Origin of the sequence: Blautia sp. MB18-30, from assembly GCF_023669475.1 — a bacterium.
Lineage (GTDB): Bacteria > Bacillota > Clostridia > Lachnospirales > Lachnospiraceae > Blautia_A > Blautia_A fusiformis.
The window spans coordinates 1-56,314 of sequence record NZ_JAMOYY010000021.1 but is presented as its reverse complement, the minus strand read 5'-3'; the positions used below and the strand labels follow the sequence as shown (position 1 = coordinate 56,314).

47 protein-coding genes are annotated in these 56,314 nt (G+C 46.4%); 39 read left to right on the top strand and 8 right to left on the bottom strand.

Features of this window, described 5'->3' with window-relative positions; translation table 11 throughout:
- Positions 1 to 975: 975 nt before the first annotated feature.
- Positions 976 to 3,237, top strand: coding sequence for a formate C-acetyltransferase (pflB, locus tag NCY57_RS10950; RefSeq protein WP_227574313.1), 2,262 nt, complete (start codon positions 976 to 978; stop codon positions 3,235 to 3,237).
- Between the two features lie 8 nt (positions 3,238 to 3,245).
- The gene (pflA, locus tag NCY57_RS10945; protein WP_015525340.1) at positions 3,246 to 3,995 is read left to right on the top strand and encodes a pyruvate formate-lyase-activating protein; all 750 of its coding nucleotides are present in this window, start codon (positions 3,246 to 3,248) and stop codon (positions 3,993 to 3,995) included.
- Positions 3,996 to 4,050: 55 nt separating this feature from the next.
- Here the strand turns inward: pflA and NCY57_RS10940 are convergent, their stop codons facing one another.
- Positions 4,051 to 4,791: a lysophospholipid acyltransferase family protein gene (locus tag NCY57_RS10940; protein ID WP_015525341.1), complete on the bottom strand. Its 741-nt coding sequence runs from the start codon at positions 4,789 to 4,791 to the stop codon at positions 4,051 to 4,053.
- A gap of 215 nt (positions 4,792 to 5,006) precedes the next feature.
- On the opposite strand from NCY57_RS10940, the gene NCY57_RS10935 reads away from it, so the two are divergent.
- From NCY57_RS10935 to NCY57_RS10895, 9 genes are all read left to right on the top strand, one after another.
- Positions 5,007 to 5,462 (top strand): protease complex subunit PrcB family protein, encoded by a 456-nt coding sequence (locus NCY57_RS10935; RefSeq protein ID WP_250789666.1) that lies wholly within the window; start codon positions 5,007 to 5,009, stop codon positions 5,460 to 5,462.
- A 3-nt stretch (positions 5,463 to 5,465) separates the two neighbouring features.
- Positions 5,466 to 7,034 (top strand): DUF3794 and LysM peptidoglycan-binding domain-containing protein, encoded by a 1,569-nt coding sequence (locus tag NCY57_RS10930; RefSeq protein ID WP_250789665.1) that lies wholly within the window; start codon positions 5,466 to 5,468, stop codon positions 7,032 to 7,034.
- 90 nt (positions 7,035 to 7,124) lie between these two features.
- A complete protein-coding gene (ispE, locus tag NCY57_RS10925) occupies positions 7,125 to 8,006 on the top strand; it encodes a 4-(cytidine 5'-diphospho)-2-C-methyl-D-erythritol kinase (protein ID WP_059086293.1) in 882 nt (293 codons plus the stop codon).
- Entirely contained in the window at positions 7,996 to 8,697 is a 702-nt protein-coding gene (locus NCY57_RS10920; RefSeq protein WP_022427303.1) for a GntR family transcriptional regulator, read from the top strand. The genes ispE and NCY57_RS10920 overlap by 11 nt, the downstream gene beginning before the upstream one ends.
- A gap of 140 nt (positions 8,698 to 8,837) precedes the next feature.
- The gene (locus NCY57_RS10915; RefSeq protein ID WP_022427304.1) at positions 8,838 to 10,334 is read left to right on the top strand and encodes a spore germination protein; all 1,497 of its coding nucleotides are present in this window, start codon (positions 8,838 to 8,840) and stop codon (positions 10,332 to 10,334) included.
- 5 nt (positions 10,335 to 10,339) lie between these two features.
- A complete protein-coding gene (locus NCY57_RS10910; protein WP_129974692.1) occupies positions 10,340 to 12,025 on the top strand; it encodes a GerAB/ArcD/ProY family transporter in 1,686 nt (561 codons plus the stop codon).
- A gap of 105 nt (positions 12,026 to 12,130) precedes the next feature.
- Entirely contained in the window at positions 12,131 to 12,370 is a 240-nt protein-coding gene (locus NCY57_RS10905; protein WP_250789664.1) for a hypothetical protein, read from the top strand.
- Between the two features lie 56 nt (positions 12,371 to 12,426).
- The gene (gene murI / locus NCY57_RS10900; protein ID WP_021653072.1) at positions 12,427 to 13,248 is read left to right on the top strand and encodes a glutamate racemase; all 822 of its coding nucleotides are present in this window, start codon (positions 12,427 to 12,429) and stop codon (positions 13,246 to 13,248) included.
- A gap of 32 nt (positions 13,249 to 13,280) precedes the next feature.
- Entirely contained in the window at positions 13,281 to 13,727 is a 447-nt protein-coding gene (locus NCY57_RS10895; protein ID WP_021653071.1) for a DUF1934 domain-containing protein, read from the top strand.
- A 99-nt stretch (positions 13,728 to 13,826) separates the two neighbouring features.
- On the opposite strand, the gene NCY57_RS10890 is transcribed toward NCY57_RS10895, so the two are convergent.
- A complete protein-coding gene (locus tag NCY57_RS10890) occupies positions 13,827 to 14,267 on the bottom strand; it encodes a type IV pilin (RefSeq protein WP_021653070.1) in 441 nt (146 codons plus the stop codon).
- 94 nt (positions 14,268 to 14,361) lie between these two features.
- On the opposite strand from NCY57_RS10890, the gene NCY57_RS10885 reads away from it, so the two are divergent.
- From NCY57_RS10885 to glgB, 6 genes are all read left to right on the top strand, one after another.
- Positions 14,362 to 14,565, top strand: coding sequence for a hypothetical protein (locus NCY57_RS10885; RefSeq protein WP_250789663.1), 204 nt, complete (start codon positions 14,362 to 14,364; stop codon positions 14,563 to 14,565).
- Positions 14,516 to 16,000, top strand: coding sequence for a polysaccharide deacetylase family protein (locus NCY57_RS10880; RefSeq protein WP_330638991.1), 1,485 nt, complete (start codon positions 14,516 to 14,518; stop codon positions 15,998 to 16,000). Before NCY57_RS10885 ends, NCY57_RS10880 begins: the two co-directional genes overlap by 50 nt.
- Before the next feature lie 53 nt (positions 16,001 to 16,053).
- On the top strand, positions 16,054 to 17,553 hold the full coding sequence (locus NCY57_RS10875; protein WP_250789662.1) for a polysaccharide deacetylase family protein: 1,500 nt from the start codon (positions 16,054 to 16,056) through the stop codon (positions 17,551 to 17,553).
- Positions 17,554 to 17,631: 78 nt separating this feature from the next.
- Positions 17,632 to 18,987 (top strand): trigger factor, encoded by a 1,356-nt coding sequence (gene tig / locus NCY57_RS10870; protein ID WP_059086290.1) that lies wholly within the window; start codon positions 17,632 to 17,634, stop codon positions 18,985 to 18,987.
- 227 nt (positions 18,988 to 19,214) lie between these two features.
- Positions 19,215 to 20,621 (top strand): polysaccharide deacetylase family protein, encoded by a 1,407-nt coding sequence (locus NCY57_RS10865; RefSeq protein ID WP_250789661.1) that lies wholly within the window; start codon positions 19,215 to 19,217, stop codon positions 20,619 to 20,621.
- A 211-nt stretch (positions 20,622 to 20,832) separates the two neighbouring features.
- Positions 20,833 to 22,719, top strand: a complete 1,887-nt coding sequence (gene glgB, locus NCY57_RS10860; protein ID WP_021653063.1) for a 1,4-alpha-glucan branching protein GlgB — start codon at positions 20,833 to 20,835, stop codon at positions 22,717 to 22,719.
- Between the two features lie 149 nt (positions 22,720 to 22,868).
- On the opposite strand, the gene NCY57_RS10855 is transcribed toward glgB, so the two are convergent.
- Positions 22,869 to 24,563, bottom strand: coding sequence for a CapA family protein (locus NCY57_RS10855; protein WP_250789660.1), 1,695 nt, complete (start codon positions 24,561 to 24,563; stop codon positions 22,869 to 22,871).
- Positions 24,564 to 25,468: 905 nt separating this feature from the next.
- On the opposite strand from NCY57_RS10855, the gene NCY57_RS10850 reads away from it, so the two are divergent.
- The 3 genes from NCY57_RS10850 (at position 25,469) to NCY57_RS10840 (ending at position 26,482) form a co-directional block, all read left to right on the top strand.
- Positions 25,469 to 25,717, top strand: a complete 249-nt coding sequence (locus tag NCY57_RS10850) for a hypothetical protein (RefSeq protein ID WP_114001926.1) — start codon at positions 25,469 to 25,471, stop codon at positions 25,715 to 25,717.
- A 64-nt stretch (positions 25,718 to 25,781) separates the two neighbouring features.
- Positions 25,782 to 26,195, top strand: coding sequence for an acyl-CoA thioesterase (locus tag NCY57_RS10845; protein WP_250789659.1), 414 nt, complete (start codon positions 25,782 to 25,784; stop codon positions 26,193 to 26,195).
- 5 nt (positions 26,196 to 26,200) lie between these two features.
- Positions 26,201 to 26,482 (top strand): hypothetical protein, encoded by a 282-nt coding sequence (locus NCY57_RS10840; protein WP_015525365.1) that lies wholly within the window; start codon positions 26,201 to 26,203, stop codon positions 26,480 to 26,482.
- Between the two features lie 10 nt (positions 26,483 to 26,492).
- Here the strand turns inward: NCY57_RS10840 and NCY57_RS10835 are convergent, their stop codons facing one another.
- On the bottom strand, positions 26,493 to 28,265 hold the full coding sequence (locus NCY57_RS10835; RefSeq protein ID WP_244092760.1) for a DUF885 domain-containing protein: 1,773 nt from the start codon (positions 28,263 to 28,265) through the stop codon (positions 26,493 to 26,495).
- Positions 28,266 to 28,433: 168 nt separating this feature from the next.
- Here NCY57_RS10835 and trxB point away from each other — a divergent pair, with 168 nt between their 5' ends.
- The 13 genes from trxB (at position 28,434) to NCY57_RS10770 (ending at position 44,839) form a co-directional block, all read left to right on the top strand.
- Positions 28,434 to 29,372 carry a thioredoxin-disulfide reductase gene (gene trxB, locus NCY57_RS10830; protein ID WP_114001924.1) on the top strand — a complete coding sequence of 313 codons (939 nt, stop codon included), beginning with the start codon at positions 28,434 to 28,436 and terminating at the stop codon, positions 29,370 to 29,372.
- Positions 29,359 to 30,396: a LacI family DNA-binding transcriptional regulator gene (locus NCY57_RS10825; RefSeq protein ID WP_244092759.1), complete on the top strand. Its 1,038-nt coding sequence runs from the start codon at positions 29,359 to 29,361 to the stop codon at positions 30,394 to 30,396. Before trxB ends, NCY57_RS10825 begins: the two co-directional genes overlap by 14 nt.
- A gap of 420 nt (positions 30,397 to 30,816) precedes the next feature.
- On the top strand, positions 30,817 to 31,848 hold the full coding sequence (locus NCY57_RS10820) for a PTS mannose/fructose/sorbose transporter subunit IIAB (protein ID WP_173739405.1): 1,032 nt from the start codon (positions 30,817 to 30,819) through the stop codon (positions 31,846 to 31,848).
- A 49-nt stretch (positions 31,849 to 31,897) separates the two neighbouring features.
- Entirely contained in the window at positions 31,898 to 32,713 is an 816-nt protein-coding gene (locus NCY57_RS10815) for a PTS mannose/fructose/sorbose/N-acetylgalactosamine transporter subunit IIC (protein WP_173739404.1), read from the top strand.
- Positions 32,710 to 33,540 (top strand): PTS system mannose/fructose/sorbose family transporter subunit IID, encoded by an 831-nt coding sequence (locus tag NCY57_RS10810; RefSeq protein ID WP_015525374.1) that lies wholly within the window; start codon positions 32,710 to 32,712, stop codon positions 33,538 to 33,540. Before NCY57_RS10815 ends, NCY57_RS10810 begins: the two co-directional genes overlap by 4 nt.
- 199 nt (positions 33,541 to 33,739) lie before the next feature.
- The gene (locus tag NCY57_RS10805) at positions 33,740 to 35,419 is read left to right on the top strand and encodes a glycoside hydrolase family 13 protein (RefSeq protein WP_059086276.1); all 1,680 of its coding nucleotides are present in this window, start codon (positions 33,740 to 33,742) and stop codon (positions 35,417 to 35,419) included.
- Positions 35,420 to 35,579: 160 nt separating this feature from the next.
- Positions 35,580 to 36,422, top strand: a complete 843-nt coding sequence (locus NCY57_RS10800) for a Cof-type HAD-IIB family hydrolase (protein WP_021651179.1) — start codon at positions 35,580 to 35,582, stop codon at positions 36,420 to 36,422.
- 178 nt (positions 36,423 to 36,600) lie between these two features.
- On the top strand, positions 36,601 to 37,458 hold the full coding sequence (locus NCY57_RS10795; protein ID WP_129974698.1) for a YitT family protein: 858 nt from the start codon (positions 36,601 to 36,603) through the stop codon (positions 37,456 to 37,458).
- Between the two features lie 730 nt (positions 37,459 to 38,188).
- Entirely contained in the window at positions 38,189 to 38,878 is a 690-nt protein-coding gene (locus NCY57_RS10790) for a C40 family peptidase (RefSeq protein ID WP_173758288.1), read from the top strand.
- Positions 38,879 to 39,085: 207 nt separating this feature from the next.
- Complete coding sequence (locus NCY57_RS10785) at positions 39,086 to 40,399, top strand: M28 family metallopeptidase (RefSeq protein ID WP_250789658.1); 1,314 nt, start codon at positions 39,086 to 39,088, stop codon at positions 40,397 to 40,399.
- Positions 40,400 to 40,819: 420 nt separating this feature from the next.
- The gene (locus NCY57_RS10780; protein ID WP_129974701.1) at positions 40,820 to 41,581 is read left to right on the top strand and encodes a DeoR/GlpR family DNA-binding transcription regulator; all 762 of its coding nucleotides are present in this window, start codon (positions 40,820 to 40,822) and stop codon (positions 41,579 to 41,581) included.
- Between the two features lie 28 nt (positions 41,582 to 41,609).
- Positions 41,610 to 42,356: a copper homeostasis protein CutC gene (locus NCY57_RS10775; protein WP_015525380.1), complete on the top strand. Its 747-nt coding sequence runs from the start codon at positions 41,610 to 41,612 to the stop codon at positions 42,354 to 42,356.
- Positions 42,356 to 44,839, top strand: a complete 2,484-nt coding sequence (locus NCY57_RS10770) for a transglutaminase domain-containing protein (RefSeq protein WP_173740341.1) — start codon at positions 42,356 to 42,358, stop codon at positions 44,837 to 44,839. The genes NCY57_RS10775 and NCY57_RS10770 overlap by 1 nt, the downstream gene beginning before the upstream one ends.
- Positions 44,840 to 45,024: 185 nt before the next feature.
- Here the strand turns inward: NCY57_RS10770 and NCY57_RS10765 are convergent, their stop codons facing one another.
- A complete protein-coding gene (locus NCY57_RS10765) occupies positions 45,025 to 46,041 on the bottom strand; it encodes a LacI family DNA-binding transcriptional regulator (RefSeq protein ID WP_250789657.1) in 1,017 nt (338 codons plus the stop codon).
- Between the two features lie 3 nt (positions 46,042 to 46,044).
- Entirely contained in the window at positions 46,045 to 47,109 is a 1,065-nt protein-coding gene (locus NCY57_RS10760) for a LacI family DNA-binding transcriptional regulator (RefSeq protein WP_021977201.1), read from the bottom strand.
- 243 nt (positions 47,110 to 47,352) lie between these two features.
- Between NCY57_RS10760 and NCY57_RS10755 the strand changes: the two genes are divergently transcribed.
- From NCY57_RS10755 to nagB, 6 genes are all read left to right on the top strand, one after another.
- Positions 47,353 to 48,717 carry an alpha-L-fucosidase gene (locus NCY57_RS10755; protein WP_268872678.1) on the top strand — a complete coding sequence of 455 codons (1,365 nt, stop codon included), beginning with the start codon at positions 47,353 to 47,355 and terminating at the stop codon, positions 48,715 to 48,717.
- A 64-nt stretch (positions 48,718 to 48,781) separates the two neighbouring features.
- Complete coding sequence (locus tag NCY57_RS10750) at positions 48,782 to 50,137, top strand: ABC transporter substrate-binding protein (protein ID WP_250789656.1); 1,356 nt, start codon at positions 48,782 to 48,784, stop codon at positions 50,135 to 50,137.
- A gap of 90 nt (positions 50,138 to 50,227) precedes the next feature.
- Positions 50,228 to 51,148: a carbohydrate ABC transporter permease gene (locus NCY57_RS10745; RefSeq protein WP_044962507.1), complete on the top strand. Its 921-nt coding sequence runs from the start codon at positions 50,228 to 50,230 to the stop codon at positions 51,146 to 51,148.
- 20 nt (positions 51,149 to 51,168) lie between these two features.
- Complete coding sequence (locus NCY57_RS10740) at positions 51,169 to 52,014, top strand: carbohydrate ABC transporter permease (protein WP_021653145.1); 846 nt, start codon at positions 51,169 to 51,171, stop codon at positions 52,012 to 52,014.
- Between the two features lie 30 nt (positions 52,015 to 52,044).
- The gene (locus NCY57_RS10735) at positions 52,045 to 53,355 is read left to right on the top strand and encodes an alpha-L-fucosidase (RefSeq protein ID WP_021653144.1); all 1,311 of its coding nucleotides are present in this window, start codon (positions 52,045 to 52,047) and stop codon (positions 53,353 to 53,355) included.
- 103 nt (positions 53,356 to 53,458) lie between these two features.
- Positions 53,459 to 54,202: a glucosamine-6-phosphate deaminase gene (gene nagB, locus NCY57_RS10730; protein WP_015525385.1), complete on the top strand. Its 744-nt coding sequence runs from the start codon at positions 53,459 to 53,461 to the stop codon at positions 54,200 to 54,202.
- Between the two features lie 237 nt (positions 54,203 to 54,439).
- Here nagB and NCY57_RS10725 read toward each other — a convergent pair whose 3' ends face one another.
- Together NCY57_RS10725 and NCY57_RS10720 are read right to left on the bottom strand one after the other, a co-directional pair.
- Entirely contained in the window at positions 54,440 to 55,771 is a 1,332-nt protein-coding gene (locus tag NCY57_RS10725; RefSeq protein ID WP_022426304.1) for an MATE family efflux transporter, read from the bottom strand.
- A gap of 190 nt (positions 55,772 to 55,961) precedes the next feature.
- The coding region (locus tag NCY57_RS10720) for a hypothetical protein (RefSeq protein ID WP_250789655.1) at positions 55,962 to 56,314 on the bottom strand (353 nt) is incomplete at its 5' end.

Here is a 56,314-nt window from a genome sequence, read left to right as displayed (position 1 = left end):
TGCGAAGCCCGTTTCCCCTCCCCACACCCCACCCCTCCGGGCACGCCGCTGTGCTACGCCTTGGAGTGTGTTAATTTATCGGCTTAGTCCTGTATGCTGCTGTATTGGCAGTGTCAGGCTGAGCCGATTTTTGTTTCGTCGGACGGGAAAGCGGCCCGCGCAGCGGGCCTGTTCCCTGTTGTTAATGGGAGCGGGTTTATGCCAGTGATGCGACAATAGACGGAAGCAGGTGAGCGTCGGCAATACAACAACAGACAGAAGTAGGTCTATGCCAGTGATGCGACAACAGGCAGGAGCAGGTCAGCGCCGGCAATACAGCGACAGGCAGGAGTAGGTCTATGCCAGTGATGCGACAACAGACGGGAGCAAGTGAGCACCAGCAATACAGCGACAGGCAGGAGCAGGTCAGCACCAGCAATACAACAGGCAGGAGCAGATTAGCGCCAGCAATAGAACAACAGGCAGGAGCAGATTAGCGCCAGCAATACAACAACCACCAGGAACAGGTCTGCTGCGCAGACCGCCTTCCGTCCGGCGGAACAAAAAAATCGGCTCAGCCTGACGCTACCAATACAGCAGCATACAGGCATTTACCAATACACTACTCCATACCACAGCGCAGAACAGTGACGTGCCCGGAAAGGGGGAGCGCGAGGGGGAAAAGCGGGCTTCGTAACTCCGAGCGCCTTTCCCCCTCGCAAACCTGCCCACGCCAAAGTGTCCCCCCTGGAAAGGAAACGCTCTCCGCCCAGGAGCGTCCGTCAGACGCCCGACATTGTACAATATCTGGTACAATTTTCTCATTATTTTTATCAATAATACAATTACATGTATATTATAAAGAACATACTTCCAAGCTGTTGACTTTAAATTCGGAATCTGTTATCTTATGGTCGTCATGAGAAATGTTATATATTACTAACTGCGCGGGCAGTGAACGAAATATTGAGACAACAGGAAAGGATGTGTAACAAATTGGCAAAAGTTGATTTTGAACAGTGGAATGGTTTTAAGGGTGATCGTTGGAAAGAGAAGATCGATGTTCGTAATTTCATCAGTATGAACTATACACCATATGATGGAGATGCTTCCTTCCTGGAAGCACCAACAGAGGCAACAGATAAACTCTGGGGCAAGCTTCAGGAGCTTCAGAAAGAAGAGCGTGCTAAAGGCGGCGTTCTTGATATGGAGACAGAGGTAGTAACAGGAATTACAGCATACGGTCCTGGATATATCGATGAGGAACTCAAAGACCTGGAGCAGGTTGTAGGTCTTCAGACAGACAAACCTCTGAAACGTGCTTTCATGCCATACGGCGGAATCAAAATGGCAGAGCAGGCATGTGAGACTTACGGATACCATGTAAGCGACAAGATCAAAGATGTTTTCAACAACTATGAGTTCAAAACACACAACCAGGGTGTATTCGATATCTACACACCGGAGATGAAGAGAGCACGTCACAACAAGATCCTTACAGGACTTCCGGATACTTACGGACGTGGACGTATCGTAGGTGATTACAGACGAGTAGCTCTTTACGGAATCGATCATCTGATTGCATGCAAGGAGAGAGATTTCGCAGCATGCGACCGTCAGGGTATGAGACGTTATGACTTCCAGCTTCGTGAGGAGATCGCAGATCAGATCCGTGCTCTGAAGAAGATGAAAGAAATGGCTCAGATCTATGGCTTTGATATTTCCCAGCCGGCTAAGAACGCAAAGGAAGCATTCCAGTGGCTGTACTTTGGATATCTTGCAGCGATCAAAACTCAGAACGGAGCTGCAATGAGTGTTGGACGTATCTCCACATTCCTTGATATCTATATTGAGAGAGACCTTGAGAACGGAACTCTTACAGAGAAAGAGGCACAGGAGCTTGTTGACCATATCGTAATGAAATTCCGTATGGTTAAATTCGCTCGTATCCCGTCTTACAACCAGCTCTTCTCCGGTGACCCGGTATGGGCAACTCTGGAAGTAGCAGGTATGGGACAGGACGGACGTTCCATGGTAACAAAGAACGACTATCGTTTCCTTCATACACTTGAGGATATGGGACCGGCTCCGGAGCCGAACCTTACAGTTCTCTACTCCTCAAGACTGCCTGAGAACTTCAAGAAATATGCAGCAGACATCTCTGTTACAACAAGTTCCATCCAGTATGAGAACGATGATGTTATGCGTCCGGTATGGGGCGATGACTACAGCATCTGCTGCTGTGTATCTGCTACAGAGACAGGTAAAGAGATGCAGTTCTTCGGCGCTCGTGCTAACCTTGCAAAATGCCTTCTTTACGCGATCAACGGCGGTGTTGATGAGAAGACAAAACAGCAGGTAGGACCTCAGTATCAGCCGATCACTTCCGAGTACCTTGACTATGACGAAGTAATCGCAAAATATGATCAGATGATGGACTGGCTTGCACATCTGTATGTTGGAACACTGAACATGATCCACTACATGCATGATAAATACTACTATGAGGCAGCTGAGATGGCACTTATCGATACAAAGGTTGACCGTTCCTTCGCAACAGGTATCGCCGGATTCTCACACGTAGTAGATTCCCTTTCCGCTATCAAATATGCAAAAGTAAAAGCAATCCGTGACGAGGACGGAATCACAACAGACTTCCAGGTTGAGGGTGACTTCCCACGTTATGGTAACGATGATGACAGAGCAGACGAGATCGCAACAACTCTGCTTTCCACATTCCTTGAGAAGCTGAAACACATCCATACCTATCGTGATTCCAAGCCAACCACATCCATCCTTACCATCACATCCAACGTTGTTTATGGTAAAGCTACAGGATCTCTTCCGGACGGAAGAAAAGCCGGCGAGCCTCTGGCACCGGGAGCAAACCCGTCTTACGGCGCAGAGCAGAACGGACTTCTTGCTTCCCTGAACTCTGTTGCAAAGCTTGACTATGAGGATGCCCTTGACGGAATCTCCAATACTCAGACGATCAACCCGGATGCACTTGGCCATTCTGAGGAAGAGCGTACAGAGAACCTTGTAAATGTACTTGACGGATACTTTGACCGTGGTGCACATCACCTCAATGTAAACGTATTCGGTAAAGAGAAACTTATCGATGCTATGGAGCATCCGGAAAAAGAGGAGTATGCAAACTTCACGATCCGTGTTTCCGGATACGCTGTTAAGTTCATCGACCTTACAAGAGAGCAGCAGCTTGACGTTATCGCAAGAACCTGCCACGAAAGGATGTAATAAAAAATATGGACGACCAGAAAAAAATCACTGGCTACGTCCACTCACTGGAGAGCTTCGGCTCTGTTGACGGACCAGGAGTCCGGTATGTGATCTTTTTGAGCGGCTGCGCCATGCGCTGTCAGTTCTGCCACAATCCGGACACCTGGCAAATGAAAACAGGGACGGAGTACACAGCAGATGAGCTGCTTGAAAAAGCCTGTCGATACCGCTCTTACTGGGGAAGTAAGGGCGGTATTACTGTGAGTGGAGGCGAGCCACTGTTACAGATCGATTTCCTCACTGAGCTGTTCAGAAAAGCAAAAAAACTTGGGATCCACACAACACTTGATACCAGCGGCAACCCTTACACAGAAGAGGGTCCGTGGTATGAAAAATGGGAAGAGCTGATGAAGTACACAGATCTTGTCATGTTGGATATCAAGCACATTGATGAGGAACAGCATAAGATTCTCACAGGATGTACCAATAAAAATATCCTTGCCATGGCCCGGAAGCTTTCCGATATGGGCGTATCCATGTGGATCCGTCACGTACTGGTTCCGGAACGCAATGATCGGGATGACTATCTCCACCGGCTGGCTGACTTTATTGCAACACTGAAGACAGTTGAGAGAGTGGAGGTTCTTCCATATCACACACTCGGAACCTTTAAATGGGAAAATCTGCATATTGATTATCCGCTGAAGGGAATCAATCCGCCAACGAAAGAACGCATCGAAAATGCGGAAAAAATCCTGGGAGCAGGTACACAGTAATAAAAAAACCATATCTTATGTCGAAAAACAGACATAGATATGGTTTTTTTGATGTTCACACCAGTTCTTTGTTTTTGATCAGCATTTCTTTGATGATATCCTGTGTATAGGAACCTAAGCGGCGCTGAGTATCCCGGTCAAGCTCTGAAGGAATGATAGGCTTGCCATATTCGATCACTACGTGTGTAGGTGTCATCTTCGGGAAATTGGCCTCCCAGATATTGGCAGAGTTGCTGATCGCAATAGGAATGATCGGGCTTTTGGCTCTGGCTGCGATCTTGAAGCTGCCGTCATGGAAAGGTAGCATTTCTGTTTCATCAGCATTCTTATTTCTGGTTCCTTCCGGGAAGATACATACGGAAATGCCGGATTTCACATAGTCTGCGGCCTGAAGGATCGTTTTCAGACCCTGCTTGATATCCTCTCTGTCGAGAAAGAGACAGTAGAGATTGCGCATCCAGTTGGAGAGCAGCGGATAATGCTCCATTTCCTTCTTGGCAACATAGCCGGTGCGGATCGGACAGCGGCTGTAGGTGAGCAGGATGTCGAAATAGCTCCGGTGGTTTGCTACATAGAGAACAGCCTGATCCTTTGGAACGTTTTCTTCGCCGATGACGGTGACTTTGGCGCCTGTGATCCACAGGATGAATTTGAATATGGCCTGTACCATGCGCAGAGAGCTGATATCCTTAGTCATGGGAGAAAATTTCCCGATGATCCATTCTACAAGGAGAACCGGAATGGTCAGCACCAGATAGGCGATCACCACGATACAGACAAGTATGAATCGAATCATGTCTTTTGTCCTTTCTGTTATAGATACTTGCGGAGAGTTCCGCAGTAAGATGGTATTTTTATATTATACGAAGAAAATCCGATAGTTGCAATAAATCTTTCCCTGCTCACATAGAATAAATACTGAATAATGGTTACTGTTTACTGGTGATCTTCCGCAAAGCGTGTTACTGAGAACGGAGTGAACAGTAACGAATCATGCAGGTGGCTTATATTATGAAAAAAGCAGTATTTCTGCGGATCGTGCTGACAGCTGCCGTGCTGGCACTGCTGCTTTCCGGGTGTCGATTTGTCCGGGTGGAGGAAGAAGAACGAAAACCGGTAGATTACATCGTTGTGGAACGCCGGGATATCCCGGAGGAGCTTTCCAAGCTTATGGAAGAAAAAAAGGAAAAGGAATTTCAGCTGAGTTATGAAACCGGAGAGGATATTTACCTGGCCAAAGGGTACGGGCGGCAGATGAGTGGCGGATACAGCATCCAGGTAGAGGAGCTTGGAGAATCCTCGAATGGGATATTTTTTGTTACAAAACTTCTTGGACCGGAGGATCTTAAGGAGGCAGGAGTTCCGTCCTATCCCTGCATTGTGATAAAAACCCGGAAACAGGAAAAGCCGGTAACGTTCCGGGAAAGCAGCAGTCCGGTGAAAAAAGAGTCGGAGAAAGGGGAATAGACTGTGGAATTAAAAAAAGAAAGCATGCAGATATTAAAGGAAAAAAGCAGGGCAAAAAGTCAGATCACTTTTGATGAGGATTTTAATGTACCGGATGCAAAACCGGATGCAGGAAGACTGATTCAGAATAAGGGCAGGATCATTATGGATGATGTCCGTCTTACTGACGGGAAAGGTATTCTTACGGGAAATCTGCAGGTAGATATCCTTTATGTGGGGGAAGAAAGAGGGATCGTCAGCAGTCTTACTGCAAAACTTCCATTTGAGGAAACCTTGAACCTGAAGAATATCATAAACGGGGATAAAATGTGTCTGAAGTGGGAAATTGAAGATCTTACGATCCGCCTGATCCATTCCAGAAAGCTTAATATCAAAGCTTTGGTAACTTTTTGTGCGACTGTGGATGAAACAGAACAAATCCGCCTGCCGGTGGCGCTGGATGCAGAAGAGGTATCCGTCAGAAAAAAAACAGTCCGTTTTCTGGGACTTACCGTACATAAAAGAGATACACTCCGGATCAAGGATGAGTATACCATTGCCTCCAATCGTCCGGATATCGCCAGCCTGATCTGGTATACTATGGATGTACGGGGGCTGGATCTGAAGCCGGAGGAAAATGTGGTAAAGGCAAGAGGAGAGCTGTCCGTTTTTGTGCTGTACGGAGCAGAAGATACAGAAGCCCCGGTGCAGTGGCTGGAATATTCGCTGCCTTTTTCCGGAGAAGTGGAATGTCCGGACTGCACGGAGGAACTGATCCCGCTGATCGAAGCTTCGGTGATGCATCAGAGCCTGGAGGCCAAACCGGATGTCGATGGGGAAGAACGGATCCTTGTTTCGGATGTTGTGCTGGAGCTGGATATGAAATTTTTCAGGGAAGAGGAATATGATCTTATTACCGATGTGTATACACCGATCCGTGAATGTGTTCCGGAAGGAAAGAATGAGGTACTGGAACGACTTCTGGTACGTAATTTTTCCAGATGCAGGATCAGTGACAGGATCCAGGTAAAGGAGACTCAGGGAAAAGTCCTCCAGCTGTGTCACAGTCAGGGAAAAGTGAAGATCGATAAGACCAGGATCGTAGAGAACGGTGTGCAGGCAGATGGCGTGGTCATGCTGAAGATCCTGTACATTATTGGAAATGATGATATGCCGTTTTATTCCATGGAGGCAATGATACCGTTTTCCCATATGGTGGAAGCAAGAGGGATCCGACAGGACAGCTGTTATCAGTTAAAAGCAAAGCTGGAGCAGCTTTCCGCAGCCATGGCAGATGGAAATGAGATCGAGATCCGGGCAACTGTAGGACTGGAGCTTCTGGCAGTTGCCAGAGAGCCGGTATTTATCATTGAGAAAGTAGAGGAAAAACCACTGGATATGAAAAAACTCCAGGCTATGCCGGGAATCCTGGTTTATATGGTAAAACCGGGAGATGAATTGTGGGATATTGCAAGGAAATATCACACATCTATCCAGGAGATCCGGACGATCAATGCTCTCAAGGAAAATCAGGAACCCTCTCCGGGAACTCCGCTTCTTGTTGTGAAAAAAGTGGAAGGTCAGATCAAATAAAAAGTGGAATATTTTGCTGTTGAAAAGAATGTAAAAATCATATAAAATACATGTATAAATACTGTATACAAAGTACAAATGGAGGGGCTTATGCGTTTAAAAGCAATGGCAAAGATCAATCTCGGACTTGATGTTCTGGGAAAGAGAGAGGACGGTTATCATGAGGTACGCATGATCATGCAGACCATCCGTATGTATGATATCCTGGATATCAGAAAGACCAGACGGCCGGGGATCGTACTGACGACCAATCTTCCGTTTATTCCTACAGATCAGAGAAATCTTGTATATAAGGCAGCACAGATGCTGATGGAGGAGTTCGATGTTGAAGAGGGACTTTCCATCAAGCTTCGTAAATTTATCCCGGTGGCAGCAGGCATGGCAGGAGGCAGCTCCGATGCAGCGGCCGCATTTGTGGGTGTGAACCGGATGTTCCATTTAGGACTTACCGAAGAACAGCTGATGGAACGTGCAGTAAAGGTCGGAGCAGATGTTCCGTATTGTATCATGCGGGGAACAGCGCTTGCGGAGGGAATCGGAGAGAAGCTGACCAGACTTCCGGAAGTTCCGAAATGTTATGTTCTGATAGGAAAACCGGGGATCAATGTTTCCACAAAAACAGCCTATGAGAATCTGAATCTGGAAGGGATCGGAAAACATCCGGACATCGATGGACTCATCGGAGCTATCAGAAATAATGATCTGTATGCCATGGCATACAGAATGGAGAATGTATTTGAACCGGGGATCATCCGACAGTATCCTGTGATCGGCAATATCAAGAACCTTATGGAAGAAAAAGGTGCGCTGAAAGCCGTGATGAGCGGAAGCGGTCCTACTGTGTTTGGAATCTTTGATAACAGGGATAAGATGGCCGCGGCAGCCAGAAGCCTCAGAAAGAGCGGGCTTGCAAAGACTGTATTTGCCACGGATATTTACAATAGAGATGGAGGAGTTACAAATGACAAGTGATTTTTCTGTGGATATGAATGAATATCTGCCGCTTCGGGATGTTGTTTTTAACACCTTGCGGCAGGCAATCCTGAAGGGAGAGCTGAAGCCGGGCGAAAGACTTCTGGAGATTGCCCTTGCAGAGCGTCTTGGCGTGAGCAGAACACCGGTGCGTGAGGCTATGCGCAAGCTGGAGCAGGAAGGTCTTGTAGTGATGATCCCACGCAGAGGTGCACAGGTAGCCAGCATCACAGAGAAGGATCTGAACGATGTTCTGGAGGTGCGTATCGCCCTCGAAAATGTTGCCATAGAAAAAGCGTGCAAGCTGATCACAGAGGATGAGCTGGGAAGGCTCTGGGTGGCAGCCAAGGAATTTGAAAAAACAAAAGCAGAGGGAAATCTGGTCCGTCTGGCGGAAACCGATGTGGCTTTCCACGAGATCATATATCAGGCTTCTGATAATAAGCGTCTGAATCAGGTCCTGAATAATCTCCGTGAGCAGATGTATCGCTATCGTGTAGAGTATCTGAAGGAGGAGCAGACAAGAAATCTTCTGGTCAGTGAGCATGAAGAACTGGTAAAAGCCATCCGTGAAGGAGATGTGCAAAAGGCGCAGGATATTTCTTTCCATCATCTGGAGAATCAACGAAAAGCGATCATCCGTACTATCCGCGCGGAGAATGAGGCCAAAGAGGCCGAGAAAAAAGAATAAGAACCGGATATGCGGGAATATTAAGAGAGATGTCATTGGGGCATCTCTTTTTTTAACCGAATCAAGTAAGTCCCCTGTTTCAATTGCGAAAAGCAATAAGCAGTGGGGGGGGGGAACTTGCTGCAAAGGATGGTGGCTTTATGGAAACAAGGAAGATATCGATATCTCTTCATGAAAATGAATCATATATCCGGAAACGGTGTGAAAACTGCGATGATATCCTGATCAGGCCCATGCGCCTTGGTGAGGGACATAAGGCGGACTGTCTGATGGTCTATATTGAGGTTGCGGTTTCAAACATGATGCTGGATGATTCTGCTATCGGAAAAATGATCAATCATTTCTGGGAGATCCCGGAGGAAAAGATCCGGGAATTTATCCGTCGAAACAGTCTTGGAATTGCAGATGTGAAGGAGCTGTCTTCCATGGAGGAGGTATTTGGTGCCATTCTTTCGGGAAATGCAGTTTTCTTTCTGGATGGATACGACAAAGCAATGAAAATTTCCAGTAAAGGATATCCGGGGTTGGCTGTATCAGAGGTGAAGACGGAAAAGGTCCTCAGAGGCTCCAAGGAGGGCTTCTGTGACAGTGTAAAAACCAATGCGGCCCTTGTGAGAAAGCGGATCCGGGATACCAGGCTGAAGGTGGAGCAGAGCAGCATCGGTGTACGCTCCAATACGGTGGTACAGCTTCTTTATGTGGAGGATCTGGTCCATGAGGAGCTTCTGACTGCTGTGAAAGAGCGCCTGGAATCTTTTGCAGTGGACGGGATCCTGGACAGCGGGATGCTGGAACAGCTGACAGAAGAAGCATGGTATTCTCCCTTTCCTCAGTTTCAGACAACGGAGCGGCCGGACCGGGCTGCCCAGGAGCTGCTGAATGGAAAAGCAGTTCTGCTCTGTGACAACTCGCCGGTGGCACTGGTGGTTCCCGGAGCATTCAACAGTTTTATGGAAAGCAGTGAAGACTGGTACAACCGTTTTGAGATGGCATCCTTCCTGCGGGTGCTCCGGTATCTGGCCATGGCTGTGGCAACGCTGCTCCCCGGACTTTATCTGGCTGTGATCCGGTTTCATACACAGATCCTTCCGGCGAATCTGATCCTTTCCTTTGCACAGGCAAGAGAGGGCGTTCCATTTTCCAGTGTAGTGGAGCTGGTGTTCCTAGAACTGTCTTTTGAGTTGATACGGGAGGCTGGTGTGCGGATCCCGGGAGCTCTTGGAAATGCCATTGGGATCGTAGGAGGACTGATCATCGGACAGGCTGCGGTGGAGGCCAATCTTGTCAGCCCGGTGGTAGTGATCATCGTGGCACTGACAGCACTGGGATCACTGGCTATACCTAATGAGGAATTTGCTTCTGCATTCCGGCTTCTGAAGTACGCTTTTCTGTTTCTGGGAGGATTTCTAGGTATATTCGGAATCGTGTTGGGACTGTATCTCACCATGGCGCATCTGGCAGGACTTTTAAGCTTCGGTGTCCCATATCTGGTACCTTTTGTAGAGAAGAACAGTGAGGCGGAAACCGGTGGAAGGATTTTGCGACAGCCCTTCCGGAAGCGGAAATTCCGGCCGCTGTATGCCAGAAATGCCCAGAAACGCAGGCTTCGGACAAGGCCATGGAGCCGGAAAGGATAAAGGTTATGAGATTTGCGGAGAATAACAGGATTTCCCACAGACAGCTTTTTCGGCAGATCATACTGGTGTTTCCGGCGCCGTTTCTGCTGTGCCTGTTTAAGAATGGAGCGATGTTGGGCATCAGTGCCATGGCAGGGACAGCTGCTGCGGCCGTAGTGCTCTCTTTTTATGTGATCTGGCTGATACGTCTGACACCTGCATATGGGGAGCTTTCCAAAAGGACAGGAAGTTTTACTGTACGATTTATTGGCCTGTTCTTTTTGGTATATGTGATCGCAAGTTCGGCATTTCTTTCGGGCCTTCTGGGGGAGGTGATCCCGGAAAGTCTGATCAGCGGGATTTCCGGAAAATGGCTGTCTCTTCTTGCAGTTGCAGCCTGTAGTCTGGGAACGCATCGCGGAATGCAGAGAAGAGGGCGGATCGCTGAGGTGTCCGGAAGGATTTTTCTGGCAGGGATCCTTCTTCTGATGCTTTTATGTGCAGGGCAGGGAAAAACAGAGTACTTTATGGAAGTGATGAAAGATCCGGAAACAGGATTTACAGGAGAGCGATGGCTCCGTGATCTGTATACACTTTTGTGTGCTTTTTCAGGAGCAGGACTTCTTCCCTTCGGGCTGGAGTATGCAAAAAAACAGGGAAGTGCCAGAAAACCTGTGATCCTGGCTTTTCTTACAGTTTGCGGGATTATTTTTGGAATGCAGCTCCTTCTTCCGGCAGTCTTTGGTGGTGCACGCCTTAAAAACGAGATCTGTCCGGTACTGCCTCTTCTGGAGGGTGCAGATCTTCCGGGAAACGTACTGGCGAGATTTGATGTGATATGGATGGGGTTTCTGGTATTCGGACTTTTGTTTTCTCTGGGAAGTTTGTTTCATTACGGAAATCAGATCGCGGAAAAAACCGGATTCGGGACCGGTCGGTACTGGATCCCGGCAGCAGGCTGGCTGCTTTCCCTGTATGAGAGAAACGGGATGGGGATCCGGGAGTATTATGGCTGGTATCTGGGGTACATCTTTGTGCCGTTTCTGCTTGTGATACAGCTTTTTCTCAGTACGGAAAACCGGGGAAGACGGAAGAAAAAAGTAACTGTGGCAGGACTTGTCCTGGTCATTACTTTGACGGGATCAGGCTGTGCGGCAGTAGAACCGGAAAAAAGAGCTTATCCGCTGGCACTGGGGGCCGGTGTTTCAGAGAATGGCTTTGTGCTGAAATATGCAATGCCGGATATGAGTACAGCTACTGGACAGGAAAAACCGGACGAAGATCCGATTTCTGTGCTGACTCTTTCCGGCCGGGACTTTCAGGAGATCGAGGCAGTCTACAACCGGTCTCAGGAAAAATTTCTGGATCTGGGTCATCTTGAAGTGCTGATCCTGGATGAACAGATCCTGGAAGAGGGATCCCGGGAAGCACTGATCGGATATCTGAAGCAGGAAGAGCATATCGGAGAGGATGTCTACGTGTTCCGGACGGATATGCTGGGAGATGTTTTTCACTGGAAAGGAGCCCGGGAAAGCTCCATAGGGGAATACCTTCAGGGAATCCAGGAGAACCGCACATCCGGGCAGCAGAAGAAGGGTGTGACTCTGCGGGAGGTATATCATCAGTTCTGTCAGGATGGAACGCTGCCCTGGCTTCCGGAGATATGGGTGGAAGGTGAGCTTCTGGAAGTGGATTACGGCAGTAATGAATAGATGGGAGCCGGACTGTTAATAATATAGATGATGATCAGTACGATAAATCGTACAGTATATCTCTGGATAAGATCATCAGAAGATTTTTGACAGGAGGGCTTGCTCATGGAGCATATAAAAACGAAGAAGCATGTATTAAAAAAAGTAGGAGGGTTCCTTTTGCTCACGGCAGTGATCCTTGCAGGGAGTACCTGGGAGAGAAGAACTGCCGGTGATCGGCAGCCACAGTTTTATGCCTGGTGGGGAACGATCTACCCGGAATTCTGTTTTGAAAAAGCAGAGGATAACGGGGAAAATAAGCCGGTGAAGATATCCTTCTGGCTTGCGCAAGCCCTGGATTGGTGATACAATATTTCAACGGACCAATCACGTTCGATTAATTATTTCAGGAGATAAGATCAATGAATATAGACAGAAACGCACCGGTGGGTGTGTTTGATTCCGGTATCGGAGGACTGACAGTAGCCCGGGAGATCATGCGCAATCTCCCATCGGAAAAAATCGTATATTTCGGAGACACAGCCAGAGTTCCCTATGGAAGCAAATCCAGAGAAACGGTGATCCGTTATTCCCGCCAGATCATTCATTTTCTGCAGGAACAGAAGGTGAAGGCCATTGTGGTGGCCTGTAATACAGCCAGTGCATTTGCTCTGGATGCGGTGAAGGATGAACTGGATATCCCGATCCTTGGAGTGATCGAGGCCGGTGCCAAAGTTGCTGCCCAGGAAACCAGAAATAAACGGGTGGGCATTATCGGAACGGTGGGCACGGTAGGAAGCGGTATCCATGCCTCTTATCTGAAGGAACTGGATCCGGAGATCACCGTGATCGGAAAAGCGTGCCCGCTGTTTGTTCCGCTGGTAGAAGAGGGCTGGTATCATGATCCGGTCACCGAGGAGGTTGCGAGAAGATATCTGAAGGAGCTGCAGGAGCAGGAGATCGATACACTGATCCTCGGATGTACGCACTATCCTCTTTTAAGATCTACCATCCGCAAGATCATGGGTGAGGAGGTCTGCCTTGTGAATCCTGCATATGAGACGGCGCTAGAGCTTAAAAAGTTACTCTCCAGACTGGATCTTGCCAGCAATGAGGTAGCACAGGAGGAATTCCCGTATCGCTTTTATGTAAGTGATCTTGCAGAGAAGTTTAAGGATTTTGCCAATTCCATCCTGCCGTATAACGTAGAAAAAACACAGAAGATCGATATCGAAAAATATTAAACAGATCTGTACATAAATGATAGGAGAAAAGAATGCAGAAAGAAGTTTTGATCCATGTAAGAGGGCTTCAGATGATGGATGCACAGGGGGATCAGGAACCTATAGAGATCATTGTTCCGGGACAGTATTATTTCCGCAATGGTTCTCATTATCTCAGATATGAGGAACTGCTGGATGAAACAGCAGAACCCACCATCAATTACATAAAAGTATCCGGAAAGGGTCTGGAGGTCAGCAAGAAGGGACTGGTCAATGTACACATGGTATTTGAACAGGGCAAAAAAAACATGACCTATTATACTACCCCTTACGGAACACTTCAGATGGGAATCTCAGCTACGAATCTGGAGCTGACGGAAAGCGAAGAGAACCTTCAGATCAAAGCAGATTATGCGCTGGATATGAATGAAGAACATGTGGCAGACTGCTATCTGGCGATCCAGGTACAGCCAAGAGACTGCAAGGATTTTGTTTTATAGATCCTGCAGAAAATAAAAGATATATAATTACACTACATAAGAACAGCCGCCATGCATCAGGGGAATTCCTGAAAGCATGGCGGCTGTTTTGGATTCTGATCATTTACGGAATCTTGCGAGGAAGCCTTTTTTCTTCTTCTGTGGTGCTTCGAGAGAACCACGGATTCCCTTTACGCCAACGATGTAAAGGCCGCTGACTTCAGCTTTGATCTCTTTTTTGACCGGGATCAGATCAAAAACTTTTTCATCTGCAATAAGGATGTTGATCTTCGGACCGACTTTGGCTTTTACGATCGGAAGCTTGGACCGGCGCATAAGCTTAGGTGTCTGGTCGATGACCATCTGTGGAAGTCCGGAATCTTTCAGCGGCATCCGTTTTTTATCGATGACCAGCATGGAAACTGTCTGCTTGTTAGCCTGAATCTGAGCCTGCTGTTCGTCCTGTTTTTTCTGAGCTTTTTTTCCGAAGAAATAGAGTGCGATCACTGCTGCGATCAGAATAACGAGGATGACCAGAAGAACGATGGTAACTGTACTCATTTGAGAATCCCCCTGTATATATATTTGTTTCGCAATCGGTTACATTACGCAAACAACATTTTAGCATTGTTTCGTCAAAAAGGCAATTAAAAAAGTGAAAAAGACAGGTGGAACGGTGGAAATTTCAGCAGTTACCAGTTATAATGATTACGATGCAGTTCATCTGTGTATGCTGCAGAGAATACAGGACATAACTATCTTTGAGCTAACATATGTAATGGATAAACCAGAGATGGAGGAAATATTATATGAAAGAGAAAAAAACCGGGGGAACCCGACCGGAAATGGGAACTCCTGAGTACGAAGAATGGCGGAAAGAGATATTGAAACGCCGCAGAAAGCGCCAGCTGAAGGAACGCAGAAAACGTCTGGCCATCATAACAGCGGCAATGATCGTTGCAGTCGGGGCATCAGTAGGGGTCGGTGCACTGAAGGGCAGAAGTGAGAAGGCTTCAAAAGAGAAGATGGTTTCTTCTGACAAACAGAAAGAACAGACTGTTTCCGGAGAAAAAGCTTTAGAAGCAGGTACTAAAAATACAGAGACCGCTTCCAAAGATACTCTCGCAGAGGCAGAGCTTCTGGCCAGTCAGTATAACTATGACAAAGCTATCGATCTTCTGAAAAAGGCTCCGTCCTATGATTCGGATAAGAAGATGCAGGCAGCTGCAAAAAAATACGAAGACATAAAAGCAACCTGTACGGCATGGCCCCTTGAAAAGGTGACACATGTCTTTTATCATATTCTGATCAAGGATCCATCCAAAGCGTTTGACGGAGACTACAAAGAAGCAGATTATAATCAGGTCATGACAACCATTGATGAGTTTAACAAGATCACGCAGATCATGTATGACAAGGGCTATGTGATGGTAAGCATCAAGGACATGGCAAAGGCAGACGACAACGGGAACATCACAGAGGGAGAGATCCTTCTTCCGCCTGGGAAAACGCCGTTTGTCCTCTCACAGGATGATGTATGCTATTATCATTACATGGACGGTGACGGCTATGCCACGAAGCTGATCGTGGATGATAAAGGAAAGATCCGCAATGAATATGTGGAAGATGACGGAAGTGTCTCCGTGGGAGATTATGACATGGTTCCGTTGATCGACCGTTTTGTGGAAAAGCATCCGGATTTCTCATACCGCGGTGCAAAAGGAATCCTGGCACTTACCGGATACAACGGGATCCTGGGATACCGGACCGACGAAAGCTATGAGACCCGTCCGGCAGATCTGGATGAAAATAAAGTACAGTGGCTGGATGCACATCCGGATTTCAGCCTGGAAAAAGAACGGGCAGCCGCAAAAAAGGTTGCCGATGCCATGAAGGCAGAAGGCTGGGAATTTGCGAGCCATACCTGGGGACATCAGAATGTGGGACAGGTCACACTGGAGAAGCTTCAGGCAGATACCGAACGTTTCAAGAAAAATGTAGATCCGCTGATCGGGGGAACGGATGTTATCATTTTTGCTTTTGGAACCGACATTACCAATGACCAGGAGTATTCCGGGGATAAATTCGAATATCTGAAGGGGCAGGGATATAATTATTACTGCAACGTGGATTCCAGCCAGTATTATGTACAGATCCGGGATCGGTACTTCCGTCAGGGAAGACGGAATCTGGATGGATACCGTATGTATTATAACCCGGAACTGTTATCCGATCTTTTTGACGTAAAAGATGTTTTTGATCCGGCAAGACCGACACCGGTACCGCCGATGTAACGGTCATATCCGGAGATACGAGGGGACTTTTAGAAAGGGGCATATATATTATTATGAAGAAAAAAATTGCAGGTGTACTGACAACAGTGCTTGCGGCGTCACTTCTTGTGGGCGGAAACCATCCGGTCACTGTTCAGGTGGACAATATGATCTCTGGGACACAGGATGACGAGGATACACAGTCTGATGAAGCGGAAGCAGAAGCTGCAGAAGCCGAAGAAGAACAGTCCGAAGAAGCCAAAGTAGCAGCGGACCCGGAGGACCAGCCGGCAGCTACCGAGACACCGAAGGAAGAAAAAAAGGCAGAAAAAGAAACACAGAAAAGGGAAGCTGCCGAGAACAGCTCCGACAGTACTTCCTCAGACGAAAAAACACTTCTCAAAAAAGCCAAAAAACTGGCACAGCAGTATGATTACACCGGCGCGATCTCTGTGCTGAAAAACAACTGGAAATTTGCCACCAGTGACAAGATGCAGGAAGCAGCAGCAGCCTACATGAAAAAAAGAGATGCCTGTGTGGAATATCCACTTGAGAATATCACCCATGTATTTTTTCATTCCCTGATCGTGAATACCTCACTGGCCTTTGACGGAGATTCCGATGAGGCCGGATATAATCAGATGATGACCACAGTCAGCGAGTTCAAAAAAATGCTCCAGATCATGTATGATAAGGGTTACGTACTGGTGAGTCCTCATGATATGGCTGTGATCAATGATGACGGAACCATGAGCAGGGGAAAGATCATGCTGCCGGAAGGCAAGATTCCTTTTGTTCTTTCAGAGGATGACGTCAGCTACTATCATTATATGGACGGAGACGGATTTGCCACAAAGCTGGTGATCGACGACAACGGAGATATCAAATGCGAGTATAAGAAGGCAGACGGTACAGTTGTGACCGGAGATTACGATGTGGTGCCGATCCTGGATTCCTTTATCAAAGAACATCCGGATTTTTCCTATCATGGAAGAAAGGGTATTCTGGCAATGACCGGTTATAATGGTGTTCTGGGCTACCGTACAGATGGGGCATATAAGACCAAGAAGAATCTTCAGGATGACCAGAAGGCTTTTCTCAAGGCCAATCCGGAGTTTGACTATGATAAAGAAGTAAAAGCAGCCAAAAAAGTGGCGAAGGCCATGAAAAAGGACGGGTGGGAATTTGCAAGCCATACCTGGGGTCACAGAAACGCTACAAGCTCCACAGCAGCGGAGTTGAAGACCGATAATAAAAAATGGGAAAAATATGTGGCACCCATCCTCGGAAAAACCGATATGATCATTTTTGCCTTTGGTGCGGATATCGGCGACTGGGAAGGATACACCTCGGATAATGAGAAGTATGAGTATTACAAAAGCCGTGGCTACCGCTATTTCTGCAATGTAGATTCCAGTCAGTATTTTGTGCAGATCACAAGTGAATATTTCCGTCAGGGAAGACGGAATCTGGATGGATACAGAATGTATTACAATCCGGATATGCTCAGTGACCTGTTTGATGTATCGGAGGTGTGGGATTCTTCCAGACCGACACCGGTACCGGAAATGTAAGACAGCAAACACACTTTACAAATCTGTATAAAAAAAGATTATAATCGAACCGACAGTACTTGATGAAGGGAGTAGGTTATGAAGAAAAAAGCATATCTCATGGTTCTTGCACTGTGTGCGGCACTGGCGATCACTGCATGTGGCACATCAACAGACCAGAAAGATGACAAAAAACCTGCAGCAGAAGCGCAGGATACAACAGATAAAGAAGATTCCGGATCTGCAGATTCCAAAGAGTCAGAAGAAACGGATTCCAATAAAGACAGCGAAGAGGCAGCCTCCGGAGATACAAGGCTTGTTTCCGTGGATGATGTGAGCAAATATGTGACCATCGGAGAATATAAGGGACTGACTCTTGATAACACAGTAGAAGCCGTAACCGATGATATGGTTGACGGAAGGATCAAGGAAGAACTTCAGAACAAGGCTGAGGAAGTAACGGAAGGCAGTGTTCAGAACGGAGATGTGGTTATCATTAATTATGTGGGAACCAAGGACGGAGTGGCTTTTGACGGCGGTACTGCAAATAATTATGAGCTGACCATAGGCTCCGGAACGTTTATCGACGGATTTGAGGACGGGATCATCGGAATGAAAAAAGGTGAGACCAAGGATCTCGATCTGACTTTCCCGAAGGAATACTCTTCGGAAGAGCTGGCCGGACAGGAAGTGGTATTTAAGGTCACTCTGCAGAGCTTTAAGCGTGCACCTGAGCTTACCGATACCTGGGTAGCCAAGAATACAGACTGCAAGAGTGTGGATGATTACAAGAAGGAAATCCGTACCACACTGGAGGATGAAGCGAAGACAAGTGCACAGAACACATTGCGTGAAACTGCATGGAACACAGTGCTCTCAGCATCTGAAGTGAAGGAATATCCACAGGAGGATCTGGATACAGCCAAGACAGAGTTTCGCAGTCTGTATGAGAATTATGCAAAACAGGGTGATATGACGCTGGAGGATTTTGTAAAAGCTCAGGGAATCTCCATGGATGATTTTGAGGAGCAGAGCGGTCAGTATGCGGAGTTTAAAGTAAAGCAGAACCTGATCGTACAGGGGATCATGGATGCGGAGAATATGACACTTGAAGATAAAAAATCTCTCAGTATCCAGGATGAACTGATCAAAGCATACAGTGTGAAGGATCTGGCTGCGCTGGTAGATAAATACGGACAGGCAGCCGTGGATGAATCCATCGGACTTCTCAGAGTGGAAGATTTTATCCTGGACAATGCAACGGTTGAGGAGAAGGTTTCTGCCGGTGATACCCAGGGAGTAAACGGAGATGATCCTTCCTCGGACGGAAGCAGTGCGGAAGGTACCGTGGATGAAGAGCTGGAAGCGGCAGAGGCTACAGATATGGTGCCGGAAGACGGCGAGGCGGATCAGGATGCAGACAGCAGCACATCGGATGCAGCGGGGCAGGAGTGATCTGACAGTATCAGCAGCTAAAAAAGTGTGGTGCCCGGAATGTGTTCCGGGTACCATTTTTTTTACATGTGCATCGCGAAGTGTGTTACTGAGAACGGAGTGAACAGTAACAAATTAAGAGATTCTTTCGGGAATTTCCATTGTATTTAAGCGTTAAATGCGGTATGATTAAAGACAGACATTAAATATCAAAGAAAGATATGAGTATATAAACGGGGATGTAAAAAATGGACAAAAGAGTTTTGCGTGAGAGGATGCGCAGAAAACAGCAGCAGTTAAGACGGCGGCGGATGATGAAGCGGATAACCTGTGTAGTTGCGGCGATTCTTCTGCTGGTTTTTGTTGTTCGAGGGGTAATTCTTCCCATCGTCAACCATGCAGGCGGCGGAAGCAATAAGGATGCGGAGACAGTAAATGTCCAGGCAAATACCGCCGGAGCTTCCACAGACAGCAGTACGAAGGACGGTACGGCATCGACGGATACGGCTGTTTCGGATACAGACAGCGCGGATTCCGGTACGGATGCAACGGTGATGCCGGTAAAGGGCAGTGCAGCAGGCGAAAGGCTTTCTGTTATGACTCCGGGATGGCATGAGGATTCTACAGGAAAGTGGTATCAGAATCCAGATGGTACATATTATGTAAATGGTTTTGCGGATATTGACGGAACAACATACAGCTTTGATAAAAAGGGATACATGCAGACCGGATGGGTGGAGAAAGGTGTGAAGGACTATTATTTTAATGAGGATGGCTCTTATGATCCTTCCAAGAAGCGCCCGATGATCGCTCTGACCTTTGATGATGGTCCTGGAGAGTATACAGAGACACTTCTTGATACTGTTGAGAAATACAATATCCATGTTACGTTCTTTATGCTGGGACAGAATGTGGAGGGCCGTGAATCTACCATACAGCGAATGGTAAAGCTTGGCTGCGAGATCGGTAACCATACTTGGGATCATCCGGAACAGACGCTGCCGAATATGGATCTGGATTCTGTTATGCAGGAGTTCCAGAAGACGGATGATGCACTGGTAAAAGCCTGTGGGCAGGCATCAACGGTATGTCGTGCACCGTATGGCGCGATCACAGATGAGCAGATGAGTGCAGTTGGCAAGCCTTTCTTCATGTGGTCTACGGATTCTCTGGACTGGAAGCTGATGGATGCGGATGCAGATTATAACCAGATTATGAATGATTCCTCACTGGGAGACGGTTCTATCATCCTGATGCATGATATTCATGAACCATCTGTGAAGTGTGCCACAGAGAAGCTGATCCCGGCACTGATCGACCAGGGATATAAGCTTGTAACAGTCAGCGAGCTTGCAGAAGCGAAGGATGTTACGTTACAGAGTGCTTCCTATTCTGACTTCTGGGACAGCTCTCTTCAGGCTGGTCGTGTTGCAGGATATGCAGGAAATTCCAGCGATTCAGAGGATTCCTCTGAGGATGGCTCCGATGGAAGCGATTCTTCTGACGGATCTGATGTCAGTGACGGATCTTCCGATGAAGGGGACTATTCCGATGGTTCTGACGAAAGTGATTATTCGGATGGATCTTCCGATGATGGAAGCTATGATGATGGTTCCTACGACGAATCTTATGACGATGGAAGCGAAGAATATTAAAAAATGACAGGAGAGACCTGAATGACAAAATGTGCGTCATTCAGGTCTCTTTTTTGACTTTATCTGACACTGTCGGATAATAGACACATATTAGCCGGAGAGGGTTTTTCCTTGACTGAAAATATGGGGATTGGTATAATTATAGAATAAAAAATTCCACTTAAAATTGGGGAATGGACGGTGGCAGAACTATAAAGGGAGGTACCTGAAAATGGGAAAGAAATTACAATTTACGGAGCTTGACCAGTATCTGTTTGGTCAGGGCACGAATTATGATATTTACAGGAAGCTGGGAGCACATCCAGATACGCAGAACCGGAAAAAAGGGGTTTATTTTGCAGTGTGGGCACCTAATGCACAGGCGGTTTCTGTTATAGGTGAATTCAACGAATGGGATACGGAGAAGAATCCCATGAAAAAAGTTGGACCCATTGGCGTTTATGAGACATTTGTACCGGGAGCGAAGATCGGACAGCTGTATAAATTTTACATTACAGGTGCACATGGTGAGGAGCTTTACAAGGCAGATCCATATGCCAATGCCGCTGAAATGCGTCCCGGAACAGCCTCTCGTATTACAGATATCACCAACTATAAATGGAAAGATGATACCTGGATGAAAAATCGCGAGAACTTTGATCCGGACACAAGTGCCATGTCTATCTATGAGGTGCATCCGGGTTCCTGGATGAAGCATCCGCAGACAGCAGAGGATGAGGATGGTTTCTATTCCTACAGAGAACTGGCGCCGAAGCTTGCACAGTATGTCAAAAAAATGGGATACACCCATGTGGAGCTTATGGGTATCGCAGAGCATCCTTTTGACGGTTCCTGGGGCTATCAGGTAACCGGCTATTACGCACCGACTTCCCGCTACGGAACACCGCAGGATTTCAAATATCTGGTGGATTATCTTCACCGTCAGAAAATCGGTATCATTCTTGACTGGGTACCGGCACATTTTCCGAAGGATGCACACGGACTGGTTAACTTTGACGGAACTGCTGTATATGAGCATGCAGATCCGAGACAGGGTGAGCATCCGGATTGGGGAACCAAGATCTACAATTACGGACGTCCGGAGGTGAAGAATTTCCTGATCGCAAACGCTCTTTACTGGGTAGAGGAATGCCACGTTGATGGTCTTCGTGTAGATGCGGTTGCATCCATGCTTTACCTGGATTACGGTAAGAAAGACGGTGAGTGGATCGCCAATAAATACGGCGGAAACAAGAATCTGGAGGCTATTGAATTTTTTAAGCATCTGAATACCGTTGTTCTCGGAAGAAATCATGGAACTGTCATGATCGCAGAGGAATCTACCGCATGGCCGATGGTAACAGGTAAGGCAGAAGACGACGGGCTTGGATTCTCTCTGAAGTGGAATATGGGCTGGATGAACGACTTCCTGGAATACATGAAGCTGGATCCATATTTCCGTAAATTTAATCATAATAAGATGACATTTTCTATGACTTATGCATACAGTGAGAAATATGTTCTGGTTCTGTCTCATGATGAAGTAGTACATCTGAAGTGTTCTATGCTGGAGAAGATGCCAGGAGAGCTGGATGATAAATTCAAGAACCTGAAGGCCGGATATACTTTTATGTTCGGGCATCCGGGTAAGAAGCTTCTGTTTATGGGACAGGATTTCGGACAGCTGCGTGAGTGGAGTGAGGCCAGAGAGCTTGACTGGTATCTTCTTGGCGAGGAAAATCATCAGAAGCTGCAGCAGTATGTCAGTGATCTTCTGCATATCTACCGCAAATATCCGGCACTTTACGGTGCAGATAATGATCCATCTGCATTTGAGTGGATCAATGCCAACGATGGCGACAGAAGTATCTTCAGCTTTGTGAGAAAATCTCCTACAAGACGTAATAATATCCTGATAGTATGCAACTTTACACCGGTAGCACGTCCGGATTACCGTGTAGGCGTTCCGAAGAAAAAACAGTACAAGCTGATCATGGATGAGCAGGGGCTTCTTCCGAAGGGCAAGGTATTTAAAGCCGAAAAGAAAAATTGTGACAACCGGGAATTTTCTTTTGCATATCCGTTGGAAGCTTATGGAGTTGGTATATTTACATACTGATATTCTGTATAGCGAAATCTTTGAAAGAAAATATAAAAGATAAAATAAAAATACCGGAGATCTGTGTACCTTTGAAGTGTTGGCTTCAGAGGTGCCGGATCTCCGGTATTTTATGGATCTGGGTATAAACTGGTTACGAAAAGTTATCGCTATTCTTCGCTATCATCGTAGGAACCATCATCGTAGGAACCATCATCGTAGGAACCATCATCGTAGGAACCGTCGTCGTAGGAACCGTCGTCGTAGGAACCATCATCGTAGGAACCGTCGTCGTAGGAACCATCGTCAGAGTAACTGTCGTCGTAGGAACCGTCATCCGAGGAGTCGTCTGTGCTGCCTGAGTTATTATCAGCAGAGTTAAAGTCTTCGGAAGTGATGTCAATGCCTTTATCTGCGTAATATTTTTCTGCTGTGATAGAGTCGGTATCTTCTACGACATTTCCGGATGCATCGATCATGTTCAGGTCTGTGTCAATGGTCACATCCAGGAGGTTGGTTCCTGTGGATGGAGTGACATTCATGGACATGATCTCGTTGAACTTCTTTTTCAGGTTGTCAAGAGTGAATACACCGGAACCAATGTATGACTGTACACCGTTCTGAGATGCAAGTTCTTCTGTGTAATCGGAAAGCATATATGGTCCGAATTCACCGGCATCGCTGTTGTAATGCATGACCAGAGGTTCCACTGTAGGGGTCAGGATCTCAATTGAGGTCTTGCCGTCCTGTACGGTTTTCTGAATGGTGAATTTTGCCATTCCGCCGAGAAGTTCTTCCAGCTTCTGCTGGGTGGATACGAAATTTCCCAGAGAGTAGAAGACTACAGTTTCATTGCCTTTGTCATCAGTAAGGCGGCCATATGGCTGGAGTACATGTGGATGTCCGCCGATGATGACATTTACGCCCTGCTCCATAAGGTAGGCTGCCCACTGTTTTTCGTATTCGTTTGGCATGGTTTCGTCTTCGGTACCCCAGTGTGCTACAAAGATGATGCAGTCGGCCTGCTGTTTTGCTTTCTGGATCATGGCTGTGATCTTGTCTTTGCGGATCATGTCGATCATGTAGTCTTTTCCTTCAATGCCGCCTACGTTTGTGCCGTAGGTGTAATCCAGAAATGCGATCTTGATACCGTTTACTTCACGGATCTTGACGGTGTCGGCATCTTCCTGGGAGTCGTGGATCCCCAGAAGTGTGACATCCGGATATTTGGTTTTCCAGAAGTTCAGTGTGTCTGTGAGGAAGCCTTCGCCGAAGTCATCGATGTGGTTGTTGGCGGATTCTACTACGTTGAATCCTGCTTTTATAATGGCGTCTCCTACTTCTGTGGGTGTTGCAAAGGATGGGTAGGAGCTTACGCTGTCATGGTCGGTTGTGAAGACGGTTTCCTGATCAATCATTTTGATGTCTGCGTCCTTGATGGCGTCCTGGATGTGGGTGTAGATCTTGTCGTAGTTCCAGTTTCCGTCAGAGGATGCGCCTGCGTCGATGAGACTCTGGTGATAGAGGTTGTCGCCTACTGCGATGACGGAGGCAGTGGTAGTTTCGGCAGTGGTGTCGGCTGCTTCCTGATCGGCCTTGGCTTTGACTGCCGCGGCTTTTTTCTGGGCGTCTATGGCTGGTTTGCGGATGAGGCGGTAGTCCAGCTGATTGAAGAAGAGGACCAGGATCGCAAGGACGATGACGGATGCCATAAGACTTACACGGGCATTGCTGCGTTCGCGGAAGTTAAGGGGGATGTTGTCCTTGGGGTTGCGCCGGGGTTCTCTGAGGGGATCCGGGGTGGAGCTTTTTTTGAAGACTCCTTTGAGGGAGTCGGGGATTTTGATGTTGGGTGGAAATTTCATTTATGTTTTACCTTGTCTTTCTTTGAATTTTGAATGCGATTGATTGGTGATTGTTCGCTTTGTTATTTTTGATTTTTGTTGTGTGGTTGTATTATAGCAGATTTTTATTTTGGTGGGAAGAGGGGGGTGGGGGTGAACGTACGCCCGTGCCGGGGATGCTGTCTGGTCTGCGGCTTCGTCGGGGGCTGGATTCTAAGACGCCGAAATTCTGCTAAAACCGCTTCAAAATTTCTCGAACTCGCGTCTGACGCCGCTCAGACAGCGAGAATTTTTGAAGCAACGCAGATTTTCGCCGTCTAAGAATCAGCTCCCCTCCTGCAGAGGCAGACCAGACAGCATCCCTGGCACGGGCTGTGAGGTTCAGGGCGGTAGGGCTAGGGTGGCTGGGTGGTAGGTTTGTTTGGAGTGGTAGGTTGAGTGGTTTTCCGGTAGGGGATGGGGCATCAGCGCTGCGCTGGATGCCTGGGGCGAAAGGCTGAGTTTCCTTGTGGTCTGACGGAGGGGGTGGCCGAGGCGCTTTGCTGTCGGCCTGGTAGTGTGGAGGTGCTTTGCTGTCGGCCTGGTAGTGTGGAGGTGCTTTGCTGTCGGCCTGGTAGTGTGGAGGTGCTTTGCTGTCGGCCTGGTAGTGTGGAGGTGCTTTGCTGTCGGCCTGGTGGTGTGGAGGTGTTGTGTTGTTGGTTTGAGTGTGTCGGAATTTTTGGATGAAATTTCAGTGCTTTTTATTATAGTGTGTGGTATGGGTGGTTTATCTTATAAGATCTTTTTGTCTGTATGGACATTTCTGAAGCTTTAGATTCTGAAGCGTTTTCCATTTTTTGTTACTGTGTATTTTGTGAAATGCTGGTTTATGGTGTTTTCATGTTTTGTTTGTGTGGTATAATTTGTATATACCAGTAGGAGTGTTAATGACCAATAATACTATATTTGATGATGTTTTTCGGACGATGATGGAGAAGATGACTTATCTGATCGTCCCGCTTATCAATGAGGTGTTTCATACTTCTTATCCGGAGAATGTAAAGATTGTGCATCTTCGGAATGAGCATCAGCTGGAGGATGGGGAATTCATCGCAGATGGCCGGATGGATGAGATCGGGAGAATAATAGACAGTGCGGAGGTATGCAGGGAGTTGTATAAAGAGTATGATTTGTGAGAAATAAAGAGGATATTTTGTTTGGTGGCAAATGTCAGATTTTTACAGAAGAGAGGATATAAACATGGGTGTTTACAGGCGTAAGGCACAGTATCATGAGACGGATCAGATGGGGATCATCCATCATTCCAATTATGTGAAATGGATGGAAGAGGCCCGGATCGATTTCATGAAGGAGTTGGGCTTTGGTTATGGTGAGGTGGAGAAGCGGGGGATTGTTTCTCCTGTTGCGGGGGTTTCGGTTTCTTATAAGAAGCCGGTGCTTTTTGATGATGTGGTGGAGATTTCGGTTTCGGTGAAGAAGTACAGTGGTGTGGTTCTGGAACTGGCTTATGAGTTTTTTAATGTGACCAGAGGGGAGGTTTGTACAGAGGCTTCCTCGAAGCATTGTTTTACCAGGAATGGGGAGCTGGTTTCTCTGAAAAAAGAGATTCCGGAACTGGATGTGCTGTTCAGAAGCTGTGTGAAGGGGGATTGAGTCTGATGGAAGTTGTGGAGATGCTTGATAATCTGAAGGAAAAGGCCCGCAGGGACCCGGCGCTTCGGGAGATGTTGCTTGCTACCCGCAGGGAGAAAGAGCCGCTGGCTGCTTTCTGTAAGAAGTGCCGGGAGCTTGGGGTTCCGGTTTATGAGATGGATCTGATCGCAGCTGGTGAGGAATTTTATGCAGCGATGAAGAGGAGTACCAATGGCGGCGGAGAGAATTCTCCGATGCTTGAGGGTGAGGATGATTTTTATGAACTGTTTTTTGCTGGGTTGGAGTGAAAAAACAGTTTCAAAATTCCGCATCAATATACTTCTCCAGCACCGGGAACTGTACACCACCGATCTTCAGTACCTGGCTGTGGAAAGCTTTCAGATCAAAGTCCTGGCCAAGGCGGTTCTGTTCGGAAGTGCATAAGTCCAGAAGACTTAAGTAGCCCCAGTAGTATTTCAGATAATTTCCCGGGGTTTCCAGGATATACTGGTAGATCTCGGAGACAACGGCGCTGTCTTCGATACCAAAGGCTTTCAGAAAGCTGGCGGCTTCGGCCTGAGTCCAGCCGTTGTAATGGATCTCAATGTCCAGAAGGGAGTACATGCATAAATTGATGCTTCGGTTCAGCCAGGAGATCCTGGCAAGCTCTGTGGCAGAAGGATCCTGAATATAATCGGCGGCGTACTGGTAGGCATAGGGTTCGATGTAGGTGGCCCATCCTTCTGCAAAGCCGGAGGTGCAGAGAAGATTTCGGATGTTGGAGGATTTTTGGCGTTGGAAGGTGACAGTCTGGTAAAGATGCCCCGGGAATCCTTCATGTGCCAGTGTGGTAAAAAGCTCCAGGCCCTGGTAGCCGGCAGCCGGATTTATGTAGATCACATTGGGGGTTCCGGTATCCATAGGTGGGGTGAGATAAAAGGCGGGGCTTAGATATTCTTTCATGGAATCGTGGACTGTGCGGAGCTCAAAGGTGACATCTGTGAGAGGTGGGAAGTCTGTTTGGATCTTCTGCTGCAAGGCATTCAGCATCTGGGCAGGCTTTATTTCTCTGAAAGTGATTCCCCGGCTGAGAGTAGTCAGAAGCTCCGGGTTTTGTCGAAGTATGGTTCCTGCGATGCCGATCTCGTCGGAAAGCTGTCCGGAGAGTCGTTTTTCCATTTGCTTTACAGGAACGTAAGAGCCGATCTGACTCTGAAGAAGATAGAGATAGTAGGCTTTTCCTCCCTTGAAATAAGTCAGGCCACGAGTGTTTTTTCCTGTGCCACGCAAAGCTTCCAGACCGGTCATAAGTTCCTGATAGGCTGGGATGACTTCTGTTTTCATAAGATTTTGGTGGGTCAGGACCAGAGCGTTCTGCTCTGAGGAAGGAAGTTTTCCATATTCGGATAGCTTTTTCTGGAAAATTTCCAGCATATAATTGTTGTCGGGATTCTGGATAAAAGCACTGCATTGTGCAAGGACCCGGTCCAGGGTAGTATCGCTCATAAAGAAGCCAGCTTCGGATTTCTTTTTCTCAAATTCCAGGATGCTCCGAAAGTATGGGCGGATGGTGGTGAGAAGAGTGAGATAGTCGGTGATATCACGATCTTCATAAAAGGCATATTCCGCCAGAAGAACCGGAAGCTGAGCCTGAATACCAAGACTTGGGCCAAGAGGCTCCTGAAGCAGATAATTGTCGCCCAGTGATTTTTCCGTGTGGTAATAGAGGAGCATGGAGTCCAGCGTCAGCTGATTTTCTGTGGAAAGGCGGCTGTAGCGGAAGGATTTCAGCTTTTTTTCGTACTGGCTGCAGATCTGGTATGTATTTTTCATATCTGTGGGGACAGTGCCAAGAGAAGCTTTTTTTCGCCGGATACCCTGTTTTTCCGGATGTGCCAGGGTATAATGGAGGGTAAGGGTGCTGCCGGAAACTTCATTTTGAAAAACTTTTCCGGAAAAGGCTTCGAATTTTCCGTTTTCTGTGATCCCGTGAGTGGAAAAATAACCGGCAGTAAGGCCGGTGAGAAGTGCCAGGATAAGAAGCAGAGTGATGATAATAGAAGATTTATTTTTCCTGATTTTAAGAGACATAAGACAGTCTTTCATTACTGTTTACAGACATATACCATGTGGAGAGTGCTGATGGTCTCGAAGCAAACAGTAACGTCCTTTCAGAGTGGCGCTTTGTTCTATCATATTGGAAAATTACGGAATCTATGATATTATGTGAGCGGAAATATACAAAAATGGAGAAATAACATGAGTGATATTTATGATCTTGCAATTTTAGGCGGAGGTCCGGCAGGGATCACGGCAGCGATCTATGCGTCCAGGGCCAGGTTAAATACCATATGGATCGATAAAAACTTTGCACCGGGCGGTCAGGTCACAGCTACCTATGCGGTGGATAATTATCCGGGAATGCCGGGGATATCGGGCATGGATCTCGGAGAAGCCTTTGGGGCACATGCCCGGAAGCTGGGATTGGAACCGCAGCGAGAGAAGATTCTTTCCCTGGAAAATATTTCCGGAGAGATCAAGACGATTCGTACAAAAAAGCATGAATATCAGGCGAAAGCCCTGATCCTTGCATTTGGGGCAGAGCACCGGAAGCTGGATATCCCGGGAGAGGATGATCTGAGCGGCCTTGGTGTTTCCTACTGCGCTACCTGTGACGGAGCTTTTTATAAGGATCGGACCGCAGTGGTAGTGGGGGGAGGAAACGTGGCAGCAGAGGATGCAGTTTTTCTTTCCGGCCTCTGTGAAAGGGTATATCTTGTTCATCGCCGTGATGCGCTTCGAGCAGATCAGGCACTTCAGGAGAAAGTTTTTGCCTGTGAGAATATAGAAATGGTGTGGGACAGTGTTCCCCTTGAGATCCTGGGACAGGATGAAGTGACCGGTCTTAAGATCCGTAATATAAAAACAAATGAAGAGAGGGAATTGACCGCAGAAGGTGTTTTCATTGCTGTGGGGATCGTTCCTAATACGACACTTGTAAAGGACCAGCTCAAGCTGGATGAAAATGGATATATCTGTGCAGGAGAAGAGGGTGTTACCAGCGCACCTGGGGTTTTTGCAGCGGGGGATATTCGTACCAAGGCACTTCGCCAGATAGTAACTGCTGTTTCAGACGGAGCCAATGCAGTGGCTTCCGCACAGAAATATCTCTGGAGGAAAGATAATGGCAACGATTAAGGAAATCGCGCAAAGAGCAGGCGTGAGTACAACAACTGTTTCCAACGTCATACATGGAAAAACAAAAAAAGTATCTCCTGCCAATATTCAGAAGATCGAGAATCTTATCCGGGAGATGGGGTATGTCCAGAAAATGGGACTGAGAGTTCTGAATAAAGAAAAATCCCAGCTGATCGCAGTTGTGATCAATTATCATAAAGACTTCAAGGATTCTATCATCGGAGATCCTTTTTATGGAAAGATCATCGGTTTTATCGAGAAATACGTGCAGGAACTGGGATATTATCTGATGCTGTATTCCGCAAAGGATACAGATAAGATATTCCAGATGGTCATGGGTTGGGATGTAGATGGTGTTATTGCCATTTCCTTCAGCAAAAGCAACTGCGAAAAAATCTATCAGCTGATCAACAAACCGATCGTTTCTATTGATGCATATGGTGAGCTTGATGCAGGCCAGGAAAACCATGTCCTGAATATCGGACTGGACGACGAAAGTGGCGGCTATCTTATGACAAAATATCTTCTGGAATGCGGCTATGAGTATATCCAGGTTTGTGCAGGCCGTGATAATGGTGTGGATCATCTTCGTTACATGGGCGCTCAGCGGGCGGCGAAGGATTTTGCAAAGAAAAAGCAGAAGGTGCAGTTTACTGCTCTTGGAATGAACTACGCCAAACGAAAAGAAAGCTATGCGTGGCTGCTCCAGCGGAAAAAACCAAAGGCCGCACTGTTTTTCCTGTCGGATCTCTATGCATTGGAGGCTATCAGCTTTTTCAGCAGTCGTGGAGTAAAGATTCCGGAGGAGATCGGAATTGCAGGATACGATAACATCAGTTATGCGGAATTTTCCGTGCCTCGTCTGACTACTATCAGTCAGAATGTGGAGCAGAAGGCGTCTCTTGCAGTGGAAATTCTGATGGAACGGATCAATGGAGTGGAAAAAGAGCGTGAAAATGAGATCATGCTTCCGGTCACGCTGATCCCCAGGAGATCTGTACAGCTGCAGCATGAGGAAAAGTAAGTCTGCAGAGAATGTACCTGATCTGATCAGGGGGTAGATACGAGAAGTCACTGCAGAACTGTGAAAAACAGAAAATCGGGACTTTCAATATAGTAAGAGTATAGAGAATCTAAGATATAAAGATATCAAAAGCCGAAATATACGGGAACTGTCAGTGTCTGACAGTCAGAGTATTTTCGGCTTTTTGTAAATTTACCTGAAATCGTAAAAGAGTTATCCTGTGTAGGTTCGTGCTGAAGATGTGGATAATAAGCATTTGCTGTTCTATGTGAAACCTGCACAAAACTATGATTTTGAACTTGTTACAATAATAGGTTATGTACATAACCTATTTACACAGCCTAACTTTGATGCTATAGTGTGAGCACAAAGGTTAGGTACATAACCAAAGGGAAAGAGTACAGAAGGAGTGAATACCAGATGAAACAGATTCTGATCGCCACACATGGAAAAATGGCCTCCGGCATTCGTTATACAGCAGAGCTGATCGTTGGAAAAATGGCTGAGATCACAACCATTGATGCTTATGTGACACCGGAAGACAATGTGGAGAAAAAGTTTGAAGAATATTTCGCACAGCATGAAAACGACAGGATTTTCGTTTTCACAGATCTGATGGGAGGAAGCGTAAATCAGAAGCTTCTGGGATACAGTCAGAAAGAAAATGTTACGCTGATCACAGGAACCAACCTTCCGGTCCTGATGCAGGTCATGATGGCGGATGACGATGTGACAGAGGAGGAGATCCAGGAGTTTATCGATGATGCCAGAGAAGAGCTTCAGATGGTAGACCTTGGCGGTGGAAAGAAATCCACATCTGAAAAAAATGCTGAAGAAGATACTGCACAGGGTATCGAAAATACTGCGCAGATTTCAGAAGGTGCTGCATCGTATGCAAAAAAATCCGCACCGAAAAAAGCTCTGGCTCCCCAGTCCTATGACAATTCCACAGCAAAGATCACCGCACTTCGTGTAGATGACCGTCTGATCCACGGACAGGTTGCCATGACCTGGACCAAACAGCTGGCTGTACAGGGAATCGTGGTAGCTAACGACGAGGCAGCTAACGATAACACCCAGAAGATGGCATTGAAAATGGCCGTACCGGGCGGAATCAAATCGCTGATCAAACCGGTGGATGAAGCCATTCGTATCTTAAACAATCCGAAGGCATCCAGGATGCGTATTCTGGTTCTGACAAGAACGGTAAAGGATGCTCTGAAGATAAGACAAAGTGTTGGTGAGATCGGATTCCTCAATGTAGGAAATACGGGACGTTTTGATGGAATCGATGTTTCCGAGAAGCTTGTCCTGACCCCGACTATCATGTTGACAAAAGTAGAACAGCAGGCACTGAAAGAGCTGGTGGCTCTTGATCCGAAGGCCTGTATGCAGCAGGTACCCAATGATGAGCAGAAGCTTGTGAAGGATATACTGGACAAGCTTGACTGACATCCACTGAATAAATAAAACGTAGCACAAAAAAGGGAGGAAAGAAAAAATGTTAAACGCATTTCTTGTAGCACTTGCCGTATTTATCTGTGTCGGCGGTGCAGAGCTGGTCGGATTTACTATGCTGAACCGTCCAATCGTCATCGGGCCACTGGTAGGTCTGTTCCTTGGAGATCTTCACACAGGAGTTATTATCGGAGCTTCATTGGAAGCTGTATTCATGGGAGTTGTAAATATCGGCGGAGCTTCTGCAGCAGAACCCGGAATTGCCACAGCTGTAGGAACTGCCTTTGCCATCATGCTTGGCAAAGGCTCTGAGGTTGCCCTGACACTTGCACTTCCAATCGGTATCCTTGGTCTTCAGATCAAGACCGTTCTCTACATTTTTATTGTAGGTATGTTTGCAAAAACTTTCGACCGTCTGGCAGCAGAGGGCAAGGAGAAACAGATTATCGCCCTTCATTACGGACTCTGGGCTGTAAACTGGTTTTTGTATTCCCTGTTCGCATTCTTCGGAATCCTGTTCGGATCTGACGCAGTCAGCGCACTTCTGGATGCGATCCCGGATGTTGTTATGAACGGCCTGACCGTCTGCGGTGGACTTCTTCCGGCAGTAGGTATGGCGATGCTGATGAAAATGCTCTGGGACAACAAGATCTGCATGTTCTACTTCCTGGGATTTGTCCTTGCAGCATACTTAAACCTTCCGCTGATCGCCCTTGCCGTGATCGGTGTGATCATTGCCATTTCCATTGGTATGAACGATTACAAGATGAATCAGCTTGCAGCACAGAGAGTAGCAGTTTCACCGGCCGGTAGCGCTGACGAATATCTTGACGAAGAAGAGGAGGAATTTTTCTCATGAGTAATTTAACGAAATCCATTCCTGCAGATGAAAGAAAAATGCTGAGAAAAGCGTTCTGGCGTTCCTTTACTCTGTATGCGGCAGTAAGCCCGGCAAAACAGGGAGCTTCCGGCTTCTGCTATTCCCTGATGCCTTTTATCAATAAATTTTACAAAAACGATGAGGAAGGCAAAAAAGCTGCCCTCACAAGAAGTATGTCTTACTTCAATACAACCATCACCTTATCTACATTCATCATGGGTCTTGTGGCATCCATGGAGAAGAAAAACAGCGAGCAGAAGGATTTTGATGCAAGCTCCATCAATGCGGTGAAATCTTCCCTGATGGGACCTCTGGCCGGTATCGGTGATTCCATTTTCTGGGGCGTTCTCCGTGTAATCGCAGCCGGAATCGCAGTAGGACTTGGTGCATCCGGAAATGTTCTGGCACCGATCGTGTTCCTGCTTCTTTTCAACATTCCGTCTATTCTTGTGAAATATTACGGAACATTCCTGGGCTACAAGCTTGGTTCCGAATACATCCAGAAGGTTTATGCAAGCGGTCTTATGAACATCCTGACAAAGGCTGCCAGCATTGTAGGTCTGATCATGGTCGGCGGTATGACTGCCAGCATGGTAACCTTTAACTCCACTTATGAACTCACCATGAAGGGTGAATCTGTTCTGAATCTACAGAACATGTTGGACCAGATTTTTATCGGCATTGTTCCCCTTGGACTGACTCTTCTGTGTTACTATCTGCTGAAAAAGAAAAATGTCAGCATCACAGTTCTGATCATCGGTGTTATCATCCTGAGCATCCTTCTCTCTCTTCTTGGAATTGCATAAGCCTTAAGGATAAGGAATAAAGATCAGAATTATGAAAAGGCGGGCCGTATAGGGTCCGCCTATAAAAAAGCCTAAAAAAAGTTATATCGAAATAACTGACCGCAAAAAGGGCAGTTGAAGAACACCTGACCGGATATAAATAAGCAGCAAATACGGATTATAAATATCTGCTCAATGCAAAATAAAGGAGACATAAGAAATGAAAGATTGGTGGAAGAATTCCGTTGTATATCAGATTTATCCAAGAAGCTTTAAGGACTCCAACGGAGACGGCTTCGGCGATCTCAAGGGTATTATTGAAAAGCTCCCCTACCTTCAGAACCTTGGGATCGATGTGATCTGGCTCAGCCCTGTTTTTGACTCCCCACAGGACGACAACGGTTACGATATCAGTGATTACCGGAAGATCTACGCGGGCTTCGGAAGTAACGAGGACATGGATGAGCTGATCGGAAAAGCTCATGAGCATGGTATCAAGATCATTCTGGATCTTGTTGTCAACCATACTTCCGATGAGCATGCATGGTTTGTGGAAAGCCGGAAATCAAAAGACAGCAAATACAGTGATTATTATATCTGGAAGGATCCGAAAGCAGACGGCAGTGAGCCAAACAACTGGGGCTCCAGCTTCTGTGGAAGTGCCTGGGAATATGATGAAGAGCGCGGCCAGTATTACCTTCATTTTTACAGCAGAAAACAGCCGGATCTCAATTGGGAAAATGAAACCGTCCGTAAGGAAATCTATGATCTGATGAAATTCTGGATGGACAAAGGTGCTGACGGATGGCGCATGGATGTGATCGCATCTATCTCCAAGGATCAGTCCTTCCCGGATTACCCGAAAACGGATGGTCGCAAGTATTATACAGGAAAATATCACAGCAACGGACCAAGACTTCATGAGTTTATCCATGAGATGAACCGGGAGGTGCTTTCAAAATATGACTGTATGACGGTAGGTGAGGCGCCGGGCTCCACACCGGAGGTTGCAAGACTGTTTACAGATCCGGAGCGTGAGGAACTGAATATGATCTTCACATTTGAGCATATGAACATCGACCGTATTCCGGGCTCTGTAAACCGAAAGTGGGAATTGAAGCCTTTTGATCTCCGTGATCTGAAACGTGTTATGAGTGAGTGGCAGAACAAGCTTTATAACAAGGGCTGGAATGCTCTGTATTTTGAAAATCATGACCAGCCACGTGTGATCTCCAGATGGGGAAATGACACTACTTACCGCGAGGAATGTGCAAAGGCTTATGCTACCGTTCTCCATGGTATGCAGGGAACTCCTTATGTATATCAGGGAGAGGAGATCGGTATGACAAACGTGCAGTTCCCGCTGGAGGAGTACGAGGATATCGAGGTTCGTAATGCATATCAGGATCTTGTCGTTAAGAACAAAACCATTTCTGAGGATGATTTCCGCAAGGCAGTATGGAACAAGAGTCGTGACAATGCCAGGGTTCCTATGCAGTGGGATGACAGCGAAAATGCAGGATTTACAACCGGTAAGCCATGGTTCCGCCTTTCTGATCGTTACCAGGAGATCAATGTAAAAAAAGCTCTGGAAAAAAATGATTCCGTGTTTTATTATTATAAGGATCTGATCTGTCTTCGTCATGAGGAAGAACTTCTTACAGAAGGTGACTATCAGCTCCTTCTTCCGGAAGACGAGAAGATCTTTGCATATTTAAGAACTTCCGACAAAGAGCAGTGGATCGTGGTGGCAAACCTTTCTGAGGATACGGTAAGTACAGAAGGTCTTGCAAAATATGTGTCCGATAAAGAGGATATTAAGATTGCAAACTATAAGGACAGAACAGGGATCAAAGCGGACTTAAGACCGTACGAGGCGTTTATGATGAGGATCCGGTAATTCCTGAGCTGTTGTATATGTAGTAGTAAAGTGGAAGAAAAGTCTCCGCTTTACAGAGAGCAGGTATGAGTATTTGTGCGTATCTGTACTGCCAAAGGATATCCGGGTGCAGTGCAGATGCGCTTTTTGCCTGTGAGGAGAAGACAAACAGGAGGAATTTATGGAAAAATATATCATTGCAGTGGATATGGACGGAACTCTTCTGAACAGTGAGAATAAGATTTCTGAAAGGAACAGAAATGTTCTGCAGCGTCTGATCGATGACGGACATTATGTGGTGCCTGCAACCGGAAGGACCAGAGAGCTGATCCCCCGGGAGTTTTCTGTGCTCCGGGGTGTGAAATGGGGAATCGTGGAAAACGGCTGTGTTGTCTGGGATTACGATAAAAATGAGATGATCTGGCGAAAAACCATGCCAAAAGGAATGGTAAGTAAAATTCTGAAGGATGTGGAAAACAGCGGCGCAAAAGGCTGGATCGCAGAGGCTTATGCAAACGGAATTGCCTATTCTGATGCGGATGCCAGAGATTATGTGGCATCTGTAGTGGATAAAGATCTGCTGGAAAAAACTTTTGTAGATTATTTTCTCAGCAGACATGTATATGTTAAGGATTTTTATCATCAGAAAGATATTCTGGATCAGGCAGAGAAGATCAATATTTATTTTGATGATATGGAGACCAGCAGGGCACTTCGTGAGAAATGGAAGGATCTGGATGATGTGGCAGTGACTACTTCCATCAGCGGCAATGCGGAGTTTAATGCAGCAGGCGTGGACAAGGGTGTGGGTCTTGCCATGCTTCGCACAAAGCTTGGTATTGACCGGATGCATGTGATCGCTTTCGGAGATAATGAGAATGATCTGGAAATGCTGGAGGGTGCAGGTATCGGTGTTGCTATGGGCAATTCCAAACAGTATGTAAAGGATGCAGCGAATGAGGTGACCGGAGATAACGACCATGATGGTGTGGCGGAATTTCTGGAGAGGTTTTTCGGGCTGTAAGCTGTGGCTGATCGTGATCGTTGATATAAGGGACAGGGAAATGTTTTTTTCTCTGTCTTTTTTTATTTGCATTTTTGGTGATATAAGGTATGATAAACGAAGAGGATACGGGGATTGCTGGTTTTGACTGGTAGTTACCGGTGAAAATTATTTGAGGAGATCAGGAGGATATTTTTTAATGAAAAATCTGATACCAAAGCGTGTGATGGAGTATATCATTATCACATTTGCTGTTGTTCTGATGGATGTGGGGATTTATGTATTTAAGTTTCCGAATAATTTTTCCTTTGGTGGTGTTTCGGGTATGGCGGTTGTGTTTTCGCATTTTATTCCGATGACGTCTGCGCAGATCAACCTGGTGATCAATCTGATTTTGCTGGTGATCGGGTTTATTGTTCTTGGCCGGGATTTTGGAGTGAAGACGGCTTATGTTACGGTTGTTTCTTCTTTGCTTTTGAATGTGTTTGAGAAGATTTTTCCTATGGACAGGGCGCTGACGGGGAATATTATGCTGGAGCTTTGCTTTGCGATCATTTTACCGGCGGTGGCTGCGGCGCTGCTGTTTTTTGAGAATGCTTCGGGTGGTGGCACGGATATTGTGGCGATGATCATTAAGAAGTATTCTACGATGAATATTTCGGGTGCATTGTTTGCGGTGGATTGTGTGATCGTTGTTGTTTCGTTTATGGTGTTTGATCTTACTACGGGGCTTTGTTCTGTACTGGGGCTTATGGCTAAGACGTTGCTGATCGATAAGTCTATTGAGAGGATGAAGCTGAATAAGTATTTTACGATCATTTCCAGTAAGCCGGATGAGATCTGTGAGTTTATTATGAATGGTTTGGAGCGGAGTGCTACGGTTTATCATGGGGAGGGGGTTTATTCGCATAAGGATAAGAAGATTATTCTGACGGTTGTTGATGTTAGGCAGGCGGTGTTGCTGCAGAGGTTTATTGATGAGGTGGATCCGCAGGCGTTTTTGATGGTTACTAAGAGTAGTGAGGTTGTTGGGAAGGGGTTTATGAGTTATATTTGATGCGATCGTATTGGGTTGTATGCTGATCGTAGATGATTGTGTATGATTGTAAGCTGATGGAAATTAGGAGAGCGTTCTTTGCGGGCTGGATGGGCTGCGGGAGCGCTCTTTTTTGTGGTGGATGGTGGATGGCGGATGCCGGACGCCGGGGAGACGGGTGCCGGTTGGCTCCGGGCTTCGTCGGGGGCTGGCTTCTAGGCTGCCGGAATTCTGCTAAAACCGTTTTTAAAAAGTCCGAACTCGCGGCTTGCTGCCGCTCAGACAGCGGACTTTTTAAAAACAACGCAGATTTCCGCCAGCCAAGAATCAGCTCCCCTCCTGCAGAGTCGTAGCAAACCGGCACCCGTCTCTCCGGCTGTTCGGTTCCGGGCGGGAGGTAGTGGTGGGGGTGTGGGGCGACTGGCGGAAGTGGGGATTGATGAGGGCTGGAGGATTGAGTGGATTCCCGGGAGTTGGATGAGCCATCAGCGCTGCGCTGGATGGCTGGGAGGAAAGGCTGAGTTTCCTGTGGAAGCCATCGTCGCTGTGCTGGATGGCTGATTGGTGTGTGAAGGTTTTGTGAAAGGGGTTTGACAGGTGGGGGTTTTTATGGTAGGATACACACTTACGTAACAAATTTAATAAAAATGTAACAAAATGGCGAATGAGGAGCGTGGCGAAGTGGATTGTGAATGTCTGCCTGAATGGGTGGGTGCTGCTGCGTGGTTTTCTGAGAGGAGTTTTATTGTTTATGTTTTATAAGAAATTTGCTGCTGTTGTTCTGAGTGCTGTTCTTGTGGGTGTGGTTCCTTCTGTTGTTTTTGCGGATGTGGATGGTGTCAGTGCTGTGTCTGATGGAGATGTGGAGGAGCTTTCTATTGAGGATGATTTTTCGGATGGTGCGGATTCTATTTCTGCTTTTGCCAGTGCTCTGGCGGATAAGACGGTTTCTGAGGTTCAGGGGTATCAGGAGGCGAAGGCTGAGGCTGAGGTGATCGCACAGGAGAGGCTTGAGGCTGAAGCGGCTGCTGAGGCTGCGCGTAAGGCGGAAGAGGAGCGGAAGGCTGCTGAGGCTGCGCGTCTGGAGATGCGGCAGGGGATTGTGGATTTTGCGCTGCAGTTTGTGGGGAATCCTTATGTTTATGGCGGTACGAGTCTGACTAACGGGGCGGATTGTTCGGGGTTTGTGATGTCTGTGTTTGCGGAATTTGGGTATGAGCTTCCTCGTGTTGCTGCGGCTCAGTGTGCGGCTTCTGAGAAGAAGAGTGTTGCGGATATTGAGGCTGGTGATCTGGTTTTTTATGGTGAGGGTTGTATTGATCATGTGGCTCTTTATATTGGTGATGGCAAGATCGTTCACGCCAGTACAGCGGCTACAGGGATCAAGGTTTCTGACTATGATTACCGGGCTCCGGCTGCGGTTGGTTCGTTTGTGGAGTAGGATAAAGATACGGTTGATTTATAGATGTGAAATATAAACTGTCTGCGGAGATTTTTTGGCCGGGTTGGCTGAAAAATAGCTGCGGGCAGTTTTTTTGAAGAAAAATAGTGTATAATTTAACCGAATCAAGTAAGTCTCCTGCGGGGTTGCGAAAAGCAATAAGCAGTGGGTGGGGACTTAGATAAAATTCAGAAAGGTTGTGGGGTTATGAATACAAAGGAAATCAGTGGTAAGCGGCAGATGGAGTTTCTGGCCGGGTTTGATTTTGTCAGAGAAGCGGGTACTGCGGGGGAAGTGAAGGCGGCGAAGATGATCCGGGATACTTTGGACAGCTTCGGAGTGAAGAATCGGATGGAGGAGTTTGATTTTTGGGATTTTCGGATCAACAGAGCGGTGCTTAAGGTTGTGGAGCCTTATCAGAAGGAGTATGTGGTGACCGGGTATGGAAGATGTGGAAATACTGGGGCAGAAGGTCTGAAAGCGGATTTTTTGTATGTGGAGAATGGGGATGCTGTCAGTCTTTCCCGGGCGAAGGGTAAGATCGTTATGGTGAATGGCCGGGTGAGTGGTGATGTGTATCAGAGACTGGTGAGCGCCGGAGCTGTTGGTTTTATCAGTGTGGAGGGTTCTCCGCTGGATGAAGGAGTGGACAGGGTTCCCTGTCAGCGCAGCCTGCCGATGATCTTTCCGGGGGATGCAGCAGAAGAGACAGAAGGATTGTCGGAGTCTGCAGAGGATATTCACAAGATGCAGGAAAAATATAGTGGCAGGATTCCGGGGGCGAATCTTCATTATAAGGATGCAGTGGAGCTGGTGACGGAGGGTGCGTCTGAGGTGTGCTTGGTTGTGGAACAGGATGTGACGGCGTGCAGATCCCGTAATGTAGTGGCGAGGATCGAAGGTACGGATAAGAAAGATGAGATCTTGACGATTACGGCGCATTATGATTCGGTGCCGGAGGGACCGGGAGCCTATGATAATATGGCTGGGGCAGCGATCATCATGGAGCTTTGCAGATATTTTCAGCAGTATAGACCGCGCAGGACTATGGAATTTGTGTGGTTTGGTGCTGAGGAGAAGGGTTTGCTGGGCAGCCGGGATTATATCAGAGTTCATGAGAGTGAGCTTGGAGCGCATCGTTTTAATATGAATGTAGATCTGGCCGGGCAGCTGATCGGAGGAAATGTTCTGGGAGTGACGGGAGAGGCTTCTGTTTGTGATAAGCTTCTTGAGATCGCTGACGGAACAGGGATCGGAGCGTCTGCGAAGAATCAGATCTGGGGAAGTGATTCCAATTCTTTTGCATGGAAGGGAATTCCGGCCATGACTCTGAACCGGGATGGTTTTGGCATGCATACTCGTTATGATACGATTGATCTGCTGTCTGCCTGGTCGCTGGAGAGAAGTGCGATCCTTCTGGGATGTATTGCAGATGAACTGGGGAATGCGGAGGTTTTCCCGTTTGAGAGAAAGATGCCGGAGAAATTTATCGGAGAGCTGGATGAATATATGTGCAGATAGTAAAAATCTGATTTTATCTGCTCATAACTGGATATTTGTTATGGAACTGTGGGGACTTGTCTGTTTCGGGAAGAGTACAGACAAGTCCTCATAATTTATTCAATATTTTCAATGTTTATTGACCTTTATAATTCCGCAAGGGAACATGTGGCTTTGAGTCAGGGGGATATTTGCAGCTTTGTAAGGGATTCCCGGAACAGGGGGCAAGCGGAGGTTCGCAATTGAACCAGTGGAATTACTTGATTTGATTAAAATACGATAAAACAATAAAAAATAATACAAAATAATTGACAGTAAGATATCGAACTGTTATACTGAAATCACAGGCTTTCCAGGGATCAATGCGCCGGATATTGTTTTGCGGAGTATTGATTTCTGGAACTTTTATCACAGAAAAATCAGGAATGAGGAGATAGGACCATGTTTACAGAAGAACGACAGAATGCAATAGAGAAATGTCTCCGCGAAAAAGGAAAAGTCAGGGTCAAAGAATTAAGCGAGATGTTTCAGGTTACGGAGGACTGTATCCGCAAGGATCTCAAGATCCTTGAAAATGCAGGCAGATTAAAGAGGACTTACGGCGGAGCGATCTTGTCACAGGAGTATCCTCTGGAGAGAAACGTAGTAGACAGGCGTATGTACAATCTTGATAAGAAGAAAGTGATTGCTGCGAAAGCCTTCAAGCTGATCAAAAATAACGAAACGATCTTTCTGGATGTTTCCACTACAAATATAGAGCTGGCAAGGCTTATCGCTTCGTCGGGTATGCATGTTGTGGTTGTCAGCAATATGATCGATATCCTGCAGATCCTTGCTGCGAATCCGTCTATCACGGCCATAGGCACAGGGGGAACTATGTACCGTTCGGTGAATGGATTTATGGGAGCTGCGGCCATTGAGGTGATCAAGCAGTACAGCTTTGACCGGACATTTTTGGGAAGCTGTGGCGTGGATATGACAGATTTTGCAGTTACTACATCCGGAGTGGAGGATGGATTGACCAAGAAGGCGGCAGTGCAGAGCAGCAGACATAAATATGTGGTTATGGAGAGAGAGAAGTTTTATTTTAACGAATCTTATAAATATACACATTTTGATGATATCAGCGGGATCATTACCGATGAATTTCCGGATGATACCATTGTGAACATACTGAGGAATACCGGAGTGAAATTACTCTGAGCAGACAGTAACAAAGGGGGATTTTTACATGAAAGACTATATTCTGGAAACCTGTGTGGATTCTGTGGAATCCGCCATGGCAGCAGCCGAGGGTGGTGCGGACAGATTGGAGCTTTGCAGCAATCTGATCATCGGGGGGACAACTCCCGGCCCATGGCTTTTTGAGGAAATAAGGAAGCGTTCAGATATCCGGATCCATGCGCTGATCCGTCCGCGGTTTGGAGATTTCTGTTATACAGATGCGGAATTTTCTATGATAAGAAATGCCGTAAAGGATTTCCGCAAAATGGGAGCGGAGGGTGTCGTGGTAGGTATCCTGAAACCGGATGGCACCTTGAATATGGAACAGATGAAAGAGCTGATGGATGCGGCGGGAGATATGTCTGTTACGCTGCACAGGGCTTTTGATGTGTGCGCAGATCCGATCGAGGCTATGGAACAGGCAATCTCTCTGGGAATCGATACGATCCTTACCTCCGGACAGAAGAATACCTGCCTTCAGGGTGCGGAGCTTTTGAAGGAACTGGAAACCAGGAGTCAGGGACGTATCACCATCCAGGCGGGGAGTGGCGTCGGTGCGGAAGTGATCCGCCAGCTTTATCCTCTTACCGGGATCAAGGCTTATCATATGAGCGGCAAGGTTGTAACGGACAGTGCGATGCAGTTTCGCAAGGAAGGTGTCAATATGGGACTTCCGACATTCAGTGAATATGAGATATGGCGTACAGATATTGAAAATGTTCGTGCTGCAAAGAAAGTTCTGGAGGAATTATAATGGCTGAGGGGAAGATTTTTCTGAAAGAAAACCGTGATCGGATCGAAAAAAAATATCGGGAGCAGATGATGGGGTTACCGCAGGTTTTTGCGGAGATTGATAAAAAGCTTGCGGAATGCATAGACGAAGTGGCTTTGGCGTGCAAATATTTATATGCGTTCATGCCGTACAGTGATATCGGAAATTACGCGTTTGAAGTATTTCTGGATTATGCGGAGAATGGCGTATATTTATGGAAGGAAAACTCCGGGGTGGCAGAGCTGCCGGAGGAAATCTTTTTGAATTATGTGCTGTTTCATAGAGTAAATGAGGAGGAGATCGCACCCTGCCGTACATTTTTCCGCAGGGAGATCGGAGAGAGAACTGAGGGAATGAGCTTCCGGGAAGCTGCCCTGGAGGTGAACTACTGGTGTGCACAGGAGGCTACCTATCATTGTACAGATGATCGTACCCTGTCTGCACTTGCCGTATACCGCAGAGGAAACGGAAGATGCGGAGAGGAATCTGTATTTACCGTTAATGCACTGAGAAGTGTTGGTGTACCTGCCCGTCAGGTATATGCACCAAAGTGGTCTCATTGTGATGACAATCATGCGTGGGTGGAAATCTGGTGCGATGGAAGCTGGTATTTTCTGGGAGCCTGTGAGCCGGAGGAGATCCTGAATAAGGGATGGTTTACCAACGCTTCCTCAAGGGCCATGATGGTCCATTCAAGAGTTTTTGATACCATGATCCCGGAGGGAGAAGTGATCGGCAAAGATGGTATGGTGACTATGCTCAACGAGCTGAAACGATATGCACTGACAAAAGAGATCACTGTGTCCGTAAAGGATTCACATGGAAAACCGGCAGAAGGTGCAGAAGTTTCTTTTGAGGTGCTGAATTATTCGGAATATGCCCCGATCGCAGAACTGAAAACCGACAGTCTGGGAAAAGTCAGCCTGACAACAGGGCTTGGAAGTATCCATATTTCTGCAAGGATGTATGCAGATGGAGAATGGCTGCATGCAGAAAACAGCATGGATACAAAAACAGAGGATTGTTGTGAGATCTGTCTGATGCCCGTAGGAAAGGAAAAGGGTATTTTTTATGAGGAGTGGACGGAGATCGATATGATCGCACCTCATGATGCACCTGTAAATAAAGATATGCCAACATCGGAGCAGAAGGAAAGAGGCAGCAGACGTCTGGCAGAGGCAAACGCTTACAGGGAACAGAAGGTAAGAAACCTGAGCAATCTGGAGTGTCGGAAATTCCTGGAAAAAGAAACTGGAGATTCTTCAATGAGAAAAAAACTCCTTGAAGTCCTCACAGAGAAAGACAGAACAGACTGTATCAGCCAGGTTCTGGAGGAGCACCTGAAATCTGCATTACCGTATGAAAAAAACATGGATGCAGATATTTTTGTACCATATGTACTGAACCCGAGAGTTGACGATGAAGTTTTGCAGAAATACAGAAAAACGATTCTTGAGCAACTGTCGGAAGAAGAAAAAAATATGCTGCAAAAGGAACCGGCGAAGATCTGGAAGTGGATTGAGGATAAGATCGTTTCCAGTCCGGAGAAAGAACGCAGCAGTGTGATCACCACGCCGTCCGGATGTTTGAAAACGGGAACAGGAAGCATTCTGTCAAAGAAGATCCTTTTTGTGGCAATGGCGAGAACACTGGGGATTCCGGCACGCCTGAACCCTCATGACCGTTCCATGGAGTATATGAAAAACGGAAAATTCATCTCAGTATCTGCGGAAACGGAGAAAAAGGCATCGATCCTTCTGAAGGCAAGTGCGGATACACAGTGGAAATATTTCCAGAACTGGAGCATCGCAAAACTGGAAGCCGGAAAATATATCACACGGAAGCTGGAAGCCGAAAATTTCAGAGATCAGGTGATGAAGCTGCCGCTGGAAGCGGGAAATTACAGGATCCTTACCTCAAACAGATTGCCAAATGGAAATATATTTGCAGCGGAGTATTATTTTGAGGTTCAGATCGGAGAAATGAAGAGGGTGGAGCTGGCATTTCGGAATGCAAACCTGGAAGATATGCTGGAGAATATCTCCATACCGGAATTTACTCTCAGAAAAGAAGATGGAAGCACCGTGAAGGCGTCAGAACTGACGGCAGATGGGAAGCATATCCTGGCGTTTCTGGAAGAGGAGAAAGAACCGACGGAGCATATCTTAAATGAGATGATGGAGCAGGAAGAAGCTTTTTCCCGATATGCGAATAGGATCATTTTTGTAGTAAAAAGCAAAAAAGCGCTGGAGACACCTACCCTTTCAAGAGCACTGGGCAAGCTTGGAGATGTTCAGATCTTATATGATGATTTTTCAGAGATCATCAATACACTGGGAAGAAGAATGTACGTAGATCCGGATAAGCTTCCGCTGATCATTGTGACAAACAAAAGCCTGAATGGGATCTATGCAACCAGCGGATACAATGTGGGAACCGGAGATATGCTGCTGAGACTGCTGTGACAGATATAACGGATATATACAGAAGGAACACAGGCCGTATCATCGACTGTGTCGGTGACGGTCTGTGCCCTTTGTAAAAGCTGTGAAATTATTGCAGTGGTTCAGATGCTCAGAATATGCGGGCAGATCGGAATGAAAATGCCTGTTGTGCTTCCCGAAATTGCCGTAATAAAAGTTGCTTTGCATTACTTAGCATCAGAAAAGAGATCACGCACGGAATCCCGGTAGATACATTCTGGCTTCAGGCGTATCGTCCTTGGAAAATCACTGTAGTCTCCGTTCATTCTGCGAAGCAGCAGATCACAGGCCTGCTCTGCCAGACCGGTCAGCGGCTGACGGACAGCGGTCAGCTGAGGAGAAAGCAGCATGGACAGTTCAAAATCATCAAAGGAGACAACAGACAGGTCTTCCGGGATCCGGATGCCAAGGCTGTAGATCGCTTCATAAATACCGAGGCATAGTGTATAGTTCGCAGAAAATACGGCAGTCGGACGTTCCGGAAGATTCCATAATTTCTGCATTGCCTGATATCCAAAGTCGTTTGTGTAATTTTCAGCGATGATATAATCGGGATTAACCGGAATATCGTAGTCTTCCAGTGCCCGGAGATAGCCTTTTTTTCGTTCACATGCAGTATAGGATGCAGGAGAACCGGTGACAAGGGCGATCTTCTGATGCCCCATTTTTATCAGATGCTCCACGATCTCGTAGGCTCCGGAGGTACAGCTGGTCTGTACACAGTCTGTACGGTGGAAATGGCTGTGTTCTTCCAGCTCCACAACAGGGATTTTGGCGTGTTCCACAGCAGAACAGATGTCCTGGTTCAGACTGAAAGAGGTAATGATAAGGCCGTCGATCCCAGAGCGGAGCATGTGAGGGACGAATTTATTGACATGATCCTTATACTTGTCGCCGCTCATAAATGTGAGAGAATAACCGTGAGCGCGCATGGTGTTTTCTATTTTGCTCAGAAGAAAAGCATTATGCGGAGTATTGGGAGGACCGGATACCAGACCGATACGGTAAGTCTTGGAGGAACGAAGTTCCCGGGCCGTGTTTCGTGGAACGTAATTCAGTTTCCGGATCGCTTCGTCGATCTGCTTTTTGTTTTGCGGCCGTACAGTTCCGCCGTTGATATATTTTGAAATGGTGGCCAATGCCAGACCGGTTTCTCTGGCAATGTCCTTGATGGTTGCACTCATAAATCAATCCTTTCCGGATGCTGTACTGTTGTGTTCGGACAGGTCTTTTACGGAGCGCCGCGGGTGGAATACAACATCCAGCATGTCTATTTTGGGAAAATCCGTATAGTCTCCATGGATCCTTTTTAAAAGTAATTCCACAGCATGTTTCCCCATGCTTGTCAGATCCTGTGAGACGCAGGTCATAGTCGCGCTCATGGTCTTGAAAAGCGGATCATCATCAAAGCACACAAAGGAAATATCCTGAGGAACGGAAATTCGTGCCTGGCTGGCAGCGCTTAAACCGCCCATTGCGGAGAGATAGCAGTCAAAAAAAACAGCAGTAGGGGGATCGGAAGAATCAATAAGCTTCTGGAAATGCAGGTTGCTCTGGGTGATCGTTTCTGCAGTGGAACCAAAAGAAACAGGGGGAAAAGAATCCTGCTGTTTCAGAAGGTCAATGCCATTTTTCTGATATACATCCACAAAGCCCTGGATCCGCTGCTCGATGGTGTAGGAGTCCAGATACTGTTCCATGATCCAGACCTTTGTGTGGCCTTTTTCCAAAAGGTGCTCTGCCAGCAGTGCACCGCCTCTGTAATTATCAGAAATAACACAGTCTACAGGAAAATGTCTCATGGAAGCAGGAATCTGATCGAGCATTACAACCGGTATGCCGGCATTCTGTAAGAGCTGGTACAGGTCATCATGCCAGCAGGATGGGAGCATGATGACTCCGTCAAAGTGCTGGGAGATAATATCCTGTATCGTATCGATCTCCTTCTGATGTTCAAAAAAGAAAGAACAGACAATAACTGTATAGCCATGATCCGTGAAATGCTTGATAATGGAGTTGACAAGCTCGCCCCAGAAATAATTACCAAGATCTGAGATCAGGATACCGATGGTATGTGTGTTTTTGGCACGGAGAAGCTGGGCATTCCGGTTTGGGGTATATCCAAGCTCCTGAATTGCCTTTTCTATAAGGATACGATTTTCTTCCCGTATTTTTTTGTGGTTTATATATTTGGAGATCGTTGCGGTGGACAGGCCTGTCGCACGGGCGATATCATTGATCGTAACGTTCATGTAAAACCTCCGGTTCTGATACATTTACAGATAATAGAGTATTTTCATATTATATCATGAAAAAGAAAATGCCTCAATACACATGGCATTTTTTACACATAAAGTATCAGAAAAAACGAGCGTATTGTACAGAAAATTGATAAAAATGAAACGTTTAACAAAACCTGATACGAAAAAGCACACAAAAACAAGACGAAATAATTGTAAAAAATAGGAAAAATGATTTTTGCCCTATGATTTTACTTGAAAAGCTGCTTCGGATGCGGTAAGATAGTCTTAACAAAAAACGAAACGTTTTATGCAACAAGAAAATCAGCTATACGAAACAAGGAGAAGGTTATGGCAGACACAAAGCAGCAGTGGTATAAAGATGCCAAATACGGATTATTCATCCATTGGGGACTTTATTCCATCCTTGCAGGAGAATGGAAAGATCCGAAGACCGGCGAGGTCACCAAGACAGACCGTATCGCAGAGTGGATCGAGAACAATCTCAACATTGACAAGGAAGATTACAGAAAGCTGAAAGATGAGTTCCATCCGGACAAATTTGACGCGGACATGTTTGTGAAAAGAGCGAAAGAGCAGTGGGGTGTTAAATATATCGTTCTTACTTCCAAGCATCACGAGGGATTCGCAATGTACGATTCCAAGGTCAGTGATTTTAATGTAGTGAAGGCTGCAGGAAGAGATATCTTAAGAGAGCTTTCCGATGCTTGTAAGAAATATGACATGACAATGGGTATCTATTATTCACAGGCTCAGGACTGGGATGATGACAATGCCTATAAGAAGGATTACGAAGACAAGAACGAATGGAAGCCGGAATTCCGTATATACTTCGATGAGAAATGCAAACCGCAGTTAAAAGAGCTTCTTGAGAATTACGATAATATTTCCCTGATCTGGTTTGATACTCCGATGGGAATGACCGCAGACGAAGCTCAGGAATTAAGAGACTGGGTTAAGGGTATTAAGCCTGACTGCATCATCAGCGGACGTATCGGACACCAGAAGGGCGATTACATGACCACCGGTGATAACTTTATTCCACGTCTTCCATACGACGGTGACTGGGAAGTACCGGCAACTGTAAATGATACATGGGGTTATAATAAATACGATACAAACTGGAAGAATCCGGATGATATCCTGAACCTTCTTCTCAAGATCGTCGGCAGAGGCGGAAATTACCTGCTGAACGTAGGACCAATGGCAGACGGAACTGTTCCGGAAGCTTGTGTCGAGGTTATGAATGAGGTTGGTAAATACGTGACTGAGAATGCGGAAGCAATTTACGGAACCAAGAATGTTGGTATCTATCCGTATGAGATCCCGAGCATTGAATTTACAAAGAGACCACATAAGCTTTACGTACACGTCCTTGCACCGAGATATCGAGTTGAACTGCTGAACATCGGTAATCAGTTAAAGGGTGCATATGTGGTAAGCACAGGAGAAAAGCTTCCGTGCCGCGCATTAAAGTGCTGCGAAGGAAACTCGATGATAGAGGTAGAGCTTCCGGAGAAGCTTCAGGGGGCAAAGAACTACTGTGTATGCCTGGAGCTTGAGGAAGAAGAGCCGATCTTTGAGGCGATCATCGATTGATCAATTTATGAACATCAAGGGGAAAACTATATAATAAAAAATCATATTAAGGGAGGATTTATTCATGAAGAAACGAATGAAAAAAGTTGCAACACTGTGTCTCGCCGGTGTAACAGCAATGTCAACAGTAGGCGTAACAGGAAGCGCCGTATTTGCAAAGGGTGACACAAACTACGATGTAGACAATATGGATTTTGAAAACGTTGAGCTTCGTGTAGCATTCAGATTTAACAACGGATCTGATACAGACGGACAGGCTAAATGGTATTACAAAGCACTTGAAGAGTTCAATAAAGAGAACGAAGGAAAGATCCATGTAACAGATGAGAGTATTTCTACAGAGTCTGATTACGAAGAGAAGCTTACAACAGATTTCGCTTCCGGTAATGTACCGAACGCATTCCTTCAGTATGGCGGAAGCCGTACAAGAGAGTATGTAGATGCAGGATATATACTGGATCTGACACCATACTTTGAACAGTATCCGGAATGGAAAGAGGGAGTTCAGGATTTTGCATGGGAGACAACACAGTTTGACGGCATTGAAGGAACCTATGGTATTCCGTGGTCCGCTTATCAGCTCTGTCTCTACTACAACAAAGATTACCTTGATCAGGTTGGCGTAGATGTTCCGGAGTCCTGGGATGATCTTGTTGATGCCTGCGCAAAATTAAAAGATGCAGGAATCCAGCCATTCAACTACTCTGACAAAGATAACTATCACTTCGAGCATCTGATGAGTGCTCTTGCTCTGAAAGCTTACGGAACAAGCATCGCAGATGATCTTGCAAGCGACAAAGAGGCTTACAACGGCGAGAAGATGGTTGCAATCTATCAGAAGATGAAAGATATGATTGATGCAGGATACTGGGGAGACGGAATCCTCAGCACAGACTTCAACACAGAGAGAAATATGTTCGAGGCAGGAAAAGCTGCATTCACAGTTGACGGAACATGGAACTGCGGTAACTTCCAGAATGACTCCGATACAACTCTCTTCGATGCTCAGAAGATCGGTGTTACAAGAATTCCTTATATCGACAAGCAAAACAAGACTGTAGAGATGGGCGGCGGTTCTGATACATACTACATCACTACATTAAACAAGAGCGATGAGGAAATCGCAGCAACTGTTAAATTCATCAAATACCTTACAAGTGTAGATTCCATCAACGAAATGTGCAAATCCAGCCCGACAACATATGCTGAGAAGGTTACGATTGATACAGGTAACTATCTGCTTGACGATGTAAATGCGATCATGGCTGAGAATACAGAGTCTAAACTTGAGATTCCTACATATGACAGCAACACAGCAGCTATGGATACAATCCGTAATTCTCTTCAGGCATTAGCGACAGGCGCAAGTGCACAGGAAGTTGGAGACGATATCGTTGACAAAATGTCTGCTTACGAATAAAGAGAATTTTGACTGAACGCATGATGTGTGGATAAGAGAAACAGGGGGAAGCATCATCTGCTTCCCCTTGTTTATTACGGAGGTATACATATGGCAGGTAAATCTGTACCAAAGGTAAAACAGAAGCTGGATAAAAAAGATCTTACGCTTTCTTTAGCGTTCCTTCTTCCGGCAATTTTAATAACTGTTATTTTTGTCATCTACCCTGTTTTTGATACCGTAGGCTTATCATTCCGTAAATGGAACGGTATGTTTGGTGCGGCAAAGCAATGGGTAGGACTTGAGAACTATCAGAAGATTTTTTCAGATAAGCTGTTCTGGAATGCAATGCTCAACAGTGTGTACTTTATGATCGGTGGTTTCGTTATCCTGATGCCGCTTTCATTTGGTCTCGCAATGCTGGTAACTGCAAAGATCAAGGGAACCGGATTCTTCAGAACCTGCTACTTCCTTCCGAATATGTTAGGAACAACAGCAGTAGCCCTGATGTGGACATTTATGTTAAATCCGAACTTTGGTATCTTTAATACCATTGAAAATATTTTCGGCCTTCATGGTACGATCCCTGATGTGCTGACGATAAAGACTGTAAACGTCTGGATCGTTGTTCTGGTAAACGAATGGATGTATGCCGGATATAACATGCTGATCTTTGCAGCTGGTCTGGTGGCGATCCCTGATGAGTTAAATGAGGCTGCAGCGCTGGATGGTGCTACAGGATGGCAGAGGATCCGCTATATCATCCTTCCTCTGATGAAAAACTCCTTCAAGGTATTCTCTATTTTGTGTATTACAGGATGTCTGAAAGTATTCGATATCATCTGGGCAATGACAAGAGGAGGCCCGAACGATATCAGCTCCACACCTTCAATCATGCTTTATACACAGGGATTCTCCTATAAGCTGTTCGGACGAAGCAGTGCATACGGCGTTATTCTGTTAGTGCTGGGTGTTGTGCTGAGTCTTGTGACCAATCATTTGTTCCGTGAAGATAAAGATCTTGCAATGTAGGCGGAAGGAGAAGAGACGATATGGAAAAAACAGCTAATAAACAGAAAATGCATGGAGGAAAGATAGCGCTGTACATTATCGCGATCCTGTGGACAGTTGTTACACTGTTTCCGGTAGTAGTGACCGTAATGGCTTCCTTCAAAACAAACTCAGAGATTTACCTGAACCTGTTAAGCTTCCCTAAGAAGATTATGTTCCAGAACTATATCAGCGCAAACAAAACAGCGGATGCATTGAATACCATCAAGAACTCCCTGGTTGTAGCGACTCTGACAACTGTATTTAATACTGTAGTCGGAATGATGGCAGCATACATCTTATCAAGAAAAGATTACAAATTCCTGAAATGGGTATATGTATTCTTCATGATCGGAGTAATGGTTCCGGTTCACTGTACACTGATCCCGATCAACAACATTGCAACAGCATTAAATGCAAAGAACAACCTGTTCTTCCTGATCCTGATCTATGTTGCGTTTGGTATGTCCCAGGCGATATTCCTTTATACAGGATTCATGGATGGAATCTCCAGGAACCTGGATGAGGCGGCGATCATTGATGGATGTAACAACTGGCAGCTGCTGTGGAAGATCCTTTTCCCTGTTTGCAAGCCGATCATCGCAACAGAGGCGATCTTCGTATTCATCTATGGATACAGTGAACTTGTATTCTCCATGATCCTGATGACAGATACCAAATATTTCACAGTTTCACGTGCGATGCTGAACTTCTCTTCTGCACATACACAGGAGATCGGAAGTCAGTTTGCATATGTAGTAATGTCCGTAATTCCGATGCTTATCATTTACATCGTGTTCCATAAACAGATTGAAAAAGGTATGCTTTCCGGAGCTATCAAAGGCTGATGCTTTTAATCTAAACAGGAGGAAAAAATCATGTATCAGTTTGACAGAAAAGAATATGAAAAACGTATGGAGTGGTACCAGGATGCCCGTTTTGGAATGTTTATCCACTGGGGATTATATTCTATCCCTGCAAGAGGCGAGTGGGTACGAAGCGTAGAGGAAATACCTGAGGAAGAATATCTTCCGTTTATGAAAGAATTTGATGCAAGAGACTACAACCCGAAGCAGTGGGCAAAAGAGGCCAAGGCTGCAGGTATGAAATATGTAGTCCTGACAGCAAAACATCACGACGGCTTCTGCTTATTTGACAGTAAATACACAGATTACAAGGTAACAAACACACCGGCAGGAAGAGACCTGATCAAGGAGTATGTAGAGGCACTTCGTGAGGAAGGCCTTAAGGTTGGAATCTATTTCACACTGCTTGACTGGCATCATCCGGATTATCCGCATTACGGAGATCGTATCCATCCGATGAGAAACCACAAAGAGTGCGGAAATGAGAACCGTGATTTCTCACGTTATACAGAATATCTGTATAATCAGGTAGAAGAGATCTGTACAAACTACGGACAGATCGATATCATCTGGTTTGATTTCTCCTACGACGATATGAGAGGGGAAAAATGGGGCGCAACCAAGCTGATCAACATGGTGCGCAGCTTACAGCCGCAGGTTATCATCGATAACCGTCTGGAAGCCAGCGGAGAGGGAAGAGGATCCCTGTATGAGTGTGATCCGACACCGTACCATGGCGATTTCGTAAGCCCTGAGCAGATTATCCCGCCGGAAGGAATCTGCGATAAGGAAGGCAACCCGATGGTCTGGGAAGCATGCTTCACCATGAACAACAACTGGGGATACTGTGCAAACGACCATTATTACAAACCGGCTTCCATGCTGATCAAGAAGCTGGTAGAGTGCGTTTCCAAGGGTGGAAATATGATCCTGAACGTAGGACCGGATGCCAAAGGTAAATTCCCGAAGGAATCTTCTGCGATCCTAGCTGAGATCGGTCGCTGGATGGATAAGAATCATGACAGTATCTACGGCTGTGTACCGGCTGAAAACATTCCGAAGCCGGATTACGGACGTATCACCAGAAACGGAAACAAATACTATGTGCATATTTATGAGAATACACTGGGACCACTTCCGCTTCTGGGATTTGATAAGGATAAGATCGTGAAGGTGCGTGCGCTGGATGACGGACATGAGGTGCCGATCTCCAATGCATGGATGCACAGCGATTACCCGGATATCGCATTCGTTGATCTGGGACCTGACCCGGTACTTCCTGACCCGGTAGACTATGTTCTCGAAGTAGAGATGGCTGAGTAAAAAAACGAATCAATAATAAAAAAGAACAACAGGAAAAGCAGGAGATATGTGAATCTTAGTTATCCGGTTGTTCTTTTTTACCATAAGGAGAAGGGAAAAGATTATGATCATTTATACAGGAAAAGATTACTATGACGTAAGCAGAAAAGCAGCAAACATCATGTCTGCACAGATCATCATGAAGCCAAATGCTGTTCTTGGACTTGCTACAGGCTCCACACCGGTGGGAATGTACAAGCAGCTGATCGAGTGGTACAAAAAAGGAGATCTGGACTTTTCGCAGATCACATCCGTAAATCTTGATGAATACAAAGGACTTTCCGGAGATAACGATCAGAGCTATCGTTATTTTATGAACACAAATCTGTTTGACCATGTAAATATCGATAAGGCAAGAACCTATGTGCCAAACGGACTGGAAGAGGACAGTGAGAAAGCCTGCGCGGATTACAATGAGATCATCCGCAGCGTGGGTGGTATCGATATGCAGCTGCTTGGAATCGGCGGAAACGGTCACATCGGCTTCAACGAGCCGGGTGCAGCATTTGAGAAGGAGACTCACTGCGTAGACCTTACGGAGAGCACCATCAAGGCAAATGCAAGATTCTTTGAGACTATGGATGATGTGCCGAAGCAGGCATATACCATGGGTATCAAAAACATCATGACTGCAAAGAAAATCCTTCTGGTCGCTACCGGAGAGGCAAAGGCAGATGCCCTTTACAAATCTCTCTACGGACCGATCACGCCCAACGTGCCGGCATCTATCCTGCAGCTTCACCCGGATGTGACGGTAGTGGCCGATGAAGGCGCTTTAAAGCTGATCCGTGAGAAAGGACTGCTGTAAGAGATACAGAGGAAATTTCCGCGAATTAAATGAACGCAGATCACGGATATCCGTTTGAGTCAAGAGGATATCAGGGATCACTCATGGGATTTTCCTGATTTGGTTAATAAAGAAAGCTTCGATCTAACTCTCATCGATGAGCGATGTGCTCAGAGAGTGGATCGAAGCTTTTTGTGCTTTCGGGACGTAAACCTGCAGGTGGCTGCAAACAGGCCGGTGGGCCGGACATTTGCATTCTCAGGCTTTTTTCAACGTTTTGTGATAAATCATGACAGAAACGATGGCTGTAAACACCTCTGTGATCCAGAATGCGTTCCATACGCCATCAGGACCCATAAAATGGGACAGAAGATATGCGGTGGGCATGATAACGACCACATAGCGGAAAAGGGAAATTACAAGGGACTGCGTGCCTTTTCCAAGGCCTTCCATGGCACCGGAAGTGGTAACGGATACAGCAGAAACAAGAAAGCCGGCGCTGATGATCTTCAGTGCTCTGGAGCCAGCGACAATGGTTTCCGGGGTAGTTGTGAAAAGTCCCATAAGCTGTCCGGATGCCAGGAGGCAGATAACGGTTCCAAAGAGCATGATCACACAGCTGGATTCCAGGGTGAGCCGGAAGATTTTTTTCACACGCTTCATCTCGCGGGCACCGAAGTTATAACCGATCAGCGGGCGCATTCCCTGGATGATTCCGTTGGCCGGGAGATACAGGAAGGTCTGCAGTTTGTAATAAATGCCAAGGATTACCACATAGCTGTCCGAGTAAGCGGCCAGCACGGAGTTCAGAAAAGAGATCAGAAACGATGGCAGTGCCAGGTTCAGGATCGCGGGAACACCGATGGCATACAGGCTCAGATCCGTTTCTTTGCTTGTTTTCAGGGCTTTGGGCGTTACACGTACAGGAATAGGCTTCAGGATATAAAAGACCATATAGACCGCAATGGTGAGCACCTGGCCGATGCCAGTAGCCAGAGCTGCGCCCCGGATACCCAGCTTCGGGAAAAAGCCGATTCCCCAGATCAGGAACGGGTCCAGGATGATGTTGCTGATACATCCCACAAGCAGGGCGAGCATGGATACTTTCATCCGTCCTACAGCCTGGAAAAGTTTTTCGAAGAAAAGGCTGATGGCAATTACTGTGGAAAACAGGAAAACGATGGTAGAATACTCCAGCCCCATCCGGATCACGGTTTCATCCTGGGTGTACATCTGAAGGAATACGGGCATAACAGCGATGCTGATCACGGTCATCAGGATCCCGTGGATCACAGACAGAAAAAATCCGTGGGTTGCGGCAGTGTCTGCCATTTTTTTGTCGCCTGCGCCAAGGTGATAGGAAACTCTGGCGTTGATTCCGATTCCGAAGCCAATGGCAACGGCGTTGATCATGTTCTGGACCGGATAGACAAGGGACAGGGCGGTCATGGCCTGCTCGCTGATCTGTGCCACGAAGAAGCTGTCCACAATGTTGTATAGTGAGTTTACAAGCATGGAAAAGACCATAGGCAGCGCCATGGATGCCAGCAGCGGGCCGACAGGCTTTTCCTTCATAAATGTGCTGTTCATGAAAAATCCCCCTTTATATCAGAATCGTAAGAATATCAGGTGCGGAAAACAGAGCGTGTTTTTTGTGCATAATAAAAGCCACACAATCTGTCTTCTCGAATCGGACAGATTGTGTGGCGAAAAAAGTTCAAAACTGAAAAATCCACACGTTGTTTTAGTGTTTTCACATTAACAAAAAACAGTGCTGATGTCAAGACCGCACGCAGGAGAAACACCATAAAAAGCTGCAAAAAGAAAGGCTTGATATAAAATCGGAGAGGATTGGCAACATTAGACAGGTGCGTGCGGATACGGGCAATATCAGCCCTGAAAAGGTCGTTCTGGCAATATGCACAAAACTTGTCGAACCATGGTGGATAAGTGAAAAACTTTCCAAAAAGTTTTCCACATGACAAAAATCCGCAAATCCGCCAATAATCAAGTTATGCACAAATTTATCCACATTATCCACAAGGATAACCATGTGGATGACCTGATTTACATAAATAAATTTAAACATATGTTTTGTGTAAAATGATAAAATTGTAAAAAATGGGAAAAAAG

Excerpts from the sequence above, each read along its gene's own strand:
- NCY57_RS10775 (WP_015525380.1), top strand. The coding sequence starts at position 41,610 with ATGAAAGACTATATTCTGGAAACCTGTGTGGATTCTGTGGAATCCGCC.
- nagB (WP_015525385.1), top strand. The coding sequence starts at position 53,459 with ATGATCATTTATACAGGAAAAGATTACTATGACGTAAGCAGAAAAGCA.
- ispE (WP_059086293.1), top strand. The coding sequence starts at position 7,125 with ATGCGTTTAAAAGCAATGGCAAAGATCAATCTCGGACTTGATGTTCTG.
- NCY57_RS10905 (WP_250789664.1), top strand. The coding sequence starts at position 12,131 with ATGGAGCATATAAAAACGAAGAAGCATGTATTAAAAAAAGTAGGAGGG.
- NCY57_RS10740 (WP_021653145.1), top strand. The coding sequence starts at position 51,169 with ATGGAAAAAACAGCTAATAAACAGAAAATGCATGGAGGAAAGATAGCG.
- NCY57_RS10835 (WP_244092760.1), bottom strand. The coding sequence starts at position 28,265 with ATGTCTCTTAAAATCAGGAAAAATAAATCTTCTATTATCATCACTCTG.
- NCY57_RS10840 (WP_015525365.1), top strand. The coding sequence starts at position 26,201 with ATGGAAGTTGTGGAGATGCTTGATAATCTGAAGGAAAAGGCCCGCAGG.
- NCY57_RS10820 (WP_173739405.1), top strand. The coding sequence starts at position 30,817 with ATGAAACAGATTCTGATCGCCACACATGGAAAAATGGCCTCCGGCATT.
- glgB (WP_021653063.1), top strand. The coding sequence starts at position 20,833 with ATGGGAAAGAAATTACAATTTACGGAGCTTGACCAGTATCTGTTTGGT.
- NCY57_RS10785 (WP_250789658.1), top strand. The coding sequence starts at position 39,086 with ATGAATACAAAGGAAATCAGTGGTAAGCGGCAGATGGAGTTTCTGGCC.
- NCY57_RS10815 (WP_173739404.1), top strand. The coding sequence starts at position 31,898 with ATGTTAAACGCATTTCTTGTAGCACTTGCCGTATTTATCTGTGTCGGC.
- NCY57_RS10850 (WP_114001926.1), top strand. The coding sequence starts at position 25,469 with ATGACCAATAATACTATATTTGATGATGTTTTTCGGACGATGATGGAG.
- NCY57_RS10745 (WP_044962507.1), top strand. The coding sequence starts at position 50,228 with ATGGCAGGTAAATCTGTACCAAAGGTAAAACAGAAGCTGGATAAAAAA.
- NCY57_RS10825 (WP_244092759.1), top strand. The coding sequence starts at position 29,359 with ATGGCAACGATTAAGGAAATCGCGCAAAGAGCAGGCGTGAGTACAACA.
- NCY57_RS10735 (WP_021653144.1), top strand. The coding sequence starts at position 52,045 with ATGTATCAGTTTGACAGAAAAGAATATGAAAAACGTATGGAGTGGTAC.
- NCY57_RS10920 (WP_022427303.1), top strand. The coding sequence starts at position 7,996 with ATGACAAGTGATTTTTCTGTGGATATGAATGAATATCTGCCGCTTCGG.
- NCY57_RS10750 (WP_250789656.1), top strand. The coding sequence starts at position 48,782 with ATGAAGAAACGAATGAAAAAAGTTGCAACACTGTGTCTCGCCGGTGTA.
- NCY57_RS10800 (WP_021651179.1), top strand. The coding sequence starts at position 35,580 with ATGGAAAAATATATCATTGCAGTGGATATGGACGGAACTCTTCTGAAC.
- NCY57_RS10725 (WP_022426304.1), bottom strand. The coding sequence starts at position 55,771 with ATGAACAGCACATTTATGAAGGAAAAGCCTGTCGGCCCGCTGCTGGCA.
- NCY57_RS10770 (WP_173740341.1), top strand. The coding sequence starts at position 42,356 with ATGGCTGAGGGGAAGATTTTTCTGAAAGAAAACCGTGATCGGATCGAA.
- NCY57_RS10865 (WP_250789661.1), top strand. The coding sequence starts at position 19,215 with ATGGACAAAAGAGTTTTGCGTGAGAGGATGCGCAGAAAACAGCAGCAG.
- murI (WP_021653072.1), top strand. The coding sequence starts at position 12,427 with ATGAATATAGACAGAAACGCACCGGTGGGTGTGTTTGATTCCGGTATC.
- NCY57_RS10805 (WP_059086276.1), top strand. The coding sequence starts at position 33,740 with ATGAAAGATTGGTGGAAGAATTCCGTTGTATATCAGATTTATCCAAGA.
- pflA (WP_015525340.1), top strand. The coding sequence starts at position 3,246 with ATGGACGACCAGAAAAAAATCACTGGCTACGTCCACTCACTGGAGAGC.
- NCY57_RS10890 (WP_021653070.1), bottom strand. The coding sequence starts at position 14,267 with ATGAGTACAGTTACCATCGTTCTTCTGGTCATCCTCGTTATTCTGATC.
- trxB (WP_114001924.1), top strand. The coding sequence starts at position 28,434 with ATGAGTGATATTTATGATCTTGCAATTTTAGGCGGAGGTCCGGCAGGG.
- NCY57_RS10795 (WP_129974698.1), top strand. The coding sequence starts at position 36,601 with ATGAAAAATCTGATACCAAAGCGTGTGATGGAGTATATCATTATCACA.
- NCY57_RS10940 (WP_015525341.1), bottom strand. The coding sequence starts at position 4,791 with ATGATTCGATTCATACTTGTCTGTATCGTGGTGATCGCCTATCTGGTG.
- NCY57_RS10810 (WP_015525374.1), top strand. The coding sequence starts at position 32,710 with ATGAGTAATTTAACGAAATCCATTCCTGCAGATGAAAGAAAAATGCTG.
- NCY57_RS10780 (WP_129974701.1), top strand. The coding sequence starts at position 40,820 with ATGTTTACAGAAGAACGACAGAATGCAATAGAGAAATGTCTCCGCGAA.
- NCY57_RS10935 (WP_250789666.1), top strand. The coding sequence starts at position 5,007 with ATGAAAAAAGCAGTATTTCTGCGGATCGTGCTGACAGCTGCCGTGCTG.
- tig (WP_059086290.1), top strand. The coding sequence starts at position 17,632 with ATGAAGAAAAAAGCATATCTCATGGTTCTTGCACTGTGTGCGGCACTG.
- NCY57_RS10895 (WP_021653071.1), top strand. The coding sequence starts at position 13,281 with ATGCAGAAAGAAGTTTTGATCCATGTAAGAGGGCTTCAGATGATGGAT.
- NCY57_RS10760 (WP_021977201.1), bottom strand. The coding sequence starts at position 47,109 with ATGAACGTTACGATCAATGATATCGCCCGTGCGACAGGCCTGTCCACC.
- NCY57_RS10855 (WP_250789660.1), bottom strand. The coding sequence starts at position 24,563 with ATGAAATTTCCACCCAACATCAAAATCCCCGACTCCCTCAAAGGAGTC.
- NCY57_RS10765 (WP_250789657.1), bottom strand. The coding sequence starts at position 46,041 with ATGAGTGCAACCATCAAGGACATTGCCAGAGAAACCGGTCTGGCATTG.
- NCY57_RS10915 (WP_022427304.1), top strand. The coding sequence starts at position 8,838 with ATGGAAACAAGGAAGATATCGATATCTCTTCATGAAAATGAATCATAT.
- NCY57_RS10910 (WP_129974692.1), top strand. The coding sequence starts at position 10,340 with ATGAGATTTGCGGAGAATAACAGGATTTCCCACAGACAGCTTTTTCGG.
- NCY57_RS10880 (WP_330638991.1), top strand. The coding sequence starts at position 14,516 with ATGAAAGAGAAAAAAACCGGGGGAACCCGACCGGAAATGGGAACTCCT.
- NCY57_RS10875 (WP_250789662.1), top strand. The coding sequence starts at position 16,054 with ATGAAGAAAAAAATTGCAGGTGTACTGACAACAGTGCTTGCGGCGTCA.
- NCY57_RS10845 (WP_250789659.1), top strand. The coding sequence starts at position 25,782 with ATGGGTGTTTACAGGCGTAAGGCACAGTATCATGAGACGGATCAGATG.
- NCY57_RS10790 (WP_173758288.1), top strand. The coding sequence starts at position 38,189 with ATGTTTTATAAGAAATTTGCTGCTGTTGTTCTGAGTGCTGTTCTTGTG.